Source organism: Isoptericola sp. NPDC055063 (genome assembly GCF_053608125.1).
This window is the reverse complement of sequence record NZ_JBSGUW010000005.1, coordinates 21970-78436: the sequence shown is the minus strand read 5'-3', so window position 1 is coordinate 78436 and position 56467 is coordinate 21970. Positions and strand designations below refer to the sequence as shown.

Here is a 56467-nt window from a genome sequence, read left to right as displayed (position 1 = left end):
CGCTGGGGCCGGCGATGCGGGGGAGGCGCAGGTCGAGCGGGTCGCGCAGCGGGTTGTGCTCGGCGGTGATCTTGGCCGGTCTCACGAGGTGGGCACCGTTCTTCGTCGTGCGGGCGGGGGAAGGATGCGGCGGGTGGTGTGGGCCCGGGGCGCGGGTCGGGCGCTCCGGGCGGGGCGCGGGTCAGGCGCCCTTTGCCTCGAGGCCGGCGGTGGCGGTGTCCAGGAGCTCGGTCCAGGAGTCCTCGAACTTGCGGACGCCGTCGGTCTCGAGGTGGTCGGTGACCTCGCGGAGGGAGACCCCGAGCGACTCGATGGTCTCGACGGTGCGGCGCGCGGCGCTCGCGATGCCGCGGACGGTGTCGCCCGTGACGGTGCCGTGGTCGGCGAACGCCTGGAGCGTGGGCTCGGGCATCGTGTTCACGACGCCGTCGGTGACCAGCTCGGAGACGTACATCGTGTCGGGGTAGTCCGGGTTCTTCACGCCGGTCGAGGCCCACAGCGGCCGCTGGGGGTGGGCGCCGGACGCGGCGAGCGAGCGCCACTCGTCCGTGCCGACGAACTGCTCGTACGCCTCGAACGCGAGGCGCGCGTTCGCGACGGCGGCCTGCCCGCGCAGGTCGAGGGCCTCGGGGGTGCCGATCTTCTCGAGCGCGGCGTCGACCGAGGAGTCCACCCGCGAGACGAAGAAGGAGGCGACGGACCCGATCGGGCCGAGGTCGATGCCGTCCGCGCGGGCCTGCTCGAGGCCGATCGCGAACGCCTGCATCACGGCGCGATAGCGCTCGATGGAGAAGATGAGGGTCACGTTGACGCTGATCCCCTGGGCGAGGGTGCGCGAGATCGCGTCGAGCCCGGGGACGGTCGCGGGGATCTTGATGAAGACGTTCGGCCGGTCCACGGTGCGCCACAGGCGCTCCGCGACCACGACCGTCTTGTCGGCGTCGTAGGCGAGGCGCGGGTCCACCTCGATCGACACGCGGCCGTCCACGCCGTCGGTGGCGTCGTAGACCGGGCGCAGCAGGTCGGCGGCCGCGCGCACGTCGTCCGTGGTGATGGTCTCGACCGCGGCGTCCACGTCGCTGCCGGCGAGCTCGGCCAGCTGGGCGTCGTAGGCGTCGCCGCTGGAGAGCGCCTTGGCGAAGATGGTCGGGTTGGTCGTGACGCCGACGACGCCGCGCTCGGCGACGAGGGCCGCGAGGTTGCCGCTGCGCAGCCGCTCCCGCGAGAGGTCGTCGAGCCAGATGGACACCCCGGCTCCGGTCAGGTCGGTGATCGGTGCGGGGACGGTGCTCTGCGTCATCGGACGTCCTTCCGAGGTCGGAGGCCCCCGCCGGCGGTCTGTCGACGGGAACCGGGTGGGGCGCCGTCGTGCGGCGCCCCACCGGGAAATCTACGAGGGCTCAGGCGGCGTCGCCAGCGCCGCGCACGGCGGCGAGCGACTCCCGCGCGGCGGCCGCGACGGCCTCCGCGGTGATCCCGAACTCGCGGTAGAGCGTCTGGTAGTCCGCCGACGCCCCGTAGTGCTCGAGCGAGACGCTGCGGCCGGCGTCGCCGACCACGTCGCGCCAGCCCTGCGCGATGCCCGCCTCGACCGAGACGCGGGCCTTGACCGCGGCCGGCAGCACCGACTCGCGGTACGCGGCGTCCTGCTTGTCGAACCACTCGCGGCTCGGCATGGACACGACGCGGGCGGCCACGCCCTCGGCCGCGAGCTGCTCGCGGGCCTGCACGGCGAGCTGCACCTCGGAGCCGGTGCCGACGAGGATCACGTCGGGCGTGCCCTCCGTGTCCAGCAGCGTGTAGGCGCCCTTGAGCGTCCCCTCGGCGCCGGCGAAGCCGTCGGCGCCACGCGGGAACGTGGGTACGTTCTGGCGGGTCAGGACGATGCCGGCCGGGTTCGCCGTGTTCTCGAGGATCCCGCGCCAGGCCCAGGCGGTCTCGTTCGCGTCGGCGGGGCGCACGACGTCGAGGCCGGGGATGGCGCGCAGCGCCGCGAGGTGCTCGACCGGCTGGTGCGTGGGGCCGTCCTCGCCGAGGCCGATCGAGTCGTGGGTCCACACGAAGGTCGTCGGGATCTCCATGAGGGCCGCGAGGCGCACCGAGGCGCGCATGTAGTCGGCGAACTGGAGGAACGTGCCGCCGTACGGGCGGGTGAGGCCGTGCAGCACGATGCCGTTGAGGATCGAGCCCATGCCGTGCTCGCGGATGCCGAAGTGCAGCGTGCGGCCGTAGGGGTTGCCGGGGAACTTCTTGGTCGCGTGCTCCACGGGGATGAACGACGGCTCGCCGTCCATCGTCGTGTTGTTCGAGCCGGCGAGGTCGGCGGAGCCGCCCCACAGCTCGGGGAGCACGTCCTTGAGCGCGGTGAGCACCTTGCCGGAGGCGGCGCGGGTGGCGACACCCTTCTCGGAGGCCTCGAACACGGGCAGCTCGTCGGTCCAGCCGGCGGGCAGCTCGTGGGCCACGAGGCGGTCGAGCAGCGCGGCGCGCTCGGGGGTGGCGGTGCGCCACGCGGCGTACGAGCGGTCCCAGGCGGCGCGCTCGTCGGCCTGCCGGCCGGCGACGGAACGCGTGTACTCGAGCACCTCGTCGTCGACGGCGAACGTGGCCTCGGGGTCGAGCCCGAGCGCGACCTTGAGGCCGGCGACCTCGTCGGCGCCCATCGCGGACCCGTGGATGCCGCCGGTGTTCTGCTTGGTGGGCGACGGCCAGCCGATGATGGTGCGCAGCGCGATGAACGACGGCCGGTCGGTCTCGGCCTTGGCGGCGGCGATCGCCGCGGCGAGCGCGTCGACGTCCTCGGCGTAGCCGGTGCCGCCCTGCGTCCAGTCGACGCGCTGCGTGTGCCAGCCGTAGGCGGCGTAGCGGGCCAGCGTGTCCTCGGTGAACGCGATGTCCGTGTCGTCCTCGATGGAGATCTTGTTGTCGTCCCAGATCACCACGAGGTTGCCGAGCTTCTGCGTGCCGGCGAGGGACGAGGCCTCGGAGGTGACGCCCTCCTGCAGGTCGCCGTCGGAGGCGATGACATACACGTGGTGGTCGAACGGCGACTCGCCGGGCGCGGCGTCGGGGTCGAGCAGGCCCCGCTCGCGGCGGGACGCGAACGCCATGCCGACGGCGGAGGCGAGGCCCTGGCCGAGCGGCCCCGTGGTGATCTCGACGCCGGGGGTGTGGCGGTACTCGGGGTGGCCGGGGGTCTGCGAGCCCCAGGTGCGCAGGGCCTCGAGGTCCGACAGCTCCATCCCGTAGCCGGCGAGGAACAGCTGCAGGTACAGCGTGAGCGAGGAGTGGCCCGCGGACAGGACGAACCGGTCACGGCCGACCCAGTGCGGGTCGGAGGGGTCGTGCCGCAGCGTCTTCTGGAACAGCAGGTACGCGGCGGGGGCGAGGGAGATCGCCGTGCCGGGGTGGCCGTTGCCGACCTTCTCGACGGCGTCGGCCGCCAGCGCCTTGATGGTCTTCACCGCGCGGTCGTCGAGCGAGCTCCACTCGAGCGGGGCGACGACGGGGTCGAACGCGTTCACAGATGTGCCTCTTTCCTGCCCGGAGCGAGCCCCCGGGTGATTGCTGCTGCTCTGCCGGTACGGGGCGCCGTCGCGTCGGACACCGCACGGGTCCTGCGTGCGACGGCGGGGCACGGTGGCGAGGGTCCGACCGGGTGGGCGGTCCGCTGTTCACCGTTGTGCAGCACCACCCTAGCGCCGTGCATTCCCGTCACGCCCGTCCCGGGGCTCTCCGTCCCACCAGATGGGCGGGCGTGGACACCGGTGCGGCGGCGGGCCCCGCGGGGGTCGGAGGGAGATGACGACGAGCCGGGCATTTCTCACAGGCCCCCGGGCCTGGCCCGGGCCGCCGGTCCGGTGACCTCGGCGTACGATGAGGCGGCGGCAGACCCACGCCGCCCGAGCTCCCCGGACCCCCAGCCGAGAACGGACAAGCACGCGCGTGAGCACCACGAGCACCACGACGCCCCATCCCTCGACGCCCACCCGTGCCGCGGTGCGGGCGGAGCGGGAGCGTGCCGATGCCGTCCGGGCGGAGCGCCGCGGTGCTCCCGCGGGTCCGGCCAAGGGGTGGCGCGACCGCGTCGGCGCGTACGTCGCGCTGACCAAGCCGCGCATCATCGAGCTGCTGCTCGTCACCACGCTGCCCACGATGATCCTCGCCGAGGGCGGGCTCCCGTCGCTGTGGCTGGTCCTGCTCACCCTGGTCGGCGGCACCCTCGCGGCCGCGTCGGCCAACGTCTTCAACTGCTACCTGGACCGTGACATCGACCAGGTGATGAACAGGACCAAGCGCCGCCCGCTGGCGACGGGGGAGATCACGCCGCGCGCCGCGCTCGTGTTCGCCACCGTGCTCGGGGCCGTGTCCCTGCTGTGGTTCGCGCTGCTGGTCAACCCGGCGTCCGCGTGGCTCACGTTCGCGGCCATCGCGATCTACGTGGTCGGCTACACGATGATCCTCAAGCGGCGCACCCCGCAGAACATCGTGTGGGGCGGCATCGCCGGCTGCATGCCCGTCTTCATCGGCTGGGCCGCCGTCACGGACTCGCTCAGCTGGGCCGCCGTCGCGCTGTTCGGCGTGATCTTCTTCTGGACGCCCCCGCACTACTGGCCGCTGTCCGTGAAGTTCAAGAAGGACTACGCCAACGCCGGCGTGCCGATGCTCCCCGTGGTCGCCACCGACCGCCGCGTCGCGATCGAGATGGTCGCGCACACGGTGGCGATGATCGCCTGCTCGCTCGCGCTGATCCCGCTCGCCGGCATGTCGTGGTTCTACACGGCGGTCGCCGTCCTGTCGGGCGGCTGGTTCCTCTACCTCGTGATCGCGATGCTGCGCCGCGCGGGCCACCCCGAGCGAGGCAAGCTCGGCGCGATGAAGGTCTTCCACGGCTCGATCACGTACCTCACGGTGCTGTTCATCGCCGTGGCCGTGGACGTCTTCCTGCCCTTCTGACGCCTCCCCCCGAGGCATGATGGGCCGGTGCCCGACACGTCGACCGCCCCGACCCTCCCGCCCGCGCTGACGGCCGCGCTGCAGGACTACCTCGCGCACCTCGGCGTCGAGCGCGGGCTGTCGGCCAACACCGTGGCGGCCTACCGGCGCGACCTCGGGCGCTACGCCCGCCACCTCGACGCCACCGGCCGGGCGGGTCTGGACCACGTGGGGGAGCGCGACGTCGAGGACTACGTGGTGGTGCTGCGCCAGGGGTCGGACGGCGGCGCCCCGCTGTCACCGTCCTCGACCGCCCGGGCCCTGGCCGCGGTGCGTGGCTGGCACCGCTTCGCGCACGCCGAGGGCGTCACGCGCGCCGATCCCGCGGCGCAGGTGCACGCCCCGAGCTCCCTGCGCCGCCTGCCGCACGCGCTGTCCGTGGACGAGGTGGCGCGCCTGCTCGACGCGGCCGGGACGGGCGAGGGTGCCGTCCCGCTGCGCGACCGCGCGCTGCTCGAGCTGCTCTACTCCACCGGTGGTCGCATCAGCGAGGTCGTGGGCCTGGACGTCGACGACGTCGACGGGCTGCGCCCCGCCGGCGGCGCCCCGGGGCCCGACGACGAACTCGCCGGCTCCGGCTCGGTGCGGCTGCGGGGCAAGGGGGACAAGGAGCGGGTCGTGCCGGTCGGCTCCTACGCCCGCACCGCCCTGGACGCCTACCTGGTCCGCGCCCGCTCGCCGCTGGCGTCCGCGGGCCGGGGCACGCCGGCGCTGTTCCTCAACACCCGCGGCGCGCGGCTGTCGCGGCAGAGCGCCTGGTCCGTGCTGCAGGGTGCGGCCGAGCGGGCGGGACTGACGCAGCACGTGTCGCCGCACACGCTGCGGCACTCGTTCGCGACGCACCTGCTGGCCGGCGGCGCCGACGTCCGCGTGGTGCAGGAGCTGCTCGGGCACGCCTCGGTGACGACCACGCAGATCTACACGATGGTGACGCCCGACGCCCTGCGCGAGGTGTACGCGGCGGCGCACCCCCGGGCCCTCGGCTGAGCGGTCGCGGACGAAGGGCGGCGCGCCCGGCGTGCCGCCCGGGCCCCGGGAGGGGCTGGGGTAGCGTGACGCAGGTGAGCGAGGGACTCGGGAGCGACACCATGACGCAGACGACCACGAGCGACGCCTCACCGGCCGCGGTCACCGCGACCAGCCCCACGCCGGGCAGTCCGGCCGGGACGGAGGAGCCGCGCACCGACGTCGTCGGGCGGCCGCTGCCCGACTTCCGCGACCCGGCCCCGCTGGCGTCGCACGGGCCCGCGCGCATCGTCGCGATGTGCAACCAGAAGGGCGGCGTCGGCAAGACCACCACGACGATCAACCTGGGCGCCGCGCTGGCCGAGTACGGCCGTCGCGTGCTGCTGGTCGACTTCGACCCCCAGGGCGCCGCGTCGGTGGGCGTGGGCGTCAGCCCGCACGACCTCGACCTCAGCGTCTACAACCTGCTCATGGAGCGCGACGTCAGCTTCACCGACGTGCTGCAGCCCACGAACATCGAGGGCCTGGACGTGCTGCCGGCCAACATCGACCTGTCGGCGGCGGAGGTGCAGCTCGTCGGCGAGGTGGCCCGCGAGTCGGTGCTGGCCCGCGCGCTGCGCCCGGCGCTGGACGACTACGACGTCATCCTCGTGGACTGCCAGCCGTCGCTGGGCCTGCTCACCGTCAACGCGCTGACGGCCGCGCACGGCGTGCTCATCCCGCTGGAGTGCGAGTTCTTCGCGCTGCGCGGCGTCGCGCTCCTCGTGGAGACCATCGAGAAGGTGCGCGACCGCCTCAACCCGGCGCTCGAGATCGACGGCATCCTGCCGACCATGTACGACTCGCGCACGCTCCACTCCCGCGAGGTCGTGGCCCGGGTGCACGAGGCCTTCGGGGACACGCTGCTGCACACCGTCATCGGGCGCACCGTGAAGTTCCCGGACGCCTCCGTCGCCGCCGAGCCGATCACCAACTACGCCCCGACGCACGCCGGAGCCGCCGCGTACCGGCAGCTCGCGCGCGAGCTCGTCGCCCGTGGTGACGCCGCCTGACGTCGCCGCGGAGCCTGCCGCCGACGTCGCGGAGCCCGGGGCGGCGGCCGACGCCCCGCCCGCGGGTTTCGAGGTGCACCTCGCGAACTTCACCGGCCCGTTCGACCTGCTGCTGTCGCTGATCGCGAAGCACGAGCTCGACGTCACCGAGGTGGCGCTCGCGGCCGTGACGGACGAGTTCGTCGCGCACATCCGCGCCGCGGACGCCGCCGCACGCGAGGCGACGGCCCGCGGCGAGGAGCATCCCTCGTGGGACCTCGGCACCGCCAGCGAGTTCCTGGTCGTGGCGGCCACGCTGCTCGACCTCAAGGCGGCGCGGCTGCTGCCCGGCGTCGTCGAGGAGGACGCGGAGGACCTGGAGCTGCTCGAGGCCCGCGACCTGCTGTTCGCCCGGCTGCTGCAGTACCGCGCCTACAAGGAGGTCTCCGGGATCCTCGCCGAGCGGCTCGAGACCGAGGGGCGCCGCGTGCCGCGCTCCGTGCCGCTCGAGCCGCACCTGACGGCCCTGCTGCCCGAGCTCGTGTGGACGCTCGACGGCGCCCGCCTCGCGGAGCTGGCGGCGAAGGCGCTCGAGCCGAAGGCACCGCCGGTCGTCGGCCTCGACCACCTGCACGCGCCGGCGGTGAGCGTGCGCGAGCAGGCCGGGGTCGTCGCGCGCCGGCTGCGGCGCGAGCACGTCGTGACGTTCCGCGCGCTCGTCGCGGGGGAGGAGCGACTCGTCGCGGTGGCGCGGTTCCTGGCGCTGCTGGAGCTGTTCCGGGGCGGCCGGGTCGCCTTCGAGCAGGCCACCGCGCTGGGGGAGCTCACGGTGCGGTGGACCGCCGGCGACGGCGAGCAGGACGGGGACGACGACGGCGCGCTCGCCGCCGGGTTCGAGGAGTTCGACGGGGCCGCGGCGCCAGACGGCGGCCCGGACGTGACGGAGGTCGTGGCATGACGCAGGAGACGGGCACGACCGGCACGGAGGCCGCGGACGAGGCGGAGACCGGCCCCGACGCTGCGGGACCCGCCGAGGCAGGGGTCGCCGACCGTCCCGTGCCCGAGCTCGAGGTCGACGTGGACGAGCTGCCCGGCGGCCTGGCCGCGGCGCTGGAGGCGGTGCTCATGGTCACGGAGTCGCCCGTGCCGGTGGAGCGGCTGGCGGCCGGGGTCGCGCGGCCGGTGCCGGAGGTGGCCGCCGTCCTGGAGGACCTCGCGGCGGAGTACCGCGGCGAGACGGGCGGGCGCCCGCGCGGGTTCGAGCTGCGGGAGGGCGCGGACGGCTGGCGGGTCTACTCCGCGCGGGCGCAGGCCGACGTGGTGGGCGCGTTCGTGCTGGAGGGGCAGTCGTCGCGGCTCAGCCAGGCGGCGCTGGAGACGCTCGCGGTCGTCGCCTACCGCCAGCCGGTCACGCGGGGGCAGGTCTCGGCGGTGCGCGGCGTCAGCGTGGACGGCGTCGTGCGCACGCTGCTCGCGCGGGGGCTGATCGCGGAGACCGGCCAGGACCCGATGACGGGCGCCGTGCTGTTCGGCACCACCGGGGAGTTCCTGGACCGGATGGGCTGGACGTCGCTCGACGCGCTGCCGCCGCTCGCCCCGCACCTGCCCGACGTGGGGGAGGCGATCGGCCTGGACCCGTCCTCGGCCCTGCCCGCGAACCTGTCCGCGGACCCGACCGAGGACGGGCTCGGCGCGTGAGGGGCTGACCTCAGGCGACGGTGGCGTCGACGGTGACGTCGACGTTGCCGCGCGTGGCGTTCGAGTACGGGCACACCTGGTGCGCGCCGGCCACGAGGGCATCGGCGGTGGCCTGGTCGACGCCGGTCATCTCAGCGTGCAGCGCGACGGCGAGGCGGAACCCGCCGTCGTCGGTCGGCAGGAGCGAGACCTCCGCGACGACGGCGGAGTCACTCATCGCGGCCTTCTCCCGTCGCGCGACGACCTTCAGCGAGGAGTGGAAGCACGCGGCGTACCCGGCGGCGAAGAGCTGCTCGGGGTTGGTGGCGCCGCCGGCGCCGCCCATCTCCTTGGGGATGGCGAGGTCGACGTCGAGCAGGCCGTCGTCCGACCGCGAGCGGCCGTCCCGTCCGTCTCCGGTGGCGGTGGCGACCGCGGTGTAGAGCGCGCTCATGCTGGTCCTCCTGGGTAGGCTCTCTAGTAGAGTTACTAGTTCGTCTACTAGACCACGCGTCGTCCGTCGCCGCAAGCATCAGGTGCCGCGACACGGCGCCCGGAGGCGTCGCGGCGTGAGAGGTTGGTGGGATGGGAACCAGGACGGCGGCCGCGACCCCCGAGCGGGCGCCCGCGCGCGGGCGGGTGCGTGACCGGATCCTCGAGGCGGGGAGCCGGCTGTTCTACGCGGACGGGATCCGCGCCGTGAGCGCCGACAAGATCATCGCCGCGGCCGAGGTGTCCAAGGTCACGTTCTACCGGCACTTCCGGACGAAGGACGACCTCGTCGTCGCCTACCTGGACGCGATCGCGGAGGAGGAGCGGGCGCAGCTGGCGCGCCTGCGCGACGAGCACGACGGCGACCCCGGTGCCGCGCTCGCTGCCCTGGCCGACGTGCTGGGTACCGTGGCGCGGGCCCCGGAGTTCCGCGGCTGTGCGTTCGTCAACGCCGGGGCGGAGTACGCCGATCCGGCCCATCCCGTGCGGCAGGCCGTGGCACGGCACCGTGCCCGCTACGCGGGCTTCTTCGCCGACGTCGCGCGCGAGGACGGGGCGGGTGACCCGCACGCCGCCGCCGCCGAGCTGATGATGCTGCGCGACGGCGCCATGGTGTGCGGGGACGTGGACGACGCCCGCGCCGTCGCGCCCCGCCTCGCGTCCGCGTTCGCGGCGGTGCTCGCGGCACACCGGCGGACGGCGCCGTCGGGCGGAGCCGGCACGACCTGAGAGAATCGGGCACCATGAGCACCGAACGCCGCGGCGGGAGCCGCCGCACCAGCCGCCCCCAGGGACCCTCAGCGCAGCGCTCGCAGCGTCCCCGCAAGCCCGCCCCCCGTCGCCCCGCCCCGCGCTCCGGCGAGCCGGACCGCGACGTCCACGTCGCCGACGGCGTCCGCCTGCAGAAGGTGCTCGCGCAGGCCGGCCTGGGCTCGCGCCGCAAGTGCGAGGAGCTCATCGCCGAGGGGCACGTCGAGGTGGACGGCGTGCTCGTCACCGAGCTCGGTGTGCGCGTGGACCCCGCGAAGGCGCAGGTGCACGTGGACGGCATGCGCATCCAGCTCGACGCGTCCAAGGTGACGATCGCGCTCAACAAGCCGCTGGGCGTGGTGTCGACGATGAGCGACCCGGACGGCCGCCCGACGCTCGCCGACCTGGTCAAGGACCGCCCCGAGCGCCTGTTCCACGTCGGCCGGCTCGACGCCGACAGCGAGGGCCTGCTGCTGCTCACCAACGACGGCGAGCTCGCGAACCGCCTCGCCCACCCGCGGTACGAGATCCGCAAGACCTACCTCGTCACGGTCACGGGCGGCGAGTTCTACCCGCGCCACGCCAAGCAGCTGACCGAGGGCGTGGAGCTCGATGACGGCCTCGCCCGCGCCGACAAGGTGCGCGTCGTGGACGCCGTGCCCGGTGAGACGATGCTCGAGGTCGTGCTGCACGAGGGCCGCAACCGCATCGTGCGCCGCATGCTGGACGCCGTCGGCTTCCCGGTGACCCGCCTCGTGCGCACCCGCATCGGCCCCATCGCCCTGGGCGACCTGCGCGTCGGGCGCACGCGGGTGCTCGGGCGCACCGAGCTCGGCACCCTCATGCGCGACGTCGACATGTGACGTCACGCCCCCGTCCTCCCGTCCTCCCCGCCCAGCAGAACCCGCGCGGTACCGCCGCGCGACAACAGAAGGTGAGCTCTCACGTGGTCGTCATCGCCGTCGACGGTCCCTCCGGGTCCGGCAAGTCCAGCGTCTCGAAGGCGGTGGCGGCCCGGCTCGGGCTCGCCTACCTCGACACGGGCGCCATGTACCGCGCCGCGACGCTGTGGTGCGTCGAGAGCGGCGCGGACCTGGCCGACCAGGCCGCCGTCGCCGACGCGGTGCGGGCCATGCCGCTGGACATGGGCGTGGACCCTGCGGCGCCGACCGTGCACCTGGGCGGGCGCGACGTCGCCGAGGCGATCCGCACCACCGAGGTCTCCACCGCCGTGTCGCAGGTGGCGACCAACCTCGAGGTCCGCGCCGAGCTGCGCCGGCGCCAGCGCGCCGTCATCGAGGCGGAGAACGCGCCCGGCGGATTCTCGGACGGGCACGGCATCGTGGCCGAGGGGCGCGACATCACGACCGTCGTCGCCCCCGACGCGGACGCCCGCGTGTTGCTCACCGCCAGCGAGGAGGCGCGCCTGCGCCGCCGCTCCCTCGAGGTGCACGGCGCGGCCGACGCCTCCGCCGTCGAGGCCACGCGCGACCAGGTGCTGCGCCGCGACCGCGACGACTCGACGGTCAGCCAGTTCCAGGTCGCGGCCGACGGCGTCGCGACCGTCGACTCGTCCGACCTCGACTTCGACCAGACGGTCGACGCCGTCCTGGCCGTCGTCGCGCAGGTCACCGCCTGACCCGACCCGGGCACGGCGCCCCTGTCGGCGCGCCCGCCGCGGCCCCCGTCGCACGGCCTTCCGGCCGGGTGACGGGGGTCTCGTTCGTGACACGCCGCCGGGCCTGGGAGAATGGTGCCCATGACCACTCCCGCCGACGGCTCCGTGCCCGCTGCCGAGCCCACCGACGACCCGACCACCGCACCCGCGGACGCCGCCGAGGCGGCGGAGCCCGCGCGCGACGCGGTGGCCGAGGTCCTCGAGTCCGAGGGTGACGACGAGGCGCGCGAGCGCGCGCTGCGCGCGGGCCTGGAGGACTTCGAGCTCGACGAGGCCGACCGTGCCCTGCTCGACGCCGAGTGGGACGAGGAGGGCTTCGGCAGCGGCGAGGCGCCGCTGCCCGTCCTCGCCGTCGTCGGGCGACCGAACGTCGGCAAGTCGACGCTGGTCAACCGCATCCTCGGCCGCCGCGAGGCCGTCGTCGAGGACACGCCGGGCGTCACGCGCGACCGCGTCAGCTACCCGGGCGAGTGGTCCGGGCGCGAGTTCACCCTCGTGGACACGGGCGGCTGGGAGGTCGACGTCGCCGGCATCGAGTCCAAGGTCGCCGAGCAGGCCGAGGTGGCGGTCGCCCTCGCCGACGCCGTGATCTTCGTCGTCGACTCGACGGTGGGCGCGACGTCGACGGACGAGCGCGTCGTCGAGCTGCTGCGCCGCTCCGGCAAGCCCGTCGTGCTGTGCGCCAACAAGGTGGACGGCCCCTCCGGCGAGGCGGACGCCGCGTACCTGTGGTCGCTCGGGCTGGGCGAGCCGCACCCCGTCTCCGCGCTGCACGGGCGCGGCACCGGCGACCTGCTCGACGCCGCCATGAAGGTGCTGCCCGAGGTCTCCGAGCACGGCGAGCTGCGGCCGGCCGGCCCGCGCCGCGTGGCGCTGGTCGGGCGCCCGAACGTCGGCAAGTCGTCGCTCCTGAACAAGATCGCCGGCGCCGAGCGCGTCGTCGTCGACGAGACCGCCGGCACCACCCGCGACCCCGTCGACGAGCTCGTCGAGATCAAGGGCGTGCCGTACTGGTTCGTCGACACCGCCGGCATCCGCCGCCGTGTGCACCAGACGCGCGGCGCGGACTTCTACGCCTCCCTGCGCACGCAGGCCGCGATCGAGAAGGCGGAGGTCGCCGTCGTGCTCGTCGACGCCTCGCAGCCGATGACGGAGCAGGACACGCGCGTCATCTCGCAGGCCGTCGACGCCGGCCGCGCGCTCGTCATCGCGTACAACAAGTGGGACCTCATGGACGACGACCGTCGCCCGTACCTCGAGCGCGAGATCGACAAGGACCTGGTGCAGGTGCAGTGGGCGCCGCGCGTCAACGTCTCCGCCCGCACCGGCTGGCACACCGACCGGCTCACGCGCGCGCTCGAGACGTCGCTGGAGTCCTGGGACACCCGCATCCCCACCGGCCGCCTCAACGCCTTCCTCGGCGAGCTCGTCGCCGCCCACCCGCACCCGCTGCGCGGTGGCCGCCAGCCGCGCATCCTGTTCGGCACACAGGCGTCGACGCGCCCGCCGCGATTCGTCATCTTCGCGACCGGGTTCCTCGAGGCCGGGTACCGCCGGTTCATCGAGCGTCGCCTGCGCGAGACGTTCGGCTTCGAGGGTTCGCCCATCGAGATCAGCGTGCGGGTGCGGGAGAAGCGGCGCCGCTGACGCCGCCGACGAGCCAGCGATGAGGCTGCGATGAGTTCTGCACCGCTCGGCCGCCGGGGTCGCCTGCTGCGCCTCGGCGCGGCACGCGACACCTCCGCAGTGCGGCACCTGGTGACCTTCCTCGTCGTCACCGTGGCGACCGTGCTGGTGACCCGGTTCCTGCTCGCCGCCTCGGGCTACCCGCAGGTGGGCGGCGGCGGGCTCCACGTCGCGCACGTCCTGTGGGGCGGGCTCGGCATGGCGCTCGCGGTCGTGGTGCTGCTCTCGTGGGTGGGCCCGGCCCTGCGTGCGGTGGGCGCGGTGCTCGGCGGGGTCGGCTTCGGGCTGTTCGTGGACGAGATCGGCAAGTTCGTCACCTCCGACAACGACTATTTCTACGCGCCGACGGCGGCCCTCATCTACGCGGTCGTCGTGGTGCTGGTGCTCCTCGTCGAGGCGCTGCACGGGCGGCGCGCCCATCACCCCGCGGAGTACCTCGCGGTGGCGACCGACCGCGCCGTCGCCGGGGTCGCGGGCGGGTTCACCGACGCCGAGCGCGAGGAGGCCCGGGGCCTCGTGGCGCGCGGCCGCGGGGAGCCGGCCGCCGACGAGGTCGCGGCGCTGGTGGAGGCCGTGCCGGCGGACGACGTGGCCGTCCCGGACCCGGTGCGCGCCCTCGTGCGGCGCGCGTCCGCGTGGTTCGCCGACGCGATGGAGCACCGGTGGGCGGCCGTGGCCGTGACGGTCGCCGTCCTGGGCACCGCGACCGCCTCGTCGGTGGTGGGGCTGCGCGTGCTGGTCGGCGGGGTCGACGCGCCGTCGTGGGTCGGCGCGGGCATCCTCGGGGCCGTCGCCGCGACCGTCGCGTGCGTCGTCCGGGGGACGCTGGTGGGCCCCCGCGACCACCGCGCCGGGGCGGTCTGGGTGCGCCGCGGCGTCCTCGTCAGTCTGCTCGTCACGCAGCTCCTGGCGTTCCGCGCCGTGCAGTGGGCGGCGGTCGCCGGGCTCGTCGTGGACCTGGTGGTCCTGGTCGCCCTCGGCGTCGCCCTCGGGCGGGACGACGAGCGGCGGACGGCGCGGCCGCCCGCCGCCTGAGCGCCGGTCGTGAGATGCGCCACCCGGGCTTGCCAGGGCGGCGCGGGGCGTGGCACGGTCGTCGATGACGAGCGAATTGCTCGCGTGCTCTGGGGTCGGTGAAATTCCGAGCCGGCGGTGAAAGTCCGCGACCCGGTCACAGCCTGTGACCGGTTGACCAGGTGGAACTCCTGGACCGACGGTCAAAGTCCGGATGGGAAGCGCACGCGACGGCTCCCCGTCCGGTCCGTCCCCGGGCCCCGTTGTGGGCCCCCTGCCACTCGTCGTGGCGGTGCGCGACCGGCCGGCGCGAGCACGTCCGACCCCGCCTTCCTGCACCCCGGGGTCCGCGACCGGACGACAGGGGCAGGACAGATGGAGCAGGCGCAGCCGGGTGACGTCACCGAGGCGGAGCGCGCCGCGATGCGCCGGGCGCTGGAGCTCGCCGCGCAGATCCCCGCCGCCGGGCCCAACCCCCGCGTGGGGTGCGTGCTCCTGGCCGCCGACGGCACGACGATCGCCGAGGGCTACCACCATGGCGCGGGCACGCCGCACGCCGAGGTCGAGGCCCTGCGCGCCGCCGCCGAGCGCCTGGGGCCCGCCGCCGCACGCGGTGCGACCGCCGTCGTCACCCTCGAGCCCTGCAACCACCACGGCCGCACCGGTCCCTGCGTGGACGCGCTGCTGGACGCGGGCGTCGCCCGCGTCGTGCACGGCGCGCACGACCCCAACCCGGCCGCCGCGGGCGGCGCGGCCCGGCTGCGCTCCGCGGGCGTCGACGTCGTCGGGGGTGTCCTGGCCGACGAGGCCCGCGCGCTCAACGCCACGTGGACCCGCGCGCTCGAGCTCGGCCGCCCCGTCGTGACCTGGAAGGTCGCGAGCACCCTGGACGGGCGGGCCGCCGCCGCCGACGGCACGTCCCGCTGGATCTCCGGCCGTGCGGCCCGCCACGACGTGCACCGCCTGCGCGCGGCCGCGGACGCCGTCGTCGTCGGCACCGGCACCGCGCTGGCCGACGACCCCGACCTCACCGTGCGGCACGTGCCCGGCCCGCAGCCCGAGCGGGTCGTCGTCGGGCTGCGCGAGCTGCCGTCCACCTCCCGGCTGGCCCGTGCCGCGGCCGCGGGGGAGCCCGTGATGCACCTGCGCACCCACGACCCGCACGAGGTGCTGGACCTGCTCTGGTACCGCGAGCACCGGCACGTGCTGCTCGAGGGCGGCCCCGCCCTCGCCGCCGCCTTCTGGCGCGCCGGTCTCGTCGACGACGTCGTCGCGTACGTCGCGCCCGTGCTGCTCGGCGTCGGCGCCCCCGCCGTCGCCGACCTCGGGATCGGCACCATCGCGGACGCCGCCTGCCTCGACCTGCTCGACGTGGCCGTCCTGCCCCAGGACCCGGCCGACCCCACCGACACCCCCACCGTGCGGCTCGTCATGCGGCCGCGGAAGGAGCGCTGAGCCATGTTCACCGGCATCGTGGAGGAGCTCGGCACCGTCGTCGCCGTGCGCGAGCACGCCGACGGGGCCCGACTCACCGTCGCGGCCGAGAGGGTGCTCGAGGGCGTCCGCCTGGGCGACTCGATCGCCGTCGACGGCTGCTGCCTGACCGTCGCGGGGACCGGCGCGCACGACGGCCGCACCACCTGGACCGCCGACCTCATGGCGGAGACCCTGCGCCGCACGAGCCTCGGGCGCCGCGCCCCGGGCGACCGCGTCAACCTCGAGCGGGCGCTCGCGGCGGACGGGCGGTTCGGCGGGCACGTCGTGCAGGGGCACGTCGACGGTGTCGGCACCGTCCTGGCCCGGACGCCGGGCACGCAGTGGGAGGTCGTCGAGGTAGCGCTGCCGGCCGACCTGGCCCGGTACGTCGTGGCGCAGGGCTCGATCGCCGTCGACGGCGTGAGCCTCACCGTCGTGGCCGCCGGCGACGCGTCCTTCACCGTGAGCCTCATCCCCGAGACGCGGGCCCGCACCACCCTCGGTTCCCGTGGTGTCGGGGAGCAGGTCAACCTCGAGGTCGACGTCCTGAGCAAGTACGTGGAGAAGCACCTCGCTCACGGGCTGACGACGGCGGGAGCGGCGCTGTGAGCGCCGCCGTCGACCGGGTCGCGCGGGCGATCGCCGACGTCACCGCCGGGCGACCCGTCGTCGTCGCCGACGACGCCGATCGCGAGAACGAGGGCGACCTCATCCTCGCCGCCGAGGCCGCGACCCCCGAGCTCATGGGCTTCCTGGTGCGGCACACCAGCGGTCTCGTGTGCGTGGGCGTCGCCGGGGACACGCTCGACCGGCTCGGGCTGCCCCTCATGGTGGAGGCCAACCAGGACGCCTTCCGCACCGCGTACACCGTGACCGTGGACGCCGCCGCCGGCGTCACGACCGGCATCTCCGGCGCCGACCGGGCCCGCACCGCGCGCCTGCTCGCCGACCCGGAGACCGCGCCCGCCGACCTCACCCGGCCCGGCCACGTGCTGCCCCTGCGCGCCCGCCCCGGCGGCGTGCTGGAGCGGCGCGGGCACACCGAGGCCGCCGTCGACCTCGCGCGCCTCGCCGGGCGCGGGGAGGCCGGCGTGCTCGCCGAGCTGGTGCACGACGACGGCACGATGATGCGGCTGCCCGCGCTGACCGAGTTCGCCGCCGAGCACGGGCTCACGCTCATCAGCGTGGCCGACCTCGTCGCCTACCGGCGGGCCACCGAGGTGCTCGTCGAGCGGGTCGCGGTCACCACCCTGCCCACCCGGCACGGCGAGCTCACCGCCGTCGCCTACCGGGACACGCGGACCGGCGACGAGCACGTGGCCCTCGTGGCCGGGCCGCTCGACGCCCTCGCCGACCCCGCCGCCGCACCCGTGCTCGTCCGGGTGCACTCCGAGTGCCTCACCGGCGACGCGTTCGGCAGCCTGCGCTGCGACTGCGGGCCCCAGCTCGACGAGTCGCTGCGCCAGGTCGTCGCCGCCGGTCGCGGCGTCGTCGTCTACCTGCGCGGGCACGAGGGACGGGGGATCGGCCTGGCCGCCAAGCTCGCCGCCTACGCCCTGCAGGACGCCGGGCGCGACACCGTGGACGCCAACCTCGACCAGGGGCTGCCCGCCGACGCCCGCGACTACACCGCCGCGGCGCACGTCCTGCGCGACCTCGGCGCGCCGCGCGTCCGGCTGCTCACCAACAACCCCGCCAAGGTGGACGGTCTCGTCGCCGGGGGAGCGGACGTCGTCGAGCGCGTCCCGCTCGCGCTGCCCGCCCATCCCCGCACCCTCGGCTACCTGCGCACCAAGCGCGACCGCATGGGCCACGACCTGCCCCACCTGACCGAGCCCCGTCCCGACATCACGCCCGCCACCGGAGGAACCCCGATGCACCGCACCCCGACCACCGTCCCGCTCGCCGCCGGGGCCACCCGATGAGCGGCGCCGGCGCCCCCGCCGTCGCGCCCGTCGACTGCTCCGACCTGCGCGTGGCCGTCGTCGCCGCGAGCTGGCACACCACCGTGATGGACGGCCTGCTCGACGGCGCCCTGCGGGCCTGCGCCGACCACGGCGTCGCCGACCCCCGCGTCGTGCGCGTGCCCGGGTCGTTCGAGCTGCCCGTCGCCGCGCAGGCGCTCGCGGCGGCCGGGTACGACGCCGTCGTCGCGCTGGGCGTCGTCATCCGCGGCGGCACCCCGCACTTCGACTACGTGTGCGCCGCCGCGACCGACGGCCTCAACCGCGTGGCCCTCGACCACACCGTGCCCGTGGGCTTCGGCCTCCTGACGTGCGACGACGAGCAGCAGGCCCTCGACCGCGCCGGGCTGGATGGCTCCCACGAGGACAAGGGGTACGAGGCCGCGGCCGCCGCGCTCGCCACCGCCCGCGTGCTCGGCGAGGTCCGCGACGCCCGTCTCGCCGGTGCTCGCGTCGATGCAGGAGCAGCCTCCGACCTGGGGTAGTATTTCGGTCGGCCCTCCGGGGTGACACGCAGTGTCACCGTGCTGGGCCGACGGGCTGTGGCGCAGCTTGGTAGCGCACCTGACTGGGGGTCAGGGGGTCGCAGGTTCAAATCCTGTCAGCCCGACGTCGTGACTTGGTCTCTGACCTGCGAATGAGCAGGTCAGAGACCAGTTTCGTTTCCGGAGAGTGCTGGTGACCCAGAGTGAGAGGTCGCCAGACATGGCCAACAGTCCAGAAACAGTCCAGAAACCCCTCGCCGGCGTGCCCGGAGACGGTGGTTCGCGGTGCCGGCCACGGCAGCGGGTCCGAGTCGGTCTGGCGCGGGTGGAGCGGGTCGCACACCTGAGGTGCATGACCGCTTCCATCACGCCTCGCGGCGGGCTCGAGCCGCTCATGAGCATCGGCGACCTCTCGGATCTCATCGGGGTGCCGGTCAAGACGATCAAGGACTGGCGCATCAAGGGCGAGGGCCCGGTCGCGTACAAGATCGGCAACCACCTGCGTTACGCCGCGTCCGACGTCAGGTCGTGGCTGTCCCAGTGTCGCGAAATGTCGGCGGGCACGTCGACGACGACAGGGTTGCGGTGATAGGCCGTGGCTCGACCTCGAATCCCGATCGGCACGCACGGCGACATCCACTACGAAGAATCCGACACCGGCCGGATCACGGCGGTCACGATCTTCCGCGATTTCGACGGCCGTAACCGTAAGGTCCGGGCGACAGGTCAGTCGCGGAGCGAGGCGAAACGCAACCTCAATGCGAAGCTCGCGCGTAAACAGCTCGCTTCCGGCAGCGGTGACCTGACCGCCGACTCGTTGTTCACCGTCCTCGCCGAGGCATGGCTTGAGCATCTGGACGAGACGAACAAGCTCGCCGTCTCCACCCGGTACCGCTACGAACGCGACCTGCGCACGCTCGTCCTGCCGGCGCTCGAGAACTTCACGCTGCGAGAGATCACGGTGCGCCGGGTCGACCGGATGCTTCAGGACCTCAACAAGCGCAGCTACAACCGGGCACAGAAGGCGAAGGTCGTCCTCAATCTCTGCTTCAAGCTCGCGGTGCGGTGGGAGGTGGTGGACCGCAACCCGGTTCGTGACGTCGCCACGCTGGAGAAGCCGGTGAACGAGACAAAGGCGCTGTCGCTGGAAACGGTGGAGCAGATCCGGGCTCTCGTCGCGGCCTGGCAGGCCGGCGCCGGCTACACCTCGGGCCCCAGGCCCGACGGCCAGGTGTTGGCCGTCATCGAGACGATGCTCGGCACCTCGGCCCGGATCGGCGAAGTTCTGGCCCTGCGGCGTCAGGACGTCGACCTGGTGTCCGAGCACCCGAGCGTGACTATTGCAGGGACGGTCATCTCGATCGACAAGGGGCGCACGTTCCGCCAGGACCACCCCAAGACGGCTCGCTCCACCCGGACCGTGTTCATCCCGAAGTTCGCGGCCACCGCGCTCGCCGCTCGTCTCGCAAGGATCGGGGATGTGGCGCCGGATCACCTGGTGTTCTTCACACGGACCGGCACTCCGATCTCGACCAACAACTTCCGTCGGACGCTGCGCCGTGTACTTCAGGGAACCGAGGCCGAGGGGGTCACGCCGCACGCGTTCCGCCGCACGGTCGCGACGACGGTCGAACGCGCGGTCGGCATCGACCTCGCGGCCGAGCTGCTCGGACATACCTCGACCGAGATCACGCGTGTGCACTACATCGAGCCCAACCAGTACGTGGACTCGACGACCGCGGTGGTGTTGCAGAGATCTCTGCGGCCTGGAGCCGAGCCGATGGACCCGACTGCGCCGAGAGGGAAGCGGACGGCGGGGCCGAAGAAGTCCGATACGTCCGGACGTGGCGACGCCCCCGCAGCGTGAACACGCGGAGGGGCCGGATTCCCGCGCTGCTGGGTGCCGGCCCCTTGTCGGTTCGGTCATCGCTCGAGGCCGGAGGACCCGTGGGCGCGGCGAGGGCGCAGCCGCGGAGTCGACGAGTCCGGCTGTCGGTCACCGCTTCGGACGAGGTTGGCGGTCGGTTCCGTCACTCGCATTGGCTCGGAGACGTCCGCAAAGTGGTACGTCATGCCTGAGCGCCGGCCGCGGGTGGTGATGTTGGCGAAGGCGTCGGCCAGGTCGTGGTCGAGGCGGTCGGAGGTGGAGGTGACGGTCACGGCGGCGGGCCCCCAGGCGAGGGGATCGGAGCCGATGGTCCCGAGGACCTGGTCGACGTGGTTGTCGAAGTAGGTGTTGACCTCCAGGTCCCTCCCGTCGACGCGGATGCTGATGGTGCGGTCGAACTGCTCCGACCTCGTGTCGGCGTGCTCGGGGCGGCGTCGTAGGACGAGGAGATCGGTGGTCAGGTCCAGCCCGGGGAGCTGGCGATGGGTACCGGCCGGCAGGCGGACGGCCCCGAGCAGGTCCCCGCCGAGGTGTAGTTGTGTGCGAGTCCTGGGGTAGGGGTTGTCCATCAGGTCGTGCGAGGCGAGCAGCACCGTGAACCCGCCGGGGCTCGTCAGGTGCTGCAGGGTGGCGGCGAGCTTCGCCTGGCCGGCGCGGCGTAGGACGACGTGGGCGGGGTCCTGGAGGCGCACGTCGTTGTACGGCAGGGACGCGATGACGACGTCGTACCGGTCCCCGATTCGGGGGACGGTCTCGTGGGCCGGTGTCTCGGCCCCGGGAGCGTGGTCGGGGGTGATGTCCGCGACCAGAGAGGTGAACGAGTGCCCGTCGGTGTGCGGCAGGCCGAGCAAGGTCGCGGCGTCTTCCCCGACGGCTAGCACCCGCCCCTGGTCGAACTTCAGGCCGCGGAGCATGGCCCACAGATGGGTCGCGATGATTCGATACGCGGGACGTGCGGAGGTGGCGACGTGGTCGTCGAGCGCGATCTCGTCCGCCTGACGACGCAGGTCGCGCAGGTCGCGGCCGTCGTCGTGCGGTTCGGTGGACATCACCATCCTCCGTTCCAGCGCTGCGCCTTCGCGTCTTGTGCCCTGCGCGCCGCTCGTGCCTGGGCGGCGCGACGGGCGGCCACATCAGCGGCGACGAACGCGGCGAAGTCCGCGCGCCGGTCGGTGATGGGCCGCTCCTCGACGGCCTCCGCCGCCGGCTCGCCAGGCCAGGAAGTGGTGCGGGTGGGCCGATCCCGGTCCAGGCGGGTGCCGCAGGTGGACACCCACTCGCGTAGGCGCTCGCGGGCGTCAGCGAAGTCGGCGTGCCAGGCGATCGGCCCGGAGCCCGAGCCGCCCGGCTCGAAGCAAGCGAGCCAGTGCGTGTGCAGTGCGGACAGCTCCCACACCAGCTCGGGGTGGCGGTGCCACAGCGGTGGGACGATGGTCGGCGGCAGCCCGTAGGTCGTACGCAGCCAGCCCACGAACCTGTCCAGTGCGCGCCACTGTGCCTTGGCCTCGGCCGGTGTCAGGGTCTGCCAGTCGACGGGCTCGACCTCGCCCGATTCCTCCACGGCGTCATTCATGTCTGCCGTGAGTTCGGCCTCGGAGGCCGCGAGCAGCTCGTCGGTGACCAGAGCCTCCCGCCGTCCACCGTCCTCGGAGCGCAACTCCCAGGGAACCTCGCCGTCCACGGTCACAGCCTGAGGCCGTGGTCCGACGTCGTCGCCGTACGCGATACAGCGGGCCGGCCGGCGACCGGGGCCGTGGGCGGGGGAGGAGGTGGCGGGACGTGGCGTCCGGCCTCGACGGGTGTCGGCTCAGCGTTGCCAACGGGGAACGGCGCCGTGGGTTGAGCCTCGTGCTGCGGGCTGGTGGAGGGCCGCTGCACGTCGTAAGTGGTGCGGGCGAGGTCGTGCCCGATCCTGCGGGCGATGAACTGCTCACGTTCAGCGGGCTGGGCCGGCGGTTCGGCGTACCGGACATCGACGTAGCCATGGGCGACGAACTGGTCGCCCTTGCGGAACTGGTCAGCGGCCCGCTCGGCCGTCTTGCCGAAGACCAGCAGGTCGTGGAACGAGTTGTCGAGCCTGGTGAACGTGCCGTCCTGCTCGCGTCGCCAATGCTCTACGCCGACTCGGTAGTGGACCCGGGTTGTTCCGGCGTCGGTGAACGAGACGTCCGGGTCTGAGGCGACGAACCCCGCCAGGGACTGTTGCACCGGAATGCTCATGGCGACCTCCGCACATCGAGCAGCGCCGTCGATGTCGGCGCCCGCTTCAATGGACAGGTGTGCGCCCGGTGCCAGCGCAATCGGTACAGGCCGATCACGCTCGGCGCAGAGATCGTTCGACGACGGCGCGCTCGGCGCTGAGTTCGGCGGAGTCAGGTCGCTTGGTCCAGGCGCGCAGGTCGGTGACGAGTGGGGGAGCGGACCGCAGGAGCACGAGCGCGGCGCCGAACGGCAACATGCGGATCGTTTCGGGCGGCATCACGGGCACGCGGCGCACGGAACGTTGGACGGAGCGCGATCCGTGGTCCCCGCGGGAGACGGTGTCGGTGGTGTCGTCTCGCTCGCCGATGAGGGCGGAGACGTCTTGGAGGTCCTTGGCGACGGACGCCCCACCCAGGACGACCTTGACGATCGAGGCGTCCCAGATTGCGCCGGCGTTGTGGTCGCCCCACTTGGCGCGCGCCTGGGAGAGTGACTGCAGCACGGGCATGGTGGTGATGCCGGTGCCGCCGCCCTCGGCCATGAGCACCGGCAGGGACGGCAGTGGGGAGAGGTTGCCGATCTCGTCGAGCGCGAGCAGGAGCGGCGGGTCGAGGCGCGCGCCGGGGGACGCGGCGGCCAGGGTCCGGGCGGTCTCGACGAGGTCTTCGATGAACGCCGCGACCAACGACCAGGAGGCCGACGCGCCCGCCCCGGTGGACAGCAGGTAGAGCGTGCCGTCGGAGCGTAGAAACTCTGCCGGGTCGAACGACTCACCGTCGCGCGGGGTCACGGCGTCCATGACCCGCGGGTCGGCGAGGCAGGTCAGGGCGAGTGAGACGCCCATCCAGATCGAGTCCCGGGTGCGGGGGTCAGAGCTGATGGTGGACTCCAGGGACTCGGCCCAGCCGGGGGCGGCGTTCGGGTGGGACGACAGGATCGCGACGGCGTCGGCGGCCGCGGACGGCGACAGAGACCAGGCGAACAGGTCTCTGGGAGAGCAGTGCCCGAGTGCCGCAGCATGCAACAACGCCTGCAGGGCGGTGCGGGTCTTGCCCTCCCAGAACCCGCCGGACTCCACTCCACCGGTGGAAAGCCCGGTGGCGGAGCTGAACCCGGTGGCGCGGATCATCGCGATCAAGGGGTTCTCGCACCCGCGTACCGGGGACCATCGAAGTCCGGAGGGCAAGCCTTCGGCCAGGTGCTGCGGGTCGAAGACGGCGACGGGGCCGCGTCGCTGCCGCGCCCGCAAGGTAGCGGTGAGGTTGTCCGGTCGGGTCGAGGTCGTGATGACCGGCCCGGGGGCGTCGAGGATGGCGTTGATGACCACGTGCAGGCCCTTGCCCGAGCGGGGCGGGCCGAGCACGAGGATGGAGTCCTCGACCGACGCCCACACGGTCTTTCCCCTGGAGGTCCCGAGCAGGTAGCCGACGTCGGCGGGCGTGGGCTTGGTCAGCGATGGCCGCAGCGCGCCCGACCGTCCGAGCAGTGCCCTGGTCGAGGCGACCTTGGCGACGTCGCGGCCGGTTGCGGTTCCCGGGAGCCGGTGCGGGTCCCGGGTCGCCCTGGTCGGGTCGCGTCGCAGCAGGCGCCCGACGCCGAATGCCGCCGCGCTGGCCGCGGCGAGCAACGCCGCGACCGCGACCCAGTACAGGACCGGATTCAGGTCGGGCGTGCCGAGCAGGGCGCCCGGGTCGGCGGGCGTGAGCAGTACCCGCACCCCGGCGGCCAGGCTCGCGGTCGGCGGCTCGACGCCGGAGGCCAGGGCGGCGACGTCACCGGCCACCCGCAGCATGGCGGCGAGGACGACAGTGCCGATCAGCAGGATGAGCCCGAGTGTGGTCAGGTCGTCCCCGCTCTGGGAGGATGCCGGGCCGTTCAAGCGACACCTGCCGCGAGGGCATCGACGGCGGGCTCGTGGACGACCACCGTGCCGGAGGTGCGGCCGAGCAGCACGACCGCGGACGGCAGCCGCTCCAGGAGGGGAGCGGGCAGGGGCAACGCCGCCCGGCCATCGTCGTCGGCGTCGCGTGCCGCCACGACGACGGCCACGCACACCTGCTCGCCGGGCAAGAAGCCCCTACCGACGATGCCGAGCGGGAACTCAGCGTGCGACGTCGACTCTGGGACAGATGCCGATGGTGAGATCGGCCCTGACACGGTGGGAGGGAATGGCTCGGGCTCGCAGATCTCCGTGTAGATGCCGCCCTCGGGGTTGACCGCGACGACGTGCACGGCCTGGTCGAGGTCGAGCGCGACGAGCCGTCCGACGTCGCGCGGGTCGCGGAGGTTGATCGCGGCCGGCGGCTCGGGCAGGTCGTAGGGCTTGCCGTCCACCGTCGCCTCGGCGGTCCAGTCCGGCCTGTAGGTGATGTGCAACCTCGGCAGGTCGGTCTGCGGGTCGTCGCGCTTCATCGTGTCACCGCCGTCGACCGGGATGCGGCCCGGGGTCGTGCGGGAGCAGGAGCCTCGCGCGTGCGAACGGCCTGTTCGCGGGCTGCGGCCAGTCCGGGTGGCTCGCCGTCGCCGATCTGGTGGGTGTCGAGCCGGTCGAGGATCGTCACGGCGGCCTTGCGTGCCCGTTCGGCGGTCGCGGTCACGACATCGAACGGCGTCTTGTCGCGGACGGTGCTGGCCCAGCTCGTCACGTACGGCACCGAGAACGCGGAGGTGTCCATGCCGTGCGCGGCGCCGATCATCAGCGCGACGGTCTCGGCCTCGACCTCGATCACGCCGCGATGCGCCTGGGCATCGGCTGCGTCCGGAGCGTGGAGGCGCACGTGCCCGAGCTCGTGCGCGAGGGTCTTGACCCGCGCCGCGTCGTCCATGTCGTCGCGGATGAACACAGTCTTGGCCTGGAAGTCGGTCTGGCCGTTCGCTCCGCCGATTCCCGCCGGGGCCGGGGTCGAGTGCAGCGCGAACCCGTCACCACTGACCTGCGCGGCCAGCCCGTCCCACAAGCCCTCCGGTGCAGCGCCGTCGAGTAGCTGCGGCAAGGGCGGTTCTGGGATCGGGTCACCGTCGGTCTGGCTCACGTCCCACACGTGCGTGGGCCTGGTGCCCTTGAGCCGGGAGCGCACGATCTCGCACGGTTCGGGCTGTTCGCCGCGGGCCAGTAGCCGCCACGGTCCACTGTCGGGGTAGGCGGTCGCGTAGCGCGCCGTCACCGGAGCGAGGATCACGTACCCCGCCTGCCCCCGCATCACCTGGCGCCCCAGCCGCTGCCATTGCCGATACCCGGCGACAAATGTCGGCTCCGGAGCGGGCACCCGACCGGCCTCGTACGCCTCGGCATGTTGAACGAGGATTAGGACGGAGTTGTTGAACGAACGCGTCCGAAACCTCGCCGCGAACTCCACGGCCCGCCGGAACGCGTCACCGGAGGTCATCGCCTCCACAGCGACCGCGAGACGCTCGTGGGCCCTATCGATCCTTTCGTCACGCGGCGACGCAGCAGCCTCGCGAACGACATGACTGCGAACCATCTCCTACCTCCAGCTTGGAACGCCCGATAGGTGCGCGGGCGATACCGCTCGAGCGCCGCGTCCCGTTGGACGGGTAACCCCGCATGGATCATCGGTGACACCTCTTGGCAACTCCGGCTGGGGTGACCTCCAGGGGCTTGGCCGCACCTTCATACCCTTGCGAAGCGGAAGCCTGTGAGTTCATCCTTCCGGGACGTAAGCGAGCACAGTTCACTGGAAACGTGAGGACTCGAAAGGGAGCGCTCGCCCTCGTGTGCGGGCTCGGGCTAACACTTGCGGCGTGCTCATCCGGCACATCGGCGGAGGAACTCGCCCGACGAGGTTGTGAGGGCATGGAGCCGTCAGCGCCAAGCCCGGCGGGGCCCGACGACACGACTGAGGATGTGGGCAACGTCGTCCGGGACATCTACGCCGAGTTCGAGCCGCACGTTGACCTTCTCGCCCAGGCCGCCGCCGCTGATGAGACCTACCGCCCCGCCTACCTGGCCATGTCGGACTTCCTCGCCGAGTTGTCAGCCTGGGAGCAGCAGGAAGGTGACCCCGCCAAGTTCGAGCGCATCCGCGACGACCTGCGTGACGGGCTCCAGCGGATCGGCACGGAGTGCCGGCTCATCAACGCTGGTCGCCCGTGACAACTCCCAACGCCTCCCCCGGGGCCCGATCCGGGCGGCGGCTGCTCGGGGCGGAGCGATGCCGAACGACCGCCTGCGTGCGCGTCGACAGCTTCATGTGAGACGTTCGTGAGCCCCGTCGATGCTCGCCTCGCGCGCTCTGGCCGATTCCACGCCGCCGTTGTCTCTCAGCACCGTCGTGCATCCTCCTACGCGTCAACCAGTGGCAGCGTGTGCCTCGACCCGGGACCGGGTGAGATCCAGGTCAGAGGGCGCGGACTGTAACGAAGGGCTGGCAATCTAGCCGACATGGCGAGAACGGGTATGCGGCGTCGGAATCAGGTCGAACCACCCGCAGAGCAGCACGGGAAGCTGTCTCTGGCGGCGAATGTGATGCTCGTACTTCTAGCGCTTCTGTTCGGCGCCGCACTCTTCACGTACGTCCTCGGTTCAGCACTAACTGGTTCTTGGGTGCCTTCCCGGGTGTTCTCGCCGAGGGCCCTCACGCCTGAAGTGGTTCGGCTGGCCTTCTACGCCATCGCCGGACTAGGCGGTGCCGTTGCTCTGGTTGTTGCGTACCGGAACCAAGGGTTAAGGGAGCGGCAGTCTGCGGACTCGGAGGCGGTAACGTTCGCCGAGCGCTTTCAACGGGCTGCTGAACAACTCGGCCATCCACAGCCTACGGTTCGCCTTTCGGGTGTCTATGCAATGTCATCGCTGGCAGACACATACCCTCTGCCAGGCGAGCATGGCCGAGTGCGACGACAGCAGTGCATCGACGTGCTCTGCGGATATCTTCGCTTGCCATATATGTCGTTCGAGGAGGACGAGGCCAGCGAAGGATCGATTACTCAAGTGACCGAGTCTTCGATTCAGTCGACTCTTACAACGACGGTGGTTCGCGAGTACGCCCATCACGACCGTCAGGTGCGCCTCACGATCATTCGAGTCATCCGGGACCACCTGCGGCCTGACGCGCTGGTCAGCTGGCAGGGCCACCGGTTCGACTTCACGGGGGCTCTGTTTGACGGTGGGAGTATGTCGTTGATCGATGTTGGTTCGCACACGGTCCTCCGGTTCGACGAGGCCAGGTTCGTACGCGGCACATTTTCTTTCCGTGGCGCCACGTATGCAGGAGGCGAAATAACCTTCACGAGAGCATGGTTTGGTGGTGGCAGGGTCGAGTTTCAGCGGACGCGCTTCTTGGGTGGCTACGCGTCTTTCAATCGTGCCATTTTTGATGGTGCGCGCGTGAATTTCTATGAATCGGAGTTTCGCGGCGGGCGCGTCGCGTTTGCATCGAGATTCAAGAGTGGGCAGATCGCGTTTCGGCGGGCCCTCTTTGCTGGTGGACTCGTTGATCTTATGGGCGCCGACTTTGACGGTGCGATCGTGAATTTTAGCGAAGCTCGGACTGTCCGCCCAGGTGGCCTCGTCATTGACGCCCACGACGACTTTATGCCTGATGGATTGCTACCGTCGCCGTGGCGAATTAGAGTGGTCAGCTTGGACGACACTGATCTCTGAACCTGCCCGTCAGCTTGGCCGAGGTGTCGAAGAGTTCAGCTTCGGCGGGGTGGAGTTGGTGCTGGATGACGAAGGAGCGTTCGCGGATACGCCAGAGCCCTTGCCCGGTGTCGAGCGTGGGTAGGAGGCCGCGTTCGGTGCGGGTGAGGCCGAGGGCGGCAGAGGTGGATCCGAGTTGGTCGGACTCTTGCCGGTAGATGACCCGGGTCTCAGCGTTCGCGAGCAGCGAGGCGGCCAGTGCCCGCATCGCCGAGCCGGAGTCGCCGACGTTCTCCAGGTCGGACAGTTTGTGGAAGATGAGCATGTTGGCGATGCCGAACCAGCGGGACAGGCGCCATTGGGCGTCCATGCGTCGTAGTAGTGCCGGGTGGGACATGAGGCGCCACGCCTCGTCGTAGACGACCCACCGTTGCCCGCCCGCCGGGTCGAGCAGCGCGGACTCCATCCAGGCCGAGGCGCAGGTCATCAGGAGCGAGATCGCGGTGTCGTTCTCCGCGACCGCCGATAGGTCGAGGGTGACCATCGGCAGGCTCGGGTCGAAGGTGATCGTCGAGGGACCGTCGAACATCCCGGCCAGGTCGCCCGCCACCAGGCGGCGGAGTGCATGCCCGGGCAGGCGGCCGTCATCAGCGAGGCGCCCGTCGACGTCGTCGCGCCGGTCTGGCGTGAGGAGCCGGTCGACGACCATCGGCAACACGGGCACGTCAGTGCTGCGGACGACATCCGCCAACGCGATGTCGATCGCGGTGTGCTCCAACGGGGACAGACGCCGGTCCAGGACGGTCTCGGCGAGCGCGCCCAGCAGGTCGCGGCGACGGGCGGCGAGCTGCGCGGCCCAGGTGGCATCGTCGATGTCGGCGCGGCGATGGCCTTCGTCGAGGGGGTTGAGCCGGGTGCGCTGCCCGTGGCCGAGGGCGACGGCCTGCCCGCCGACGGCGTGGGCGACCGGCGTCCACTCGCCCTTTGGGTCGCACGGTACGTAGACGCGCCGTCCGAACGGGATGGACCTGGTGCATAGCGACTTGGCGAGTGATGACTTGCCGGACCCGACGATGCCGGCCACGACGACGTTGGGGGCGGTGATGAGTCCGCGGGCGTAGAGCACCCACGGGTCGTAGACGAACGCAGACCAGGAGTACAGGTCCTGCCCGACGAAGACTCCTTCGGCTCCGAGGCCTCCCTCGGCGAGGAACGGGTAGGCACCGCCCCAGGTGGCGGAGGTGTCCTGATGCTGGGGCAGGCGCAGCTTCCCCGGGGTTCGCAGCGCGGCAGGTCCGGCCTCGCCGGCCTTGGGCAGGAGCACGGTGGCGCGACGTTCGGCGAGTTCTGCCGCGCGGCGCGCTCGGGCGGCCGCGACGCGTGCGGCTCGGTCGTCGGCGGCGATCCGGGCTGCGGCCAAGCGGCGTGCCTTGCGCAGGCGGCGGCGTTCGCCGGCGGGGGCGATCAGGACGGCGGTGTGCAGCCGCTCCCGGGTCACCGTGCCCCGCCCTGCAGAGTGGCGCTGGTGCGACAGCGGACCGGCCTGCACCGGATGACCGAATCTCGGAGGGCGGCTTTCGGTCGCGTCTCGCAGGGGTACCGGACGATCCATGCGGACGTCGTAGCGCGAAGTATCCGCGGAATCTCCCGCGGCCCTGGCACATGGGCGAGCCGCGTGTGGTTGTCGACGACCTCAGCGGAGGCGTGTCCGGGCTTCTCGCCGAGCATGATGCGGCGTATCAGAGGGTCCGGCCCGGCTTCGGCTGGTGGCTGCGCTGGGGGCCAAGGCCGATGACCCGCCCGCCCGGGCGATGCGGTTCCGCCTGGACGGCATCTTGCACGGGGGGAGCGGTGCGGTGCCAGGCGATCCGACCGGAGTGGGACTGCGCCTTGTCGATCAGGCCCTCGGCCTGTTCCAGCAGGAGGGAGGCCCTGCGAAGGGTCAACGCGGCGTCGGCGGCGTGCTTGCGCCCCTCGAGCTGGTTGCCGTCGTCGGTGCGGGCGTGATCGCGGTGGGCCGTGTGGGCGGAGGCGACGTTGACCAGGACCGCTTGCAGGCGGCGGGTGATCGCGAGGACGCTGCCGGTCACCCAGTACGTGTCGCCGGGGTCGCCGAACCGCTGTGTCGCGTGCGCGAGGGCCCGCAGGTGCTCGGCGGCGTCATCTGCCGACGTCACGGGGCGTGCGAATTCCGGCATGGCGAGCCTCCCTCGCGGTCGCATCAACACGCAGGTGCGGGCTTCACCCCACGAGTGCGATGGCGGTGTACAGGCCGACGACGAGGCTAGGCGCGAACGGCAGGTCACCACGTAGGCGGCGGGCGAGTTGCCATAGCGCCAGCGGGAGAACGGCGACATGCGCGAGCACAACGAACGCGAGCACCGCCGGCCAGCCAGACCAGCCAGCGAAGAGCCCGAGAGCCGCCGCGAGCCGGACGTCGCCCAGTCCCAGGCCGGCGAATCGCCACAGCAGCAGGTAGCCCGCGCCGACGACCACGCTCGCCAACAGCGAGCGTCCCACCGATGACACCTCGCCCGTGGCGACGGCGGCGACGGTGAACACCACCACCCCGACCGCCGCCGTGGCCCTCACGAGCGGCGTCGGGATCCGCTTGTATCGAGCGTCGATTACTGCGGCCGCGGCTGCTGCCGGCGCGGCCCCGAGCAGGGCGAGTGACAACCAGCGGTCTTCGACGAAGGCAATCGCCACCGCAGCGAGCGCGAGGACCATGACCACGGTCGGCATCGCCGACTCCCGCACGAGCCGGAGCGTCGATGCACGCACGCTGGAACTGTCGTCGGGACGTCGCGACGACGTCGGACCGCGTGCATCGTGGCTTGCCACTCTCGCACCGTACGAGCTGACACCACGATGGAGGTGTCGACACGGTGTGACAGTGGACGAGCGGCGCGATCGTACCCGGGAGGTGTGCGGCATCTTCGGCGCCGGACGTTGTCCCGACCGCCTCCGCCGCATCGCGTTCCCGCGAGGAATGGGGAAGTACATCGATCCCAGGCGCCGCCGACCTTGCTACACCGGGCGACACAGCGGAAGCGCCGCGGCGATGAACGCCTGGGCCTGCTGGCCCCACAGCCGCCTGGTCTCGCAGGATGCCTGGACCGCGGCCTGCTCGATGGCGGCGACGGCCTGCTCGAGCTCCTCGGGTGTGGGGGCGCTGACTGAGATCAGTGCGACGGCGCGCAGGATGCCGTGGCCGGCGGTGAGGTCGGCTTCCTGTTGGAGGACGTCGGCGTACTCGGCGCTCTGGGCGGCGTCCTCGATCTGGCCGATGCGGGCTCGCTGGGCGGCGTCGGAGATGTGCTCGGTCTTCTTCTTGCGGATGTCCCGGGCGGCGACGTCGGCGCGCACGGGCGTGAACAGCATGGAGAACGTGCGCCGCACCCCTGAGGCGAGGAGCACGGGGTGGAGGAAGTCGGGGTAGACCAAGGACCGTGGCCATTCGGAGATCCATAGGACGGCGTGGTGGGCGGAGTCGGAGCGCAGGTGGCCCCAGGATTCGGTGACGGACACTGGGCCGGCGGTGGCCAGGTCGCGGCCGAGTGCGCCGTGGCGTTCGAGGGCGGCGGCCCTGGTGGGGTCGTACGCGGAGCGCAGGGCCAGGGCGAGGTCGCCGGGTTCGAGGGGGGTGGACGGCGAGAGGTCCGCGGCGCGTAGCGCGGCCGTGATGGTGTCGAGCTCCTGGCGCAGGACGGCGACGGTCCCCGACATCCCGCCGCCCGCGGCGCGGATCGCCCGGCCTGCGGCCGACAGGTCGAGGGCGATGGAGATCGTGGTCGCGTGCCGTTCGCCGGTGGGCCCGGCGCGGCGGATCAGGTCAGCGTAGGTGGTCGAGGAGAAGGAGCCGTCGTCGCGGCCGTGGCTGGTCCACCAGTCGCCGAGGCCCTTGCCGGAGTCGGGCAGGGTGCGTTCGAGGACCTGGAGGCACGCGATGCGCCCGGACCGGCATCCTGTTGCCAGCACGCGGGACCAGCCGGTGATGCGGTGGCTCTGGTCGGCGGGGTCCAGCAGGATGAACGCCGGGTGGGTCACTTCGAGGACGGCGGTGAGGGTCGCGGCGTTGGGGTCGTGGACGTAGACGGCGCCGGTGTCCGTGTCGACCCATTGCCGTAGCCGGGCGGCGTCCCCGGGCAGGGCGAGCGTCCCTGCCGGGCGGGGCTTGCCGATGCGGACGCGGAACTCGAGCTGCCCCGTCGCGGCGCGGGCCTGCCAGCGGCCGACGAGCGGGAGCCACTCGACCAGGGGTCGGCCGACGACTTTCACCCACACCAGCGCCGCGCACGTCGCGACGACGGGGACTGTGACGAGCACGGAGTCGCCTCCGAGGTAGAGAGTGGTGACGAACGCTGCTGCCGCGACGGCGGCGACGGCGAGCTGTGGGGCGGACAGGCCGAGCAGCACCCCGCGCTTGGCCAGGCGGGAGAACTTCACCGGCGCGACGTCGCTGTCATCGCGTGGGGCGGTCATGAGCCTTCTCCACGCGCGTGCTCGTCGTGCTGGGCTGCGTGCTCGGCCACGTCCTGCCCGGCTTTCGGGCCCGCCGTGGCCGCCGCTGCGATGACGGCTGCACCGGCGGCGACGCCGCCCGCTGCAGCACCGGCACCCGCCGCGGCGCTGCCGCCGCCGACCCCGCCTGATCCGCTCGCGGCACTGCCCCCGGTCCCCGCCGACGTGCTGGACGCGCCAGCAGCGGGCGCGGGACCCGCCCCTCGCGGCGTCGAAGCTGGTGGGCTCGTCAGTACCGGGCTCCCGGGCGTGCTGGACGTGCTGGTGCCGCGGACGCTCGGTGCGGGCTGCTCGTCGTCGAGCACCTTGGACGGCGAACGCCTGGATGCGGCGCGGTGCGGTGTCGGTAGGGGGCGGTCGAGGGCGTGCTTGGTCTCCTGTTCGGCCGACGTGGCGTGGTGGGCGTCGAGGCCCATGAAGCCGATGAACTTGTAGGTCAGGTAGGGCGCGAACCCGGCGACCATCATCAGCACGACGCCGGCCATCGGATCGGCGAACGACTGCAGGTCGGCGGAGATGGGCGCGGCGACCTGGGCGGTGGCGAGCAGGAAGATCACGACGACCACGAGCTTGGACGCGATCAGCGCGAGGACGAAGGCGCCCCATCTCGCGGCCCAGCCGCGTGCGGCGTCCCAGGTGGCGCCGGCGAACGCGATCGGCGCGAGCACGACTGCGACCAGCAGCAGGGACTTGCGCACGAGGAGCGAGATCCACACGATGAACGACGCCGCGACCGTGAGTCCCGCCAGGGCGATGACCACCAGGATCGGCATGACCGGACCACCGGCGCTGGACAGCGCGAGGCCCGCCGTGAGCGCGGAGATCCGTCCGCCCATTTCCTCGACGGTGGTGCCCGCGGCGGCGACGAGGCCCAGGCACAACCGGTCGGTGATCTCGAGGGCCGTGGCCAGCAGGCCGAGGGCGACGAACGAGCCGAGGACGCCTTTGCCGAGCCCGACCACGGCGCGGGACAGTGCCGCGGGTTCGCGGCGGACTGCGGCGCCGATGAGCTGGACGAGGAAGAAGGTCAGCATCACGAAGACCGCGATGCCGAAGACGATGTTGTAGATCGCGGTGAACCGGCCGCTGGTGATGTCGACGAACGTCGTGGTCTCGAACGCCGCCCACATCACGTCGACGGTCCAGGCCGCGGCGGCGACGGCGGCGTCGGCGAGCCAGCGGAACGGGGCGATGACCGTTGCTGCGGCGGCTTCGCCGGCTGTTGCACAGACCGCGTTCAGGACCGGCAGGTCGCACGCGCCCATGTCAGACCGCCTGCCCCACGTCCCAGAAGAAGTTCACGAGCGTGACCGCGCCGCCGCACAGGATCGCGGTGCCGAGTGCGACGAGCACGCCGGTCTTCCCGCGGCCGGCCAGGTGCGGGTTGGAGGAGTTGGCGCCCATTGCCCACACGATCGCCGCGACGACCAGAGCCAGGACCGCCAGGATCAGGCCGACGGTCATGACGGCGCCGACGATCGTGCGCAGCTGCGCGATGCCGGGCAGTCCGTCGGTGTTCGGGTCGATGTCGACATGCGCCGCGACCAGCGCGACGGCGGCGTGGTTAATGTCCATGACTGGTCTCCGCATCCGTGATGTGTGGGGCGGTCAGATGCCGGCCCCGATGTCGAGGAGGTGGTTCACCCAGGCCGTCCCGCCACCGGCCAGGCCGGCGGCGCCAAGCGCGACCCACATACCGGTGCGGGCGCGCATCGCGGTGTGCCAGTGCCCGCTGGACGCGGTCAGGGCCCAGGTGACCGCGCAGACCACCAGCGCGCCGACGGCGACGACGAGGGTGATGGTGAGCAGAGCGCCGATGATCCGGGTCAGCTCGCCCGAGGCGGTCACGGCACCGAAGTCGGGCGCGACGGCGCCCGTGAGGGTCTCGGCGACAGCCGTCATGGCGTCACCTGACACGGGCCGATGGCACCGGCTGCCCGCTCGGCGTCCTGTGTCTCGTCGGTGGCGGCGAGCCATGCGTCGGGGTCGACGGCGGCACCGGTCGCCCCGCCGGGCCGGATCTCGAAGTGCAGGTGCGGACCGGTGGAGTTTCCCGTCGACCCGACGTCGCCGATGCGCTGCCCGGCGGCCACGACGTCCCCGGCGCGCACGTGGATGCCGCCGTCGCGCAGGTGCCCGTAGACCGAGGCCATCTCCTGCCCGTCGACGTGGTGCTCGACGATGATGTGGTTGCCGAGGCCGCTACTGGTCCCGGCATACGTGACCCGCCCGGTCGCCGTCGCGAGCACCGGGGTGCCCGCGGGCGCGGCGAGGTCGACGCCGGCGTGCAGCCGCCGGATCCCGAGCACCGGGTTCAGGCGCATCCCATACCCGCTGGTGCGGGTCCACGTCCCGGCCGGCAGCGGAAACACCGTCGCCGTGACGACAGGCAGGACGGCGGCCCGGCTGTCGCCGGGGGCGGGGGAAGCCGTCCCCGGCGAGCTCGGTTCGGAGGTGAGCTCGGCGAGAATCTGCCGGGCGGCCGGTTCCCAGGCGGCGTACCGGTCGGGGTAGGCGGAGACCTCCACCGCCTGCGCCGCGGCGGCCTTCGGCAGCGACGCCCAGCCGGGGACGTCGAGCAGACCGCGCGGGCTGCCGGTGTTGGGGCCGGACGGTCCGCCGAAGAACGCCCGGGCCTGATAGGCCGGGTCCATCAGGTCGGCGACGGTGCCCCACCCGGCCGCGGGACGCATCTGGAAGATCCCGAGGGAGTCGTGATCGGCGCCGTCCGCGTCGTGCGGGAACGACGCCGACTCGGGGTAGGCGGTCGTGTTCGCGTACATGAGCAGCCGCGACTCGGTCAGCGCCGCCATCAGCGCGACCAGCACCCCGTCCCGCCCGACGCCGTCGATCTGGACGCCGACGGTGACGATCGTCGCCGCGTGGCCGAGCTGGTGTCGACCGAGGCGCACGTGTGTTCCGTCAGCCGTGGTGACGTCGAGGTGGTCCGGAACCGTCCCGACGACGAGTTCGGGTGCGAGGCACGACGCTGTCGCACCGGGGGCCATCGTGAGGGCCACCAGCGGGACCGCGGCCATCGGGGCAGCCACCACCGCGGCCGCGGCACCGGCGAGGATCAGTCGCTTCATGATCGGCTCCTCACCGCAGCGGCTCATCGAGACGCGACAGACGCAGCAGGTAGCAGCGCGGAAAGGCCGGCTCGCAGACGACGACCGCGGTGAACGCGACATCGAACGCCTCACTGACCGGGCGCGACTCCCACAGGCCCGCGCGATGCCGGACCCCGGTGACGGTCAGCGCCGTCAGCCCGGTAGCGTCGCCGTCGCCCGCTGCCGCGTCGACGTCGGCCCGGACGTCGGCCCACTGGTCCGGCACGACGACGTCCGTGACGTGGATCCACTGCCGTGTCTCGTAGTCGGCGAGGTACTCCCACGCCCGCGTGCTGGGCAGATAGCCGTCGAGGTCCGCGACCAGGCCGGGGGAGTCGACACCGGTGGGGTCGGCGACGGCGAGCAGGCGACCTTTGTGGTCGGCGAGCGTGTGCGGGCCGGTCGTGTCCCAGTCGAAGAGGGCGTGCGCGACGTCGGTGACGAACGCGACCTCGTCGGTGGTCGCTGGGATGGGGGCCAGCTCGTCCGACGTCGGCCGGGGCGACGCGGACGTGGCCGTCGAAGGCCCCGGGAAGGGTGGGGCCGTGCGCGGGATGGACGTTGCGGGGGCATCGCCGCGCGGGAGGAGCACGAAGGCGGTGAGTGCGATCGCGGCGAGCAGCAGGGCGACACCGAGGACCATTCGTCCCCGGCGTAGCGGCCGGGCGGCGGACCACCGGAGCGGGAGCATCGTCGGCCTCCTCACGCCGCGCCCGCACGCGCGGCGCGGACGAGGTCGACGAAGCGGGTGGACTCGGCGACGGTCCGCTCGAGCATCGCCCAGTCGGAGTCGCTCAGCTTGGCGGCGACCTCGGCCGGGTCGTAGTGCTGGGTCCAGCCGTCCAGGTCCGCCCACGACATCACCAGCGCCGTGACCGAACGCTTCACCGGCGTCGGCGGGGTGCGGTGCGAGGACAGCAGCTCGACGCGGCGCTTGCGTTCCTCCTTGGCTCGCGCGAACGCTTTCGTGCTCAGCTCGGCGATCTCTTCCGGCGTCGGCTCGTCATCGAGGCAGGGCTCGTCAGCCGATCTCGGAGCGGCCGAGCTGAGCGCGACGGCCTCGATCACGGTCCGGTATGCGGGGTCGACCGGGCCGCCGTCGTTGATCTTGTCGAGCTCGGACTCGGCGAGACGGCGGACCTCCAGCGGGTAGGACTCGTCGTCGATGACGTTCTGGATGCGACTGATCTGCTCCAGACGCTGGTAGGACTCGGAACCCGTGACCATGTGCGCGGCCCGAGCCCGGCTACGGGTGTGGTCGTTGCGCGGTGGTGGGGAGTCCCCACCACCGTTCTCTTCCCCGACGTCGCCGTCCGTGCCGAAGCGCGAGGCCTCCTGCCGGCGGCGTGCGTCTTCGGCCAGGACCGCCTTCAGCTCCCGGTAGAGCCTGGCGGCCTCGGTGGGGGCGAGGGGCTTGTGCAGCGCGTTCTCGTCCTGCTGGGCGAGCAGGCCGGATAGCGGATCGGAGATCCCGGCCCGGACCCACACCTTCACGCTCGTCCAGCCGAGCCGGATGATCGCCTCCAGGCGCCGTCGCCCGCACACAAGCACCCCGTCGGGGGTGACCGTGATCGGTTGGAGCAGGCCGACCCGCTCGATCGACGCCATCAGCGCGCTGAGGTCACCGAGCTCGGACCGGTGGCGGATGCCGACCGTGATCGAGGAGACGGAACGCTCGGCCCCCAGGTAGTCCTTCGCCTCACGCATACCGCACCTCCAGGCACGGGGGCGCCGACATCGCCAGGGCGCTCGTGACTCGCACGTCCTCGCAGATCTCCTCCCGCGACTGGCCGACGACCAGGCGCCACAGCAGCCCGCGTCCGAGGTCCGTCGCGGCAAGGTCGGGATTCTGCGCACCCAGCACCACCGTCAGCACCCGCGTCCACTGCTCCTGGCTCAGATCAAGGTGTCCCCACCCCTCCCGGTGGCGTCGGAGGTACTCGAACGCACGACGGCGCTGCCCGGCCTCGACGAGACGCGAACAGATCAGCTCGAGTGCGCACCGCGCGACGTCGGCCGGCCAGCCGCAGAACGAGAACACCCTCACCGCCTCGGCCAGCGCATCGGCCGCCGGCACGAACCGTGCCGACCGCCCTTCGACAACTGCGGCGCCCAGGACGGAGTTGTCGACGCCGGTGTCGTCGGCGGCGAGCTCGCGTTCGACCGAGACGTGCTCGGCGAACCGCTGAGCATCGAACAGCGGTTCATGCATCAGGTGCCGGGCCTGCTCGACCCCGCACAACAGACCGTTCGCCCGGTGCTCCGCCTGCAGCGTGCGCTGCACTGCCTGGGTCACCACACCCCACGGATCCCGCGCCCAGCGTGTCGCGGGCGCGGTGAGCGCCTCATAGGCCGCGGTGGCAGCGTCCTCACCCGTCTGCCCGTACTTGCGGGCCAGGCCCCGGTACCGCTCGACACAATGGCGCAGCAGCTCCCGAGCCTCCGTCTCCTCCCACCCGGCCGGGCGCCGGTGCAGCTCGATCAGCATCCGCCGCAGCCCGGACGCACGCGTGAACCGTGGTGTCGCGTTCATCGGTCCAGCCCCTTCGGCCGGCGTGCCGCCCGCCGGGCCCGCAGCCGCCGTGTTGCCGCACGCGCAACCACGGCCGGGGCGAGAACGACGGGCCGCGTCGCTCTCGACTGCGCCGCCAGACTCCGATCGACGACCTTGCCGAGCACCGGAGCGACCACAGTCAACGGCAGCTCGGACGGACGCACCCACGGCACCTCCGGCCCCGCCGGAGCCTCAGTGTCCGCCGTGGGCTCGACGTCGGAGGGCCCGGTCGGTGCGTGGTCGCGCACGGCCAGTTGAGGGTGCCGCGGCGGCCTCGTGGGGCGGGGGAGCGGACGGCGCTGGTCGTCGTCCCGCTCGCGCTCGTCTTCATTCATCGGGCCACCGCCTCGCTCGACCGGGACTGTGCGTGTGAGTGGTTGCGTCCTCGGGCGCCCGCTTCACGCGGACCGGTGCGGCGAAACGCCGAGCTGATCGTGGCCGTCGCCTCCCGCCGGCCGAGCCCGGCACGCTCGGCAGCCTCGCCGAGCAGGCCGAACACCGAGTCGCGGTCGAAGCCGCCCTCGACCATCCGGCACGCCGCCCAGAACAGCCCGCCGTTGCGGCCACCCTCCGGACGCGCGGCCACCCACTCGGCCAAGTAGCGCGGCGACGCATCCCAGACCGGCGCGGCGCCCACAACAGGACCCCGGCGCGGCGGCACCAACAGGCCCCGCAGCGCGGCCGCGTCCACCGGCGCCGATTCGTGGTGGGCTGCTACCAGCAGCTCATACCCACGTACGACACGGTCCGCCGTCCGGCACCGGGACGGCGGGACGACGACGTACCCGCCGTCCCCACGGAAGTCGACGTGCGCCGTGGCGATCGTCCACGACCGCTGCTCGAGCCCGTGCGGGAAGTAGGCATGCACGCCGCCCGACGGCGTACGCACCAGGCACGCCCACGAGGCCACGAGGCCCGCCCGTCGGGCGCGCTCGAACCCGCCGAACCCGCTGCCGCCGTCGTGCACATCGACGTCGACGACGTCCACCCCGGACATGGCCCCGGTCGGGAGGCCGATGTTCGCTTCGGGCCAGCGCCGCCACCACGCGGCCACTTGCTCCTCGTCGCGGGAGGCCTCGTGGAAGCCACGCCGCGTCAGCGGTGCCTTCCCCTCCGGCCGGCAGGGGAAGACGACCGCCCCCGCCCGCACATAGACGAGTGCTGCCTCCCCGAGCGTCGGTGCAGCCGACGCCGCGACGACCGTCGCCGGCGACCAACCCGCGGAAGTGGTGGTGCGTTCCATGCACCCCACGCTGGGCCGGGTGCGTTACCGAAAACGTACGGGGTACCCCACCCCGTACGCGCCCCGTACGCACTCGAGGGGGAGCCGTCGGGGCAGGTCAGGGTGCGTACGGGGAGAGGTTCAAGAATGCTTGCGCCGATCCCCTTGGGTACTGCTGGCGGACCATCCCCCGGGTCTCTGCACAGAGACGTGACATCCCAAGTGCGGTCGTCGCGACGCCGCTCTCGAAGGGAAGTTCACCGGGCCGACGCCTACCCGACGGAATTCCAGGTCGTGCTCGCCACCACCGACCCAGCCCAGCACCATCAGGCTGCGAACGCGATCCTCACAGTCAGAGCACGGTTGTCGCGTCAAACCTCTGACCTAGACGCCGTACCGCTCGTGCCCGAAAGGTCCCGTCCCCCGCGAGGGCGGGACCTTTGGTGTTTCCGGTCTGCGGAACGCGGTGATGGTCGCGCGTCCCGACCCGGAGGTGTTAATCGGTCTCGGCCGGGGGGAGCACAACGCGAGCGTGGTGGAACAGATGGTCGGCCATCGCCGTTGCGGCGCCCTCCGGGTCGCGGGCCTCGATGCGGTCCAGGATCCTCGCGTGCGCCTCGATGATCGTCTGCAGGTCACCTCCGGCCTGCACCCACCCGCGCCATACGTGCTCGCGCTGGCGCCGCAGCAGAGGTTCGAGGGCCCCGAGTGTCAGGACGAGGAGGTCGTTCTTGCCGGCGCGCGCGACGGCGGCGTGGAACCCGACGTCGGCGGTGTGGAGTTCCTCTTCTGTTTCGACGGCGCGAAGGTGCGCCAACGCAGCGCGAACGTCTGCGAGCGATGCTTCGTCGGCATGGGATGCGGCCAACCGTGCGTTGCCGACCTCGACGACCTCCCGGAACTCCTGCACCTGGTCGTCGTCGCCGTCCGGGTGCTGGACCCGGAACCGGAGCAGCAGGCTCAGGTGGGAGGCGTCGGGCACGGAGATCACGCTCTCCTTGCCCTGCTGCCGGCGGACGACGCCCATCGCCGCGAGCCCGGAGACCGCCTCGCGGACCACCGGCACGCTGACGTCAAAGGTCGCGGCGAGCTCGTTGGTGGGGGGCAGGTGGTCGCCGGGGGCGAGGCCGCGGTCCTGGATGAGTTCGAGGAGGGCGGCGGTCGCCTGGTCGGTGAGCGACGAACGGCGTAGCGGCTTCGACTGCGACTCGGCCATGGGTCCTCTCTCGTCAGGATGCCCCAACCTAACATCTTGGTCGCTTCACTGCTTCTCTGATAAGTTGCAAATATGACTACGGAAGCTGTTGTGGCGGGCCGATGGTCCGCGTCCGACCTGCGTGCCCTCCATGCCCCGGTGATCTGCGACGTCCTGGACCAGATCGGGCGTCACCACCAGTTCCTCCCGCCCGAGATCCGGCCGATCGCCACCGACATGGTCGTGATCGGACGCGCCATGCCGGTCCTGATCGCCGACGTCTTCGGGGTCCAGCGCAACCCGTTCGGGCGGCTCACCGAGGCCCTCGACGACCTGCGCCGCGGTGAGGTGTACCTGGCGTACAACGGCGCGGGGCTCGCCGCGGGGTGGGGCGAGATCCTGACAGTGGCGGCCACGCGGCGCGGCGCGGCGGGCGCGGTCATCGACGGGTTCCACCGTGACACCGCGGGGGTGCTCGAGCACGGGTTCCCGGTCTTCAGCCGGGGCGGGTACGCGCAGGATGCCGGCGCGCGGAAGTCGGTCCTCGACTTCCGTACGCCGGTCGAGGTCGGGGGCGTGCTCGTCACCCCGGGCGACCTCGTGTTCGGCGACCGTGACGGGGTCGTGGTCGTGCCGCAGGACGTCGAGGTCGAGGTGGTCGAGAGGGCGCTCGAGAAGGTTGCGACCGAGAACCGGGTCCTGGCCGCCGTTCGAGGCGGAATGTCGACGACCGAGGCGTTCGCCACCTTCGGCGTGCTCTGAGCACCCCGAACCGTGTTCCACCGCTCGGCCCTGCACGGCCGACGACGATCAGGAAGGACAGCGCGATGAGCGCAATCAGGTCGATCACCACCGCGGTGGTGGAGGCGAACTTCGACTGGACCATCGTCCGGGTCGAGAACGAGGACGGCGTGGTCGGCTGGGGAGAATGCTTCTTCGCTCCCGGGCTCACACGCATCGTCAACCACATGGCGGAGCTCGCCGTCGGGGACGACTCGCGTAACGTCGAAGCGGTCCTCGCGCGGCTTCGCGCGGCCGCGTCGGGTGCCGGGTCGGTAGGCGGGATCATCCACAACGCGCTCTCCGGCATCGACGCCGCGCTGTGGGACCTCAACGCGCGGGCGCTCGGCGTCCCGCTGTGGCGGCTGCTCGGCGGCCGCTTCCACGACAGCGTCCGGGTGTACGCCGACTGTCACGGCGGGTCCGGCCTCATGAGCTTGGGCCCAATGCTCGACATCCGTCGGCCCCGCTGGGCCGCCGGCGAGGCGGTGGCCGACGGCACGATCGGGCGCAGCCTGTTCGACATCGACGCCGAGACCGAACCGGTGGATCTCGACCTGCTCGCGCGGCGTGCCGCGGAGGCCGTCGAGCGAGGGTTCGACGCGCTGAAGTTCGATCTCGACGTCCCGGGTCTCCTGCCGGTCCGCCCGGGGTCGCGCACCATGCCGCCCGGGGCCGAGTCGCTCGCGCGCGACATGGTCGACGCCATCCGGGCGGGTGCCGGGCCCGACGTCGAGCTGGCGTTCGACCTGCACTGGCGCTACGACTACGGGTCCGCGGCCCGGCTCGCCGAGGCGGTGTCGCACGTGCCGATCCTGTGGCTCGAGGACCCCATGCCGCCGGAGAACGTCGCGGGTCTCCTCTCCCTGGCGCGGTCGACCAGCACGCCCCTCGGCGGAGGCGAGAACCTCATCGGGTACCGCTCGTTCGAGGAGGTCGTCCAGGGCGGCGCCCTGGCCGTGGTCACCCCCGACCTGGGGAAGTTTGGCGGGGTCTCCGAGGCTCGACGCCTCGCGGCCGCCGCCGCGGACCGCGGCCTGTCGATCGCCCCGCACAACATCGCCGGACCGGTCGGAACCGCCTTCGCGGCGCAGCTCTCGTCGACCTGGTCCAACTTCCTCGCGCTCGAGTTCCACGCCCAGGACGTGCCGTTCTTCGACGAGCTCGTCACAGAGCCGCTCCTCGTCGGCGGCCAGATCGCCGTGACCGACCGGCCAGGCATCGGCGTCGAGCCCGACCTCGACGTCGTCCGCCGCTGGGCGAAGGCGGGCGAGCCCGTCTTCGGGGAACCTGCCGCCTGACGGGCGCACGACGGCACACGGGCCGGCGGCGATACCGCCCTCGGCCTGGCAGGGTTCGGCCTGCCGCCCCGCCGGACGGACGACCGTCACGGCAGCCACCATGATTCCCTCATCGAGGAGGAACGATGTCTCACCCGCCAACGGCGACGGACGTGACGCAGGACCACGACGAGCCCGTCGTCGACCAGGCGAATGTCCGCCGGGCCGCGCTGGCCGGCCTCGTCGGCACCGCGCTCGAGCAGTACGACTTCGTCATCTACGGCACCGCCGCCGCGATCATCTTCAACTCGCTGTTCTTCCCCGACGCGTCCCCGGCGATGGGAGTCATCGCCTCGCTCGGTACGTACGCCGTCGGCTTCCTCGCACGTCCGCTCGGCGGCCTCTTCTTCGCGCGGTACGGCGACCGGCTCGGCCGAAAGTGGGTCCTCGTCGCGACCCTCTACCTCATGGGGATCGCGACGTTCGCCATCGGGCTCCTGCCGACCTACCACCAGGCGGGCATCCTCGCCCCGGCGCTGCTCGTGGTCTGCCGGCTGCTCCAGGGGTTCGGCGCCGGGGCGGAGCAGGCCGGTGGCGTGACCCTGCTCGCGGAGACCGCGCGGAGGAGCCGCCGGGGGTTCTATACGTCGCTGGTCTTCGTCGGGGCCGCGCTCGGGTCCGTGCTCGGCGCCCTCGCGTGGCTGCTCGCGCAGCGGATGCCGGAGGAGGCCCTGCAGACGTACGGCTGGCGCCTGGTCTTCTTCTCCTCCATCTTCGTGACGATCGCCGCCTACGTGCTCCGGCGCAGGCTCCACGAGTCGCCGGTCTTCAAGGAGACCGAGAAGGCGCGCATCGGTGCGGCGGACACCCCGATCAAGGACGTCCTGAAGAACGGGCGCCCCGGCCTGTGGCGTGTCTTCCTCATCAACATGGGCTCCAACGGGCAGAGCTACATCTACCAGGTGTTCCTCGGGAGCTACCTCGTCACGTGGGTCGGGGTGGAGGCGAGCTTCATCCCCGAGGTGCTGCTCTGGGGAGCGATCGGGGCGTGCGCCGTGACCGTGATCAGCGGGCGCCTCACCGACACCCTGGGACGCAAGCCGGTGATCCTCGGCGTCCTCGTGTTCCTCCTCGCCTTCCCGATCCCGGCCTTCCTGCTCATCGACACCGGCAACACGTTCCTCGTCGGGCTCGTGGTGGTCATCGGTTTCATGATGGTCTACGGCACGGTGGGCTCCCAGGGGGCCTTCTACGCCGAGATGTTCGGCTCTCGATACCGGTACGCCGGCGTCTCGATCGCCCGGGAGTTCTCAGCCGTCCTGGGAGGCGGTATCGCCCCGATGGTGGCGTCGGCCCTCATCACCTGGGCGTCCGGCTCCTGGTGGCCCGTCGCGATCTACATGATGCTCATGGTCGGAGCCTCCATCGTCGCCACCCTCCTGTCGCCCGAGACCCGCGGCAGAGACCTGCGTCTCGAGCAGGACGCCGTCACCCCCGCGCACTGATCCGCCCACCCGTGAAAGGCCCGCGATGAAGCTCCTCCTGCCCGACGCGCTCCCGCTCGCCCCGTCGGTGCCCGACGACGTCCGCACCGTCGTGTACGACGCATCGTCGCCCGTCCCGGACGACCATCTGGACGCAACCGCTCTGGTGACCTGGGGCAGCACCCGACAGGACCTGGCCGCGGTGGCCGGACGGATGCCCGACCTGCGCTGGGTGCAGACCCTCGCGGCCGGCCCGGACGACGTCCTTGCCGCCGGCTTCGCGTCCGACGTCGTCCTCACGTGCGGCACCGGGCTGCACTCCCGGACGGTGGCCGAGCACGCGCTGACCCTCGTGCTGGGCCTCGTGCGGCGGATGCCGCGGATGCGGCGCGCGCAGGCCGAGCACCGGTGGGCGTCCGAGCTCGGCGGGTTGCAGCCGCTGCGCCCCGACGGCGCCGTCACCACCCTGCTCGGCGCCCGGGTCCTGATCTGGGGGCTCGGGAGCATCGGGGGCGCGTTGGCACCGCTGCTCCGCCAGCTCGGGGCCGACGTGCGGGGCGTCGCCCGGTCTGCCGGGGAACGGGGTGGCGTCCCCGTCGTGGCCGAGGCCGATCTCGACGAGGAGCTCGCCGGCACGGACGTCCTCGTCATGATCCTTCCCACGACCCGGGCGACCGATCGAGCGCTGGACGCGCGTCGCCTCGCGGCACTCCCGCCTGGCGCGTACGTCGTGAACGTGGGGCGCGGGTCCACGGTGGACGAGGAGGCCCTCGTCGACGCCTTGCGTGCGGGGCGGCTCGCGGGCGCCGCACTCGACGTCGCAGCGACCGAGCCGTTGCCGGCCGGCTCGCCCCTCTGGGACGCGCCCGGGCTCGTCCTCACGCCGCACGCGGCGGGAGGGCGGCCGGTCGGCGCCGACGAGCTCATCGCGCACAACCTCCGCGCGCTGCGTGCCGGGGAGAACCTGCGCAACGTGGTGCCCCGATGAGAGCGTCTGCCCCGAGCAGGGAAGTGCCCGCGCGCCCGCGGGTGTTCGCGGGGGCGTACGCGCTGTGCGATGACGGCGGGGGGGCCGCCCGAGTGGTACCCCGCGCTCGAAGCCGACGGGGTCACGGGGCTCGAGCACCCCGTCCACGCCGACGACCCCGATGCGCTCCTCACACTCGCCCATAACCTCCCGCCCTCCTGGGATCTCCTGCTCACGACCGCGCCCATGACGAGCTCCCGCCTCGCCGGGCGTCCCGCATACGGGCTTGCCTCGGGGGACCAGGACGGGAGGGCGAAGGCGGTCGACGACGTGCGGGCGTGCCTCGACGCGGCCGCACGTGTCGACGAGGCCGCCGGGAGGCGACGGGTGACGGGGATCGAGCTGCACACGGCGCCGGGCCCGGCGCACGGGGACCCCGAGTCCCTCGTCCGTAGCCTCGCCGAGCTCGCCGCGACGGCCCCCGTGCCGGTTCCACTCGTCGTCGAGCACTGCGATGCACCGAGCGGGAACGGGCCGCCCGACAAGGGATACCTGCGCCTGGAGGACGAGGTGCGTGCAGCCGGGGCCGCCGCCGCAGCCTCGGGCCACCCGGTGCGGCTCGGCGTCAACTGGGGTCGCTCCGCCGTCGAGGGGCGCAGCACCTCGACCCCCGTCGAGCACGCGCGCACAGCGGCCGCGTCGGGCCTGCTCGCCACGGCCGTCCTCTCGGGCACGTCCTCCTCGGCCGGTCCCTGGGGCGAGGCCTGGAGAGACGTGCACGTGCCGCCATACGGCGCACCGCCCCTCCCGCCGGACGGCGGCGGCACCCGCCTCGGGCTTGCGGAGGCGACGGACTTCGTCGTTGCCTGCGGTCACCTGGCCGTCCTGGGGGTGAAGGTTGCCGCGCCCCCGGCCGCGCCGATGACGGACCGGTTGGCGCTTATACGCGCGTCGGTGCGGGTCGCGAAATGCGCATTGGAGCGGAGGCGACATCCAAGGGACTCGCCGGCCGGATTCCGGTGACAATCTTCGGATGGATGGGAAGGAGCGAAAACGGATCCGCCGATCCGATTGCTCGCCCGTATCGTTGCCATCGCGGTCGCGCTGGACGGGCTGCTGTGGTTCTGCCCCCTTCTGGGTCGGCGTCACCAGCCCGTGCAGCAGACCGCGTCGTGTGGCGGGTCGCGCCGGGACCTCTGGGAAGTCGCCGAGGCGTACGCTCGCGACGTCGATGAGCCGGCCTCGGTTGCGCGCCGCGGCTCGCACCAGATCCATGCTGCGTCCGGCCGTTGCAGCTCGAATCAGACGGACCGCCGGACAGCCCGCGGCCAGATCTGAGTGAGGGCCTCGGAGATGGCGTTCGCGACGTCCGGCATGCGCTCTTGGGGCATGCGGACGACTGGCGCGGACACGCTCACGGCGTTGTGGGCGTCCGAGCCGGGCAACGCGACCGCGACGGCGCGCATGAGGTCGGCGCTCTCCTCGTCGTCCACGCCGTAGCCGCGCTCGCGCGTTCGGTCGAGTTCGTCGCGAAGGGCCGACAACGAGGTGATGGTCGAAGGCGTCAAGCGGTCGAGATCGTCGCCGACGACCCGGACGACCTCGTCCCAGGTGTACGTGGCGAGGATCGCCTTGCCCATCGCTGTGGCGTGGGCGGGGAGCCGACGGCCGACGGCGCTGAACATGCGCAGCGGGTGGGTCGACTCGCGCTTTGCAAGGTAGACCACGTCAGACCCGTCGAGGCGACCCAGATGTGAGGCCTCCCCGAAGCGGTCGGTCAGGGTGGTCAGAACAGGCTCGGTCAGATGCACGATCTCATCGGCGTCGACGTAGCTCGTACCGGCCTGCAGGGCACGAAGACCCACGCGGTAGCGCGAGTGGGTGAGGTCGTCGGTCTCGACCCAGCCTCGTCGCTCGAGCGTGCCCAAGAGCTTGTGGAGGCTGCTCTTCGGCACCCCAAGGGCCTGGAGGATCTGGGTGAACGTCATGGGCACCTGTGCTCGCGCGAGGAGCTCCAGGACGTCGAGCGTCCGCTCGGACGACTTCACGCCTTCAGGCGCTGGGCCGGTGGCTGTCATGCGATCGATGCTAGCAGCGTTCACATTGAGGAACTCAGTTCACATGAGTCGCCCAGAACTCTTGACACTGCAAGCATGCGTCCCTAGCGTTGTCAGCATAGCGAACGAAGTTCACATACAGGAACAGAGCAAGGGAGCTCGACGTGGTTGCTCGTAGAAGTGTCGCGGCCGTCCTGGGTGTCGTCGCCCTGTCCACCGGGCTCGCTGCGTGCGGGTCCGGCGGAGGCGGCTCCGAGGATGGCCAGGTCACCCTCACCTACTGGACGAGCGTCGAGGAGGACACGCTCGCCGCGGGGGAGGGGCCTGTCATCGAGGCGTTCGAGAAGGCGAACCCGGACATCAAGGTCGAGGTCGAGAAGATCGCCTTCGGCGACTACAACACCAAGCTGCAGACGGAGATGCGCGGCGGTGCCGGCCCGGACGTCGGCCGCGTGAATCACACCGACGTGCAGACCTACGCCGCAGCCGGGTTCCTGCTCCCGCTCGACGATGCGATCGCGGCCGGCGACATCGACACCAAGCCCCTGATCCCAGGCCCGGTCGACGTGGGCAAGGTCGGAGGCAAGCAACTCTCGCTGCCGCTCACCACCGACGCCCGAGTCCTCTACGTCAACCTCGACATGCTCGCGGAGCACGGGATCGACACTGCGCCGGAGACGTGGAGCGAGCTGCTCGCCGACGTCAAGGCGTTCGCCGGCACCGACGAGTACGGCTATGGCTTCACGACGGACAGCGACTACGCATTGTCCTACGAGTCGGCAGGGCCCTATATCAACACTGCAGGCGGACTCATTCTCGACGCGGAGGGCACGCAGGCGGTCGCGAGCTCGGACGCGCAGACCGGTGCCGCAGTACAGCTCCTGCAGGACATCGTCGCGACCGGTGCCGTGCCGCCGGGCCTGGACAACCTCTCCGGCGACACCGTGTCGCAGCTGTTCGCGAAGAAGAAGCTCGCAATGATGCTCGGTGGCCCGTGGGTCCGACCCCAGATCGAGGGCTACAACCCCGACATGAAGTACGGCGAGGACTGGGCGACCGTCCCCGTACCGGTGCAGAACGCCGGCGACGCGTCGTCCTCGACGGCGGGCGGCTGGCAGGTCGGGGCGTTCAAGAATTCCGAGCACCCTGAGGAGGCCGCCAAGCTCGTCGGGTGGATGACCAAGCCCGAGAACCTCGAGGCGATCAACAAGACCGAGGCGTTTCCCCCGACCGTCGACGGACTGACGGTCTCCCCGTGGAGCGACGATCCGTTCTACGACGCGTTCGAGGCCGTGCTCCCCGAGGCGCGGGTCCCGATCACCCCGGTCGCGCGGCTCGCCGAGGTCTCCGCGGCGTTCGAGAACATCCTGGAACCGGCCGTCATCAAGCCCGGTGCTTCGGTGCCCGACGCGTTGTCGGAGTTCGACGCCAAGGCCGACGAGATCATCAAGTAGGTCGACGTGACCTGGCCAACGAACGGCAGCTCATGACTCTTCAGACGATCGACACGCGAGCCGGGGACCACGCCATCGCCCCGGCAGGCCGTCGGGCTCAGGGTGTGCGCCGACCGACAGCCTGGCCCTATGCGACGCCAGCTTTCATCGCGCTCGGCCTGCTGCTCGTGTATCCCCTCGGATACAACATCTGGCTGAGCCTCCACATCGACCGGCTCAGCGCCGACGACGGGAAGTTCGTCGGACTCCAGAACTACGTGGACGTCCTGACCCAGGGCGAGCTGGCCGGGACGATCGGCCGCACCCTCGTCTTCACGTTCGGTTCGATGGTCCTGCAGTTCGCCATCGGCCTCGTGGCCGCGCTGGCGCTCGAGTTCTTCCCCCGCGCCAGCCGCGCGATGCGTCCGCTACTGCTCGCTCCGTGGGTCATCCCCGCGGTCGCGGTGGGAGCCATCTGGGCTTCGATCCTGGACACGAACACGGGGATGGCGAACGCGGTCCTGGCCGTGTTCGGCGGCAGCCCCGTGGCGTGGCTGTCCAGCCCCGCGCTCGCCATGGGGTCGCTCATCGTGGTGAACACGTGGAAGGCGGCACCGTACTGGATCCTCATGATCTCGGCGGCGCTGAAGACCATCCCCAAGGAACTGGAGGAGGCGGCGCGCGTGGACGGTGCCCCGTACTGGCGCATCGTCTGGCACGTCCTGCTCCCCGGCATCCGCCCCGTGGTGGTCACGACCGGGCTGCTCGCCTTCATCTGGACCTTCAACTACTTCGACCTGGTCTATCTGCTCACGAACGGAGGCCCGGACAACGCCACTCGCACACTGCCGTTCGCCATCTGGGAGTCGTCGTTGAAGTTCAACAGATTCGACCAAGCCGCCACGTACTCGGTCCTGTCCGTCCTGATCACCGGCATCGCGATCGCGTTCTACATGCGAGTCGCGCGAAGGGGCGTCCGATGACTGCGATCCCGGCCCGACGTGGACACCGCCGTCCGTGGGCGGCGGGAACGATCCTCACGCTCGTGCTCATCGGGACGCTCCTCCCGATGTACTGGCTGGTGACCTCGTCACTGAAGCCCTCCACCGAGATCTCGGAGATCCCGGCGACGCTCTTCCCGCACTCCCTCACCTTCGACAACTTTCGTCAGGTGTGGAGCGCGGGAGAGATCCCGTCGGCCTCGGCGCGGTCCCTGGGTATCGCGCTGGTGACCACCGCGTGCGTGGTGGTGCTCGCGTCGATGTCGGCGTACGCCGCGACCCATCTGCGCTACCGGTTCTCCTCTCACATGCTGACGATGGGATTCGTCACGCAGCTGCTACCCCAGGCCGCGACGCTGGTCCCGGTGTTCATCCTGTGGACCAGCCTCGGTCTCGTGGGTTCGCTGCCCGGACTCACGCTGGCCTACATCGGGTTCCAGCTACCCGTGGCTGTCTGGATCATCACCGGCCACTTCGCGTCCGTGCCGACCGAGGTCGTCGAGGCGGCCTCCGTCGATGGGAGCAAGCCGCTGCGGACGTTGTTCCGCATCGTGGTTCCCATGGCCGCTCCGGGCATCGCCGCCGTCGCCATCTGGGCCGTGATCGGGTGCTGGAGCGAGCTGATGTTCGCCCTCATCCTGCTGTCGAGCGACACACAGACCGTGCCCGTCGCGCTGGCGGGGATGGTGGGTCAGCACACGACCGACTGGGGTCTCGTGCTGGCAGCGTCGACGATCGCCGCGCTCCCTCCCCTGATCCTCTTTTTCCTCCTGCAGAAGTACTTCGCCAACGGCATCTCCGGCGCCGTCAAGGGCTAACACGAGAGGCACACGTGCTCGACATCGACCGCATCAGCATCATCCCGACCTCCCACCTGGACCTCTTTTGGCTGGGTGACTACCGCAACTGCCTCACACGGGGGGACGCCCTCATCCGGCGCTACCTCGACCGGGCGGAGGAGTCCGGCGACGAGACCTTCGTCATCGACACCGCGATCTTCGCGGAACACTTCCTGCGGACCCATCCTCACTACGAGCCGCTGGTGCGGAAGCTGATTGCCGAGAACCGTCTCGAGATCGGCGGCGCCTACATCGACCGGTGGGAGAACCTCGTCCTCGGGGAGTCGCTCATCCGCAACATCCAGATCGGCCGCCGGTGGGTTCGCGACCGGCTCGGTGTCGAGACGCGCCTCGCGGCGCACCCCGACCTTCCGGGCCTCAACGCGCAGACCGCTCAGATCTACGCGCAGGCGGGTGTCCGCTACTACGTGACGTCCCGGAAGATCTTCCACGAGGGACGCATCTGGCGGCACGTCGCGCCGGACGGAACACCGCTGCACATGATCACCTGGCCCGTGCACTACGTCTTCGTGCCGTTCCGGCCCGGGGCCATCGAGCCTGAGGGGTCGGGTCACTTCGTCGCGGACCACTCCCTCTCGCACGACGAACTGCGCGAGCGGTACCCGCACGGGACGGTGGCGATGGCCGGCGGCGCCGGCGACCTTACGGGCCCTGAGGACTTCATCACCCGGTACGGTAAGGACCAGCGCGCATACGTGCAGCAGTTCCGTACCGAGTTCCCCGAGATCGAGGTGGACTACGCCGTCCCCTCGACCGTGATGCAGCCCTATCTGGACGACCCGGTGGACCTGCCTGAACGTGATGGCTCCTTCCCGAGCGTCTGGGGTGTGGCCCCCGACGAGGAGATGCGGTTCTTCCATCGGGTCCGCATGCTCGAGCGGGACCTGCTCGACGCCGAGACGTCGGCGGTGATCGCCGCAGCAGGCGGACGTGCCGCGGTGCCCGAGTCGGCTGCGCGGTGGCGTGGCGTCTATGGCGAGGACTCCTTCTTCGAGCCGGACGACTTCGCGCCCGTGGGGCGCGAGTTCGAGTGGCTCTGGCGCATGCAGGCGTTCACGCAGGACCACAACGGCGGCGGGCAGGACGGTGCACTGTCCGTCTTCCAGAAGAAGGTGCGCCACGACCGTGCCCGCGGGTACGCGAGGGAGGTCGTCGAGCACGTGGCCGCCGGTGATGACGCCGAGCGGCTGCTCGTGCTCTCGACCCGGTTCGGCGACGACCCCGTGCTGACGGTGGACCCGGAGGACGTCGGCCCCCTGACCGGACTCCTCGAGGAGGTCCCGGCGGGCCGGCGGCAGGAGCTGCACCACGCTGACCGCTCCACGTCGGTCGCGGTGACGGCGCACGTCCCCGATGGGATCGGCCTGCACGCGCTCGTCACCCGCGAGCCCGAGGGGTGCGTCGACGTCGTCGACGAGCCGGGACGCGTCGTCCTGACGTCGGCAGGGCTGCGGGTCGTCGTCTCGAAGACCGACGGGACCGTCGAGCTCGCTGCCGACGGCCCTGCGGTGCGTGCGCTCGAGCTGCCCTACGCCGTGCGCGAGCTGGGCAACGACGTCACCCTGCGGACCGACGAGTCGGTGCGGGTCGACGCCCTCCTCACCGGCGTCGAGGTCCTGTCGACCGGTCCGCTGTGCGCCCAGGTCGCGATCGGCTGGGACCTGCTGGACGTCAGGTGGCACCAGGTGCTCACCGTGTGGGCCCACGAGCCGTCACTCGACGTCGAGGTCGACGTCGAGTGGCCCGCCCTGGAGGACTGGCAGGTCCGCATGCCGGTGGTGCCGCGCGCACCACGGGACACCGTTCGGTACGGCACACCGTTCCACGGCTCCGACTGGGAGGACGTGCCCGAGGGCTCGCGCCCGTTCCAGCCTGACGAGATCGCGCCGGAGGACCAGCAGTCCTACCGCGAGGTGCAGCACTGGCTCACCGCGCAGGAGGGCGAGCTGACGTTGGCCGTCCTCACCGAGCACCCGGCGTGGCGATCGGCCGACGGCGAGACGAGCGCCGTCTTGCTGCGCACCGCGCCCTCGTGCGGCGACCCGCGCATGCACTGGACGAACCCGGGGCGCACGACGTGGCAGCTGCGGCTGCAGGTGGTCGGCCACGCCGGCGAGGCAGCACGGCTTGCGGACCGGCGCTGGCGGCGTGCCCGCCTGGTGGCGGGCGGCGCCGTCCCCACGACGGTGCTCGAGAACGCGGGTGACGACGTGCGGGTCTCCGCGTTCTACGTCGACGACGACGGAAGGCCCTGCGTCCGCCTCGTGAACCAGTCGGACCGCCTCGCACGGGTGTCGCTCGCGGGCGACCTCGCCCGCGACGGCGCCGAGCTCGTCGACCTCGACGACACCGTCCTCGGGGTGGTCGAGGCGCGTGAGGGCCGGCTACCGGTCGAGCTGTCCCCCTGGCGCATCCAGACCCTGCGGCTGCGGGCGCGACGGACGGAGGGCACCCGATGAGCGCCCGACGCGATGTCGATCTGGGCCTCGTCCGGTCACAGCTCGGCTCTGCCGTGCTCTCCGACGTGCTCGACGCGCACGGCCTGCGCCGCCAGTGCCTCGCCGCAGGCCTGGCGCCGCTGGGTCCTGACGACGTGGTCGCGGGCTGGGCGTTCCCGGTGGCGCTCCAGCGGGTTTCGGACGTGCCCGACCGCCCGTTCCGCGGACTGGTCACCGCGCTCGATGCGATCGGGCCCGACGAGGTCTTCGTGACCCCGACGGCTCGAGCCACCGATATCGCCGTGTGGGGGGAACTGCTCTCCACGGCCTGCACAGCGCGCGGGGCGGCCGGCGCCATCACCGACGGGCTCGTCCGCGACACCCGCCAGGTCCGTGAGCTGGGCTTCCCCGTGATCTCGGCAGGCACCATTCCCTACGACAGCCTGGGGCGCCACGAGATCGTCGCCCACGGCGTCGCGTGCCAGATCGACGGGGTGCGTATCGAGCCCGGCGACCTCGTGGTGGGCGATGCCGATGGCGTCGTGGTCGTGCCGGCCCGGCTCGCGGGACAGGCGGTGGCCGAGGCGGCGGCCAAGCGGCAAGGGGAGCGCGAGTTCCGCGCCGCGGTGGCAGCGGGCATGCCCGCTACCGAGGCGTTCGCCACGTTCGGGGTGCTCTAGCCGTGCCGAGCAGCACGGACCTGCGCGCCCTCACCGCGAACGACGCCCAGCTCGCCGACGTCGCGACCTTCGCGCACGTCGAGGGCACCGGGGTCGGAAGTCGCGTGCTCGCCGTCGCGCCCGACGGAGGGTTGCACACCCGGATCCTCCTGGACCACGGGCTCGACCTGGGCCGGGCCTGGTACGCGGGCCGGGCGATCTCCTGGACGTCGGCAGCCGGGCCGCGCGTGACGTCGCACGGCGCGACCGACGACGACGGCTGGCACCGCGGTTGGGAGGGCGGCCTGGTCACGACCTGCGGGCTGCGCAACGTCGGGGAACCACTGGCTGGTCAACCCCGCCACGGCCGGTACACCGAGAACGCCGCGCAGGGCGTGGCCGTGGAGACCGACCTCGAGGCCGGGACCGTGCAGGTACGAGGCGTGGTGCGGGAGAACGACGGCGTCGGCCGACTCCTGGTCGTGCGTAGGGAATGGACGTTCCACCTCGGGCAAGGGCACGTCGAGCTGCAGGACGTGACGACGAACGAGTCCGGTGCGCCCGTGATCGTCCCGATGCTCTATCACGTCAACCTCGGGTACCCCTTCCTGGAGCCCGGCTCACGGGTGGTGGGAAGCGCGGACGTCGAGTGCGGGCCGATGGGCGAGCCCCGGCGCCGCGACGACGAAGTGCGCACCTGGTCGGCAGAGCCCGTGGACGGGTGGTCCGCCGTCTCGGTGACCTCCCCCGCGCGCGGACAACGTGTCACGGTCCGCTGGAGGACTGCCGAGCTCCCCCTGTGCCATTCCTGGCGGAACTGGCGGCCCGGCGCGTACGTGCAGGGCATCGAGCCCGCGAACTGTGTCGTCGGGGGCGTCGACGAGCCGGGGCGGGGCGCGCCCGCGCTCGTGCCCGGCGAGTCGCGGACGACTCGACTGAGCATCCTGGTGGAGGAGTCATGACGACGGAGCTGCGCGGCATGAGAGCGCTGGTGACCGGTGCGACCGCCGGCATCGGCGAGGCGATCGCCCGGGCGTTCGCCGGGTCGGGGGCGCGGGTCCTCGTCCACGGGCGGGACGCCTCACGGGCGGCGGCGCTCGCCGCCGAGATCAACGGTGACGTCGTCGTCGGCGATCTGCTCGACCCCGCCACCCCCGCGTCCCTGGTCTCCGCTGCCCGGGCTACGGGCGGTCTCGACATCCTGGTCAACAACGCCGGCTTCGAGGAGCATGCGATCCTTGACGATCTCGACGGCCAGACGCTCGAACGCCTGATGCGTGTCAACTTCCTCGCGCCGGTCGAGACCGTGCGGCTCGCCGTCCCGCTCCTCGAGGCATCCGGGCGGGGAACGGTCGTCAACGTGACCTCGATCCACGAGTCCGTGCCCGTCGCGGGCAACGGCGGGTACGCCGCCGCGAAGGCCGCGCTCGCGGCCTGGACGCGGACGGCGTCGGTCGAGCTCGGACCTCGCCGGGTGCGCATCAACAACCTCGCGCCCGGCGCGATCGTGACCGACATGAATCGCGAGCTCATCGCCCGCGTGGGCCACGAGCGGTTCGCCCGCTGGATCCCGCTGGGTGCCCCCGGAAGCGTGGACCACGTCGCCCGGGCGGCCCTGTTCCTCGCCGGCGCCGACAGCGCCTACGTCACCGGCACGACGCTCACCGTCGACGGTGGCTACTCGAACCATCTTGTCCGGTACGCACCCGACCCGGGCGCGTCCTAGTCCACGGCGCGGCCGCCCTGTGGGGCCGCGTGTCCGCGACCGCTCCTGACGGTCGACGGCGAACCATCCTTGTGACACGGAGGTCTGATGTTCCAGCTCAGCGAGTTCCTCGCGCCCCGACCCGAGCCGTGGTGGCCGCTGATCCGGCAGGCGGGCGTTGAGAACGTCGTCGCGATCATGCGGGGCGCGGAGCAGGAGGAGCGTATCTTCGCCTCGGTCGGGGGCGCCCGACCGGTCCCGACGTTCGAGCCGGGGGAGGAGCCCTGGGGCGAGCGTGCGCTCGCCGCCGACGTGGCGACGTTCTCCGAGCACGGATTCACCGTGACCGCCGTCGAGGACACGGCCCCGATGGACGCCGTCCGCCTCGGGCTGCCGGGCCGCGACGAGCAGATCGAGCACGTCATCACGCAGGTCCGGTCGATGGGCCGGCTCGGGATCCCGGTCCTCTGCTACAACTGGATGGCCCGCTCCAGCTGGGCCCGCACACGTAACGACATCCCGGCCCGAGGCGGGGCCCTCGTCACAGGATTCCGCGCCGCCGACGCGGACGCCCTCGGGCCGCTCGTGCCCGCTGGGGAGGTGTCGGCCGACCAGATGTGGGAGGCGCTCGACTACTTCCTCGACGCCGTCGTTCCGGAGGCCGAGGCCGCCGGTGTGAGGCTCGCCCTGCACCCGGACGACCCGCCGCTCCCCAACGTGCGCGACCTGCCTCGCATCATGAGCTCGGTGGACGCCTACCGACGACTGCTGACGCTGAACACATCGTCCAGCAACGGCATCACCTTCTGCCAGGGGAATTTCGCGCTCATGACGCCAGACGTACCGGACGTGATCAGGGAGCTCGGGCGGGACGGGGCCATCGCGTTCGTCCACTTCCGTGACGTGAGAGGAACGGCGGACGACTTCGTCGAGACGTTCCACGACGATGGTCAGACGGACATGGCCGAGTGCATGAGAGCTTATGCAGCCGTGGGCTTCGACGGGCCGATGCGCCCGGACCACGTGCCGACGATGTCGGGCGAGGTCAACGACCGTCCGGGCTACGCGGTCCTGGGCCGACTGTTCGCCGCCGGGTACGTGCGCGGCCTGCAGCACGCGATCCACGGGCACCCCGCCGGGCGGCTCTCGTGAGCTGACCGGCAGGAAACGAAGCCGCACGGCCGCGGGGCAGGGGGGGGGGGGGGGGGGGAAACGGGGGGTGGGGCGATAGGACGGCGATCTTCTCTCGTCGGGGGGGCTCCCAGAGGTAGTGATGTCCGCTATCGCGACGGGAC

Annotated in this window: 55 protein-coding genes, 1 tRNA gene and 1 riboswitch (1 of these 57 cut by a window edge); of the genes, 32 read left to right on the top strand and 24 right to left on the bottom strand. The window is 72.1% G+C overall.

Annotation, left to right across the window (positions count from 1 at the left end; all coding sequences use genetic code 11):
- The 3 genes from zwf to tkt all read right to left on the bottom strand — a co-directional run.
- Positions 1-85 carry the start of a glucose-6-phosphate dehydrogenase gene (zwf, locus tag ACWF41_RS07680; RefSeq protein WP_380315292.1) on the bottom strand. It extends 1457 nt beyond the left edge of the window, so only the first 85 of its 1542 coding nucleotides appear in the window; the start codon lies at positions 83-85; its stop codon lies off the left edge, out of view.
- A 96-nt stretch (positions 86-181) separates the two neighbouring features.
- Positions 182-1300 (bottom strand): transaldolase, encoded by a 1119-nt coding sequence (tal, locus tag ACWF41_RS07675; RefSeq protein ID WP_380315289.1) that lies wholly within the window; start codon positions 1298-1300, stop codon positions 182-184.
- Positions 1301-1400: 100 nt separating this feature from the next.
- Entirely contained in the window at positions 1401-3524 is a 2124-nt protein-coding gene (tkt, locus tag ACWF41_RS07670; protein WP_380315285.1) for a transketolase, read from the bottom strand.
- A gap of 421 nt (positions 3525-3945) precedes the next feature.
- Between tkt and ACWF41_RS07665 the strand changes: the two genes are divergently transcribed.
- The 5 genes from ACWF41_RS07665 (at position 3946) to scpB (ending at position 8690) form a co-directional block, all read left to right on the top strand.
- Positions 3946-4956, top strand: a complete 1011-nt coding sequence (locus tag ACWF41_RS07665; protein ID WP_380315282.1) for a heme o synthase — start codon at positions 3946-3948, stop codon at positions 4954-4956.
- Between the two features lie 27 nt (positions 4957-4983).
- The gene (locus ACWF41_RS07660) at positions 4984-5982 is read left to right on the top strand and encodes a site-specific tyrosine recombinase XerD (RefSeq protein ID WP_380315279.1); all 999 of its coding nucleotides are present in this window, start codon (positions 4984-4986) and stop codon (positions 5980-5982) included.
- A gap of 65 nt (positions 5983-6047) precedes the next feature.
- Positions 6048-7013, top strand: a complete 966-nt coding sequence (locus ACWF41_RS07655; protein WP_380315276.1) for a ParA family protein — start codon at positions 6048-6050, stop codon at positions 7011-7013.
- Entirely contained in the window at positions 6997-7950 is a 954-nt protein-coding gene (locus ACWF41_RS07650) for a segregation and condensation protein A (RefSeq protein WP_380315273.1), read from the top strand. Before ACWF41_RS07655 ends, ACWF41_RS07650 begins: the two co-directional genes overlap by 17 nt.
- Positions 7947-8690: an SMC-Scp complex subunit ScpB gene (gene scpB / locus ACWF41_RS07645; RefSeq protein ID WP_380315270.1), complete on the top strand. Its 744-nt coding sequence runs from the start codon at positions 7947-7949 to the stop codon at positions 8688-8690. Before ACWF41_RS07650 ends, scpB begins: the two co-directional genes overlap by 4 nt.
- Before the next feature lie 10 nt (positions 8691-8700).
- Here the strand turns inward: scpB and ACWF41_RS07640 are convergent, their stop codons facing one another.
- The gene (locus ACWF41_RS07640) at positions 8701-9123 is read right to left on the bottom strand and encodes an organic hydroperoxide resistance protein (RefSeq protein ID WP_380315267.1); all 423 of its coding nucleotides are present in this window, start codon (positions 9121-9123) and stop codon (positions 8701-8703) included.
- Between the two features lie 131 nt (positions 9124-9254).
- Between ACWF41_RS07640 and ACWF41_RS07635 the strand changes: the two genes are divergently transcribed.
- From ACWF41_RS07635 to ACWF41_RS07580, 12 genes are all read left to right on the top strand, one after another.
- The gene (locus ACWF41_RS07635; RefSeq protein WP_380315264.1) at positions 9255-9890 is read left to right on the top strand and encodes a TetR/AcrR family transcriptional regulator; all 636 of its coding nucleotides are present in this window, start codon (positions 9255-9257) and stop codon (positions 9888-9890) included.
- 14 nt (positions 9891-9904) lie between these two features.
- Complete coding sequence (locus ACWF41_RS07630) at positions 9905-10774, top strand: pseudouridine synthase (protein ID WP_380315261.1); 870 nt, start codon at positions 9905-9907, stop codon at positions 10772-10774.
- Positions 10775-10845: 71 nt separating this feature from the next.
- A complete protein-coding gene (cmk, locus tag ACWF41_RS07625; protein ID WP_380315258.1) occupies positions 10846-11550 on the top strand; it encodes a (d)CMP kinase in 705 nt (234 codons plus the stop codon).
- Between the two features lie 120 nt (positions 11551-11670).
- On the top strand, positions 11671-13236 hold the full coding sequence (gene der, locus ACWF41_RS07620) for a ribosome biogenesis GTPase Der (protein WP_380315255.1): 1566 nt from the start codon (positions 11671-11673) through the stop codon (positions 13234-13236).
- A gap of 30 nt (positions 13237-13266) precedes the next feature.
- The gene (locus ACWF41_RS07615; protein ID WP_380315252.1) at positions 13267-14310 is read left to right on the top strand and encodes a hypothetical protein; all 1044 of its coding nucleotides are present in this window, start codon (positions 13267-13269) and stop codon (positions 14308-14310) included.
- Positions 14311-14390: 80 nt separating this feature from the next.
- Positions 14391-14520, top strand: a riboswitch (FMN riboswitch).
- Between the two features lie 144 nt (positions 14521-14664).
- Positions 14665-15744, top strand: coding sequence for a bifunctional diaminohydroxyphosphoribosylaminopyrimidine deaminase/5-amino-6-(5-phosphoribosylamino)uracil reductase RibD (ribD, locus tag ACWF41_RS07610; protein ID WP_380315249.1), 1080 nt, complete (start codon positions 14665-14667; stop codon positions 15742-15744).
- Positions 15745-15747: 3 nt separating this feature from the next.
- On the top strand, positions 15748-16374 hold the full coding sequence (locus ACWF41_RS07605; protein WP_380315247.1) for a riboflavin synthase: 627 nt from the start codon (positions 15748-15750) through the stop codon (positions 16372-16374).
- The gene (locus ACWF41_RS07600; protein WP_380315244.1) at positions 16371-17690 is read left to right on the top strand and encodes a bifunctional 3,4-dihydroxy-2-butanone-4-phosphate synthase/GTP cyclohydrolase II; all 1320 of its coding nucleotides are present in this window, start codon (positions 16371-16373) and stop codon (positions 17688-17690) included. The genes ACWF41_RS07605 and ACWF41_RS07600 overlap by 4 nt, the downstream gene beginning before the upstream one ends.
- The gene (gene ribH, locus ACWF41_RS07595) at positions 17687-18214 is read left to right on the top strand and encodes a 6,7-dimethyl-8-ribityllumazine synthase (protein ID WP_380315240.1); all 528 of its coding nucleotides are present in this window, start codon (positions 17687-17689) and stop codon (positions 18212-18214) included. Before ACWF41_RS07600 ends, ribH begins: the two co-directional genes overlap by 4 nt.
- A 51-nt stretch (positions 18215-18265) precedes the next feature.
- A tRNA-Pro gene (locus tag ACWF41_RS07590) sits at positions 18266-18339 on the top strand.
- Positions 18340-18566: 227 nt separating this feature from the next.
- Entirely contained in the window at positions 18567-18803 is a 237-nt protein-coding gene (locus ACWF41_RS07585; RefSeq protein ID WP_380315237.1) for a helix-turn-helix domain-containing protein, read from the top strand.
- A gap of 6 nt (positions 18804-18809) precedes the next feature.
- A complete protein-coding gene (locus ACWF41_RS07580; protein ID WP_380315234.1) occupies positions 18810-20081 on the top strand; it encodes a tyrosine-type recombinase/integrase in 1272 nt (423 codons plus the stop codon).
- A gap of 56 nt (positions 20082-20137) precedes the next feature.
- Here the strand turns inward: ACWF41_RS07580 and ACWF41_RS07575 are convergent, their stop codons facing one another.
- From ACWF41_RS07575 to ACWF41_RS07550, 6 genes are all read right to left on the bottom strand, one after another.
- Positions 20138-21151, bottom strand: a complete 1014-nt coding sequence (locus ACWF41_RS07575) for a hypothetical protein (RefSeq protein ID WP_380315231.1) — start codon at positions 21149-21151, stop codon at positions 20138-20140.
- Positions 21151-21783 carry a hypothetical protein gene (locus tag ACWF41_RS07570; protein ID WP_380315228.1) on the bottom strand — a complete coding sequence of 211 codons (633 nt, stop codon included), beginning with the start codon at positions 21781-21783 and terminating at the stop codon, positions 21151-21153. The genes ACWF41_RS07575 and ACWF41_RS07570 overlap by 1 nt, the downstream gene beginning before the upstream one ends.
- 2 nt (positions 21784-21785) lie before the next feature.
- On the bottom strand, positions 21786-22322 hold the full coding sequence (locus tag ACWF41_RS07565) for a single-stranded DNA-binding protein (RefSeq protein ID WP_380315225.1): 537 nt from the start codon (positions 22320-22322) through the stop codon (positions 21786-21788).
- 94 nt (positions 22323-22416) lie between these two features.
- The gene (locus tag ACWF41_RS07560; RefSeq protein ID WP_380315222.1) at positions 22417-24183 is read right to left on the bottom strand and encodes a type IV secretory system conjugative DNA transfer family protein; all 1767 of its coding nucleotides are present in this window, start codon (positions 24181-24183) and stop codon (positions 22417-22419) included.
- On the bottom strand, positions 24180-24716 hold the full coding sequence (locus tag ACWF41_RS07555) for a hypothetical protein (RefSeq protein ID WP_380315219.1): 537 nt from the start codon (positions 24714-24716) through the stop codon (positions 24180-24182). The genes ACWF41_RS07560 and ACWF41_RS07555 overlap by 4 nt, the downstream gene beginning before the upstream one ends.
- Positions 24713-25690: an ImmA/IrrE family metallo-endopeptidase gene (locus tag ACWF41_RS07550; protein WP_380315216.1), complete on the bottom strand. Its 978-nt coding sequence runs from the start codon at positions 25688-25690 to the stop codon at positions 24713-24715. Before ACWF41_RS07550 ends, ACWF41_RS07555 begins: the two co-directional genes overlap by 4 nt.
- Positions 25691-26118: 428 nt before the next feature.
- Between ACWF41_RS07550 and ACWF41_RS07545 the strand changes: the two genes are divergently transcribed.
- Positions 26119-26418: a hypothetical protein gene (locus ACWF41_RS07545; protein ID WP_380315213.1), complete on the top strand. Its 300-nt coding sequence runs from the start codon at positions 26119-26121 to the stop codon at positions 26416-26418.
- Between the two features lie 789 nt (positions 26419-27207).
- Positions 27208-27924 carry a hypothetical protein gene (locus tag ACWF41_RS07540; protein ID WP_380315210.1) on the top strand — a complete coding sequence of 239 codons (717 nt, stop codon included), beginning with the start codon at positions 27208-27210 and terminating at the stop codon, positions 27922-27924.
- Here ACWF41_RS07540 and ACWF41_RS07535 read toward each other — a convergent pair.
- The 13 genes from ACWF41_RS07535 to ACWF41_RS07475 form a co-directional block, all read right to left on the bottom strand.
- Positions 27899-29401, bottom strand: coding sequence for an ATP-binding protein (locus ACWF41_RS07535; RefSeq protein ID WP_380315207.1), 1503 nt, complete (start codon positions 29399-29401; stop codon positions 27899-27901). The two genes, ACWF41_RS07540 and ACWF41_RS07535, sit on opposite strands and share 26 nt — an antisense overlap.
- A gap of 241 nt (positions 29402-29642) precedes the next feature.
- A complete protein-coding gene (locus ACWF41_RS07530; protein ID WP_380315204.1) occupies positions 29643-30101 on the bottom strand; it encodes a hypothetical protein in 459 nt (152 codons plus the stop codon).
- Between the two features lie 43 nt (positions 30102-30144).
- Complete coding sequence (locus ACWF41_RS07525) at positions 30145-30687, bottom strand: prepilin peptidase (protein ID WP_380315202.1); 543 nt, start codon at positions 30685-30687, stop codon at positions 30145-30147.
- A gap of 246 nt (positions 30688-30933) precedes the next feature.
- Positions 30934-32388, bottom strand: a complete 1455-nt coding sequence (locus ACWF41_RS07520; protein ID WP_380315199.1) for an SCO6880 family protein — start codon at positions 32386-32388, stop codon at positions 30934-30936.
- Positions 32385-33692: a conjugal transfer protein TrbL gene (locus tag ACWF41_RS07515; protein WP_380315196.1), complete on the bottom strand. Its 1308-nt coding sequence runs from the start codon at positions 33690-33692 to the stop codon at positions 32385-32387. Before ACWF41_RS07515 ends, ACWF41_RS07520 begins: the two co-directional genes overlap by 4 nt.
- Position 33693: 1 nt before the next feature.
- A complete protein-coding gene (locus tag ACWF41_RS07510) occupies positions 33694-34002 on the bottom strand; it encodes a DUF6112 family protein (protein ID WP_380315193.1) in 309 nt (102 codons plus the stop codon).
- Positions 34003-34035: 33 nt separating this feature from the next.
- Complete coding sequence (locus ACWF41_RS07505) at positions 34036-34329, bottom strand: DUF6112 family protein (RefSeq protein WP_380315190.1); 294 nt, start codon at positions 34327-34329, stop codon at positions 34036-34038.
- Positions 34326-35516, bottom strand: coding sequence for a M23 family metallopeptidase (locus ACWF41_RS07500; RefSeq protein ID WP_380315187.1), 1191 nt, complete (start codon positions 35514-35516; stop codon positions 34326-34328). The genes ACWF41_RS07505 and ACWF41_RS07500 overlap by 4 nt, the downstream gene beginning before the upstream one ends.
- A gap of 10 nt (positions 35517-35526) precedes the next feature.
- Positions 35527-36228 carry a hypothetical protein gene (locus tag ACWF41_RS07495; RefSeq protein ID WP_380315184.1) on the bottom strand — a complete coding sequence of 234 codons (702 nt, stop codon included), beginning with the start codon at positions 36226-36228 and terminating at the stop codon, positions 35527-35529.
- 11 nt (positions 36229-36239) lie between these two features.
- Complete coding sequence (locus tag ACWF41_RS07490) at positions 36240-37244, bottom strand: ParB N-terminal domain-containing protein (RefSeq protein WP_380315181.1); 1005 nt, start codon at positions 37242-37244, stop codon at positions 36240-36242.
- Positions 37237-38025, bottom strand: coding sequence for a hypothetical protein (locus ACWF41_RS07485; protein WP_380315178.1), 789 nt, complete (start codon positions 38023-38025; stop codon positions 37237-37239). Before ACWF41_RS07485 ends, ACWF41_RS07490 begins: the two co-directional genes overlap by 8 nt.
- A 397-nt stretch (positions 38026-38422) precedes the next feature.
- Entirely contained in the window at positions 38423-39334 is a 912-nt protein-coding gene (locus ACWF41_RS07480; protein WP_380315175.1) for a bifunctional DNA primase/polymerase, read from the bottom strand.
- Between the two features lie 475 nt (positions 39335-39809).
- Positions 39810-40529 carry a FadR/GntR family transcriptional regulator gene (locus ACWF41_RS07475; protein WP_380315172.1) on the bottom strand — a complete coding sequence of 240 codons (720 nt, stop codon included), beginning with the start codon at positions 40527-40529 and terminating at the stop codon, positions 39810-39812.
- A 72-nt stretch (positions 40530-40601) separates the two neighbouring features.
- Here ACWF41_RS07475 and ACWF41_RS07470 point away from each other — a divergent pair, with 72 nt between their 5' ends.
- The 5 genes from ACWF41_RS07470 to ACWF41_RS07450 all read left to right on the top strand — a co-directional run bounded on the left by ACWF41_RS07470 (position 40602) and on the right by ACWF41_RS07450 (position 46042).
- The gene (locus tag ACWF41_RS07470) at positions 40602-41270 is read left to right on the top strand and encodes an RraA family protein (RefSeq protein ID WP_380315169.1); all 669 of its coding nucleotides are present in this window, start codon (positions 40602-40604) and stop codon (positions 41268-41270) included.
- Between the two features lie 65 nt (positions 41271-41335).
- Positions 41336-42589: a mandelate racemase/muconate lactonizing enzyme family protein gene (locus ACWF41_RS07465; protein WP_380315166.1), complete on the top strand. Its 1254-nt coding sequence runs from the start codon at positions 41336-41338 to the stop codon at positions 42587-42589.
- 125 nt (positions 42590-42714) lie between these two features.
- Positions 42715-44073 (top strand): MFS transporter, encoded by a 1359-nt coding sequence (locus ACWF41_RS07460; RefSeq protein WP_380315163.1) that lies wholly within the window; start codon positions 42715-42717, stop codon positions 44071-44073.
- A 25-nt stretch (positions 44074-44098) separates the two neighbouring features.
- Positions 44099-45040 carry an NAD(P)-dependent oxidoreductase gene (locus ACWF41_RS07455; protein WP_380315160.1) on the top strand — a complete coding sequence of 314 codons (942 nt, stop codon included), beginning with the start codon at positions 44099-44101 and terminating at the stop codon, positions 45038-45040.
- Between the two features lie 69 nt (positions 45041-45109).
- Complete coding sequence (locus ACWF41_RS07450) at positions 45110-46042, top strand: DUF4862 family protein (RefSeq protein ID WP_380315157.1); 933 nt, start codon at positions 45110-45112, stop codon at positions 46040-46042.
- A gap of 278 nt (positions 46043-46320) precedes the next feature.
- Here the strand turns inward: ACWF41_RS07450 and ACWF41_RS07445 are convergent, their stop codons facing one another.
- A complete protein-coding gene (locus tag ACWF41_RS07445; protein WP_380315154.1) occupies positions 46321-47097 on the bottom strand; it encodes an IclR family transcriptional regulator in 777 nt (258 codons plus the stop codon).
- 143 nt (positions 47098-47240) lie between these two features.
- Here ACWF41_RS07445 and ACWF41_RS07440 point away from each other — a divergent pair, with 143 nt between their 5' ends.
- The 8 genes from ACWF41_RS07440 (at position 47241) to ACWF41_RS07405 (ending at position 56324) form a co-directional block, all read left to right on the top strand.
- Positions 47241-48530: an ABC transporter substrate-binding protein gene (locus ACWF41_RS07440; protein ID WP_380315151.1), complete on the top strand. Its 1290-nt coding sequence runs from the start codon at positions 47241-47243 to the stop codon at positions 48528-48530.
- A gap of 104 nt (positions 48531-48634) precedes the next feature.
- Positions 48635-49492 (top strand): carbohydrate ABC transporter permease, encoded by an 858-nt coding sequence (locus tag ACWF41_RS07435; protein ID WP_452182280.1) that lies wholly within the window; start codon positions 48635-48637, stop codon positions 49490-49492.
- Positions 49489-50328 carry a carbohydrate ABC transporter permease gene (locus ACWF41_RS07430; RefSeq protein WP_380315145.1) on the top strand — a complete coding sequence of 280 codons (840 nt, stop codon included), beginning with the start codon at positions 49489-49491 and terminating at the stop codon, positions 50326-50328. Before ACWF41_RS07435 ends, ACWF41_RS07430 begins: the two co-directional genes overlap by 4 nt.
- 14 nt (positions 50329-50342) lie before the next feature.
- Positions 50343-52829, top strand: coding sequence for a glycoside hydrolase family 38 N-terminal domain-containing protein (locus ACWF41_RS07425; RefSeq protein WP_380315142.1), 2487 nt, complete (start codon positions 50343-50345; stop codon positions 52827-52829).
- Positions 52826-53488, top strand: coding sequence for an RraA family protein (locus tag ACWF41_RS07420; RefSeq protein ID WP_380315139.1), 663 nt, complete (start codon positions 52826-52828; stop codon positions 53486-53488). Before ACWF41_RS07425 ends, ACWF41_RS07420 begins: the two co-directional genes overlap by 4 nt.
- A 2-nt stretch (positions 53489-53490) precedes the next feature.
- The gene (locus ACWF41_RS07415) at positions 53491-54429 is read left to right on the top strand and encodes a DUF4432 family protein (RefSeq protein ID WP_380315135.1); all 939 of its coding nucleotides are present in this window, start codon (positions 53491-53493) and stop codon (positions 54427-54429) included.
- Complete coding sequence (locus tag ACWF41_RS07410; protein WP_380315132.1) at positions 54426-55193, top strand: SDR family NAD(P)-dependent oxidoreductase; 768 nt, start codon at positions 54426-54428, stop codon at positions 55191-55193. The genes ACWF41_RS07415 and ACWF41_RS07410 overlap by 4 nt, the downstream gene beginning before the upstream one ends.
- Positions 55194-55280: 87 nt before the next feature.
- A complete protein-coding gene (locus ACWF41_RS07405; protein WP_380315129.1) occupies positions 55281-56324 on the top strand; it encodes a mannonate dehydratase in 1044 nt (347 codons plus the stop codon).
- The last annotated feature ends 143 nt before the right edge of the window (positions 56325-56467 follow it).

Bases quoted from the DNA above. Each gene is read 5' to 3' on its own strand.
- tal (WP_380315289.1), bottom strand. From the start codon at position 1,300: ATGACGCAGAGCACCGTCCCCGCACCGATCACCGACCTGACCGGAGCC.
- scpB (WP_380315270.1), top strand. From the start codon at position 7,947: ATGACGCAGGAGACGGGCACGACCGGCACGGAGGCCGCGGACGAGGCG.
- ACWF41_RS07640 (WP_380315267.1), bottom strand. From the start codon at position 9,123: ATGAGCGCGCTCTACACCGCGGTCGCCACCGCCACCGGAGACGGACGG.
- ACWF41_RS07635 (WP_380315264.1), top strand. From the start codon at position 9,255: ATGGGAACCAGGACGGCGGCCGCGACCCCCGAGCGGGCGCCCGCGCGC.
- ACWF41_RS07630 (WP_380315261.1), top strand. From the start codon at position 9,905: ATGAGCACCGAACGCCGCGGCGGGAGCCGCCGCACCAGCCGCCCCCAG.
- der (WP_380315255.1), top strand. From the start codon at position 11,671: ATGACCACTCCCGCCGACGGCTCCGTGCCCGCTGCCGAGCCCACCGAC.
- ACWF41_RS07615 (WP_380315252.1), top strand. From the start codon at position 13,267: ATGAGTTCTGCACCGCTCGGCCGCCGGGGTCGCCTGCTGCGCCTCGGC.
- ribD (WP_380315249.1), top strand. From the start codon at position 14,665: ATGGAGCAGGCGCAGCCGGGTGACGTCACCGAGGCGGAGCGCGCCGCG.
- ACWF41_RS07605 (WP_380315247.1), top strand. From the start codon at position 15,748: ATGTTCACCGGCATCGTGGAGGAGCTCGGCACCGTCGTCGCCGTGCGC.
- ribH (WP_380315240.1), top strand. From the start codon at position 17,687: ATGAGCGGCGCCGGCGCCCCCGCCGTCGCGCCCGTCGACTGCTCCGAC.
- ACWF41_RS07585 (WP_380315237.1), top strand. From the start codon at position 18,567: ATGACCGCTTCCATCACGCCTCGCGGCGGGCTCGAGCCGCTCATGAGC.
- ACWF41_RS07575 (WP_380315231.1), bottom strand. From the start codon at position 21,151: ATGTCCACCGAACCGCACGACGACGGCCGCGACCTGCGCGACCTGCGT.
- ACWF41_RS07565 (WP_380315225.1), bottom strand. From the start codon at position 22,322: ATGAGCATTCCGGTGCAACAGTCCCTGGCGGGGTTCGTCGCCTCAGAC.
- ACWF41_RS07555 (WP_380315219.1), bottom strand. From the start codon at position 24,716: ATGAAGCGCGACGACCCGCAGACCGACCTGCCGAGGTTGCACATCACC.
- ACWF41_RS07550 (WP_380315216.1), bottom strand. From the start codon at position 25,690: ATGACCTCCGGTGACGCGTTCCGGCGGGCCGTGGAGTTCGCGGCGAGG.
- ACWF41_RS07545 (WP_380315213.1), top strand. From the start codon at position 26,119: ATGGAGCCGTCAGCGCCAAGCCCGGCGGGGCCCGACGACACGACTGAG.
- ACWF41_RS07540 (WP_380315210.1), top strand. From the start codon at position 27,208: ATGTCGTTCGAGGAGGACGAGGCCAGCGAAGGATCGATTACTCAAGTG.
- ACWF41_RS07530 (WP_380315204.1), bottom strand. From the start codon at position 30,101: ATGCCGGAATTCGCACGCCCCGTGACGTCGGCAGATGACGCCGCCGAG.
- ACWF41_RS07520 (WP_380315199.1), bottom strand. From the start codon at position 32,388: ATGACCGCCCCACGCGATGACAGCGACGTCGCGCCGGTGAAGTTCTCC.
- ACWF41_RS07515 (WP_380315196.1), bottom strand. From the start codon at position 33,692: ATGGGCGCGTGCGACCTGCCGGTCCTGAACGCGGTCTGTGCAACAGCC.
- ACWF41_RS07510 (WP_380315193.1), bottom strand. From the start codon at position 34,002: ATGGACATTAACCACGCCGCCGTCGCGCTGGTCGCGGCGCATGTCGAC.
- ACWF41_RS07505 (WP_380315190.1), bottom strand. From the start codon at position 34,329: ATGACGGCTGTCGCCGAGACCCTCACGGGCGCCGTCGCGCCCGACTTC.
- ACWF41_RS07500 (WP_380315187.1), bottom strand. From the start codon at position 35,516: ATGAAGCGACTGATCCTCGCCGGTGCCGCGGCCGCGGTGGTGGCTGCC.
- ACWF41_RS07495 (WP_380315184.1), bottom strand. From the start codon at position 36,228: ATGCTCCCGCTCCGGTGGTCCGCCGCCCGGCCGCTACGCCGGGGACGA.
- ACWF41_RS07490 (WP_380315181.1), bottom strand. From the start codon at position 37,244: ATGCGTGAGGCGAAGGACTACCTGGGGGCCGAGCGTTCCGTCTCCTCG.
- ACWF41_RS07485 (WP_380315178.1), bottom strand. From the start codon at position 38,025: ATGCTGATCGAGCTGCACCGGCGCCCGGCCGGGTGGGAGGAGACGGAG.
- ACWF41_RS07480 (WP_380315175.1), bottom strand. From the start codon at position 39,334: ATGGAACGCACCACCACTTCCGCGGGTTGGTCGCCGGCGACGGTCGTC.
- ACWF41_RS07475 (WP_380315172.1), bottom strand. From the start codon at position 40,529: ATGGCCGAGTCGCAGTCGAAGCCGCTACGCCGTTCGTCGCTCACCGAC.
- ACWF41_RS07470 (WP_380315169.1), top strand. From the start codon at position 40,602: ATGACTACGGAAGCTGTTGTGGCGGGCCGATGGTCCGCGTCCGACCTG.
- ACWF41_RS07465 (WP_380315166.1), top strand. From the start codon at position 41,336: ATGAGCGCAATCAGGTCGATCACCACCGCGGTGGTGGAGGCGAACTTC.
- ACWF41_RS07460 (WP_380315163.1), top strand. From the start codon at position 42,715: ATGTCTCACCCGCCAACGGCGACGGACGTGACGCAGGACCACGACGAG.
- ACWF41_RS07455 (WP_380315160.1), top strand. From the start codon at position 44,099: ATGAAGCTCCTCCTGCCCGACGCGCTCCCGCTCGCCCCGTCGGTGCCC.
- ACWF41_RS07450 (WP_380315157.1), top strand. From the start codon at position 45,110: ATGACGGCGGGGGGGCCGCCCGAGTGGTACCCCGCGCTCGAAGCCGAC.
- ACWF41_RS07445 (WP_380315154.1), bottom strand. From the start codon at position 47,097: ATGACAGCCACCGGCCCAGCGCCTGAAGGCGTGAAGTCGTCCGAGCGG.
- ACWF41_RS07430 (WP_380315145.1), top strand. From the start codon at position 49,489: ATGACTGCGATCCCGGCCCGACGTGGACACCGCCGTCCGTGGGCGGCG.
- ACWF41_RS07420 (WP_380315139.1), top strand. From the start codon at position 52,826: ATGAGCGCCCGACGCGATGTCGATCTGGGCCTCGTCCGGTCACAGCTC.
- ACWF41_RS07410 (WP_380315132.1), top strand. From the start codon at position 54,426: ATGACGACGGAGCTGCGCGGCATGAGAGCGCTGGTGACCGGTGCGACC.
- ACWF41_RS07405 (WP_380315129.1), top strand. From the start codon at position 55,281: ATGTTCCAGCTCAGCGAGTTCCTCGCGCCCCGACCCGAGCCGTGGTGG.